Origin of the sequence: Cupriavidus nantongensis, from assembly GCF_001598055.1 — a bacterium.
Lineage (GTDB): Bacteria > Pseudomonadota > Gammaproteobacteria > Burkholderiales > Burkholderiaceae > Cupriavidus > Cupriavidus nantongensis.
Genome location: NZ_CP014845.1, coordinates 2386575 through 2442622, shown reverse-complemented (window position 1 = coordinate 2442622; position 56048 = coordinate 2386575). Strand labels below are relative to the sequence as shown.

Genomic DNA, 56048 nt, shown 5'->3' with positions numbered 1-56048 from the left:
CCGTGCCCTCCTGCAGCAGCTTGCGCACCAGCCAGTCGAGGTCGGTGCGGGCGCGCAGCGGCGGCAGTTCGAAGCGCGCGCCGTTGAGGCGGTAGTAAAGGTCCTCGCGGAAGCGGCCTTCGGCCACCAGTTGCTCCAGGCGATGGTGCGTGGCCGAAATCACGCGCAGCCGCACCGGCACCGGGCGCGCGGCGCCCACCGGCAGCACCTCGCCCTCGGCCAGCACGCGCAGCAGCCGCGACTGCAGTTCGCGCGGCATGTCGCCGATCTCGTCCAGGAACAGCGTGCCGCCGTCGGCCTCCTGGATCAGCCCGCGCTTGCCGCGCGAGCCGGCGCCCGAAAAGCTGTTGGGCAGGTGGCCGAACAGCTCGCTCTCGATCAGCGTCTCCGGAATCGCCGCGCAGTTCACCGCGACGAAAGGTCCGGCGCGGCGCGCGCTGGCCTGGTGCAGCGCCTTGGCGAAGAACTCCTTGCCGCTGCCGGTTTCGCCCTGGATCAGCAGGTGGATCGGCGAATCGACCAGGCGCGCGGCGCGCTCGAGCTGCTGCGCCAGCGCGGCGTCACCACCGCTGAGCGCCGCCAGCGGCGCCGGCATCGCCACCTGCGCCGGCGCCGCGGGTGCCTGCCAGCCCAGCGCGGGCGGCATCACGCTCAGGTACAGCAGGCCGCCGCTGCGGTTGAGCGCGACCAGGCGCTGCTCGCTGGGACGCGAGTAGACGTAACGGCCCAGGTCTTCCAGCCGGGCGTCGAACAAGGTCTCGAACGGCTGCCCGAGCACGGTCGCGCCCGGCATGCCGGCCAGTTCGGTTTCCAGCATCAGGCGGGCGCGATGGTTGTGGCCGACGATGCGGCCGGCATCGTCCAGCGCCAGCAGGTATTCCGGGTTGACATCGACGAACTCGGGCGCGACGTTCAGCTTCAGGATCCAGTCGCGCCGGTGCGCGCGCAGGAAGTTGGCGTTCTCGATATGCGCAGCGTAGATGCGCACCATCTGCAGCGCCAGGCCCTGGCTGTCCTTGGCCTGCGGCGAGACCAGCGCCGAGATGTCGAGGATGGCGTGCAGCTTGCCATGCGTGTCGAACAGCGGCGCCGCGGTGCAGGTCAGCGGGATATGGGTGGCGTCGAAATGGTCGGCCTGGTGCACCGTCAGCGCCTGCCCGGTGACCAGCGCGGTGCCGACCGCGCAGGTGCCGGCGCCGCTCTCGCTCCATTCCGCGCCAAGGTAGAGGCCGGCGTGGCGCAGCGCGGCATCGCTGTGGGTATCGCCGATATAGTCGACCGTGACGCCTTGCGCATCGGTCAGCAGCACCACATAGCCCAGCGCCGCCACCTGCGCGTGCAGGCTCTGCAGGCCGTGACGGGCGATGCGGGCGAAGTCGTCGATGCGTTCCTGGTGTTCGCGCAGGCGCGTCTGCGGCAGGATGCGCGCCTCCTGCATGCGCGAGGGATCGAGCCCGTACTGGTGCACGCAGCGCCGCCATGAATTCTGGATGATCGCGTCATGCGCGATGCGCTCCGCGAGCAGGGCTGGCGGGGATAGGTAGGCGGTGGCCTGGACCACCGTCTCGATGTGCTCGCGTTGCCGCAGGTCCATCGCTGTCTCCTGTCGTCGCTGCCCACGGCCGCGGGGTTTTGCTTGGGGGCGGCGGATCGGGCGGACTATGCGGGCGCATGCCTGGCTGGCCACGCCTCTGTCTGGTGTCGGCCTTCTAATGTATCCGAGCGCCTCGGCGCTGTGCAAACCAGAACCGGCAGGAAATGAAAGACAGCGGCCGGCGCACGCCGCAAGTGCGGCGCGCGTCATACCGCAAACGACTCAGAGCGCGTCGTTGGCCTTGAGGTTGCGCGCGGCAGCGGCGGCGATCTCGAACGATCGCAGCCGCGCCTGGTGGTCGAAGATCTGGCCGGTAATCATCAGCTCGTCGGGACGCAGGTCATCGACAAAGCGCTGCATGCCGGCACGCACGGCCTCCGGGTCGCCCACCACCGAACAGGCCAGCGAGCGCCGGATATGGTCGGCCTCGCTCTCGTTCCACAGCGCTTCGATATCGTCGACCGGCGGGCGCAGCTGCCCCGGCGTGCCGCGCACCAGCGCCAGGAACTGCTGCTGCAGCGAGCTGAACAGCCGGCGCGCCTGGTCGCCGGTATCGGCCGCGAACACATTGAGGCCGAGCATCACGTAGGGCCGGTCGAGCGTTTCCGACGGGCGGAAGGTGCGCCGGTACAGGTCCAGCGCCTGGCGCATGAAACCCGGCGCAAAGTGCGACGCGAAGGCGAACGGCAGCCCCATCGCCGCGGCCAGCTGCGCGCTGAACAGGCTCGAGCCCAGCAGCCAGATCGGCACCTTCAGCCCGGCCCCGGGCACCGCGCGCAGGCGCTGGCCCGGGCGCACGTCGTCGAAGTAGGCCTGCAGCTCTTCCACGTCCTGCGGGAAGGTGTCGGCGCTGTCGCTGGCAAGATGGCGGCGCAGCGCGCGCGCGGTGGCCTGGTCGGTGCCGGGCGCGCGGCCCAGGCCCAGGTCGATGCGGCCCGGATAGAGCGAGGCCAGCGTGCCGAACTGCTCGGCGATCACCAGCGGCGAATGGTTGGGCAGCATCACGCCGCCCGAGCCCACGCGGATACTGTGCGTGCCGTTGGCGACATAGCCGATCAGCACCGCGGTGGCGGCGCTGGCGATGCCGGGCATGTTGTGGTGCTCGGCCAGCCAGTAGCGGTGGTAGCCCAGCTGCTCGGCATGGCGCGCCAGGTCGAGCGAGTTGCGCATGGCCTGGCCGGCATCGCTGCCTTGCGGGATGGGAGCGAGGTCGAGCACCGAATAGGCGATGCCGTTGCCGGCGGGGAGAGAGTCGCGGTTCATGTCGTGGTCGGGCGGGCGGCGCACGCCACACGGGCGTCGCCCGCTGCAATGCGGATGGTTCGCTATGTTAGTGAGGCTGAGCGGATCGTGCTGGCGGCGGCATTGCGGCCCTGCGGGCGGCGTGGGTATCGGCGCTTGCCCTCACCCTTCGGCCCGATGCGCCAGCAGTGCCTTGCCCACTTCACCGCCCAGCACGCGCTTGCCGATCGCGTGTCCCAGCGCCCGATAGCTTTCCCATTGCGCCTCGTCGAAGAACTGGTCGCCGGTGCCTTCCTGCGGGAAGGCCGGGTGCGTGGCGCCATAGTGCCGCACGTCGGCCGGCGCCCATGACACCAGCCGCGGCTTGATCAGCACGATGCGGCAGACGCGCGCGCGCGGCGCCGCGCAGGCCGGGTCGGTGCGGAACACGTCGAGCAGCACCGCGCATTTGTCGGCGGCGGCGGCGCTGGCCGGCTGACCCGGCGCGAAATCGTCCGGCACGCCGAAGACGCGGCTCAGCACCGGATGCGTGGTGGCGGCCTCGGTATCGACGACGATCTCCAGGCCATGGTCGATGCGCGCGAGCCGGATCAGGTTGGCCAGGTCGCCGAAGCGATAGTCGGGATCGGCGCCGCAGTCGCACAGCACGATCAGCGCGACGTCCCGGCCCGGACGCAGCAGCTCGTAGACACCGGTGTTGTCGAAATGGCCGCCGTCGGACAGGTACTGCCAGCCGCGCCGCGTGCCATGGAAGCGCGCGCTCAGTTCGCATCCCAGGTAATACTGCGTGCGGAAGATGCCGGCGGCCAGCCACGGATGCGTGGCGCGTTCGGGATGGCGCCAGCGCTCGCCCTCGCGCCCGCCGCGGCGCGCGTAGCGGGCCGGGAACGACGGCCACCACGTGCCCAGCCGCAGGTTGGCCAGGCCAAGCAGCAGCGATGTGCCGAGCGTGGTGGCACGGCCCAGCCCGGTGGACACCGCCGCGCCCGAGATCGCGATCCAGTCGCCCACCGTCAGCGCTTGCGCCAGCTTGCCCGACGACGGCCATGACGCATCCGGGCAGCACTGCCAGCCATCGACGGTGAAGCGCGCATAGGCGTCCGGCGCGATCGCGCTGGCCGCGCCCGGCTGCGGCAGGCCGGCACCGGGTGCCAGGCACAGCGGCTTGCCCTTGCGGTCGCGCTGGACCAGCTGCTCGGCCGGATCGACGGTCAGGTTCAGCGTCACGTTGATCAGGTGCAGCGGCGCCAGCACGTGCGGATCGTAGTAGGCGTTGAGGCCGAGCTGGTCGCCGGGCACGGGCTCGGCCACGCTGAAGCGCGCGCGCCGGCGCCGGTCCGCCGCCGGATCGGGATCGGGCGCGGCAAAGCGCTCGCCGTTGGATGCGCCCAGATAGGCGCGCGTCAGGCGCGCCGCGTAGAAGGGTTGCAGCGTGGACAGGTTCAGGAAGCCGGTGAAGCGGCCGGCGACCAGCGCCAGCACCAGCGCCACCACCGTCAGCGTGGCCAGCGCCGGCCCCGTGTAGGCCGTGCCATACACCAGCCAGTCGACCGGCTCGCGGCCATTCCAGCGCACCCACAGCACCAGCCACGACCACAACACGTACAGCAGCAGCGCCAGCACCGCCGCGGCCGCCCCGGCCAGCAGCGAGACCGGCAGGCGTGCCCACAGTGCGCGCCAGGCGGTGCCGGCGCTGCCCTTGCGGCCTTCGTCGAGCCAGCGCGCGCCGTAGCGCACCAGCCAGACCAGCACGCCCAGCGCGCTCGCGGGCAGCGCCACGCCCCACGGATGGCCGGCAGCCTGGGCATACAGGTAGGTGGTGCGCGCGACGGTATCGGCGACGCCCAATGCCGCCAGCCACAGCGTCAGCGTGACCGCCGTGCGCAGCGCACGGGTGGCGCGCACGCGATAGCCGGAGACCGTGCGCGGCTCGCCCTGCAGCATCACCAGGCAGGTCAGTACGCCAAGCCAGGTCAGCACGCCCAGCGCGGCAAACAGCTGCGCCGGCAGCGGCTGCGCACCGATCCGCTCCGACCCGTACGCGGCGGCGAGTAACAGCAGTCCCAACAGCGTGGCGACCATTGGCGCCGGGCTGAAGAAGCGGCCCGGCGCCTGCGGCTCGCTGGCGCGCGGATAGACCAGCCAGTACGCCAACCCGGGCGGCACCGCGCCGAGCACCACCGTGACCAGCGGCAGCCACAACAACGGGCTCCACCAGATCGCGCATTCGCCCTGGTTGAAGGCCTGCCGCGCATCGTGCAGCAGGTCCATCTCATAGCGTCCGAAGCCGTACCAGACGCCCGCCGCGCCGTGCAGCAGCAGCGCCAGCAGCGACAGCAACACCAGCAGCGCGCTGCCGATCACGTAGTGCATCGCCAGCCAGTTGCGCGCCACCAGCGCGGCGGCATAGAGGTTGTCGCCCGCGCCCGTGGGCGACAGGTAGCGGCCGTTCTCGCGCAGCCACGCGACCGCCCCGCGGCCGGGATCGGCGGCATAGGAGACCGAGGTGTGGATGCGGCCCGGCGGCTCGCATTGCAGCGTGTGGTAGGCGTCGGCAGCGGCCTGGACCGGGCCGGTGCCGCGGCGCAGGCGCCCCGGCACGAACAGGCTGACGAAGAAGGCGCCAAGGTAGCCGCCGCCGCTGACGGTCGACAGGTAATCGAACTGGGCCAGCAGCGAAGCCAGCCCGGGCACGGTCTGCGCCGCGGCGGCGGTGCTCGCCGCAGGCGTCTGGGGCGCGTCAGCGGGCGGCGTCGCTGCGGTCGTGTCTGCCGGCATGTCGGTGCCGGCCATCGCCTGCATCACGCCCAGGCAGAAGGTGGCGCTGCGGATGCCCCCGCCGGACAACGCCAGCGCCCAGTTGCGCTGGCCCTCATGCGTGCGCAGCGCGATGCCGAGCAGGCGGCGGCGGTGCGCGATGCGGGCCGCTTCGTCGCCGAAACCGTGGTCTTCCGCAGCCATGGGCGCCTCCCCGTAGCAGTCGGCCTGCGCCAAGTATAGGCAACGGCGCGTGGTCGAAAACGCTGCGCCCCGCGCCTCAGCGTGCCGTCGCCTGCCCCGGTCCGGGATGGGCGGCGGCGGGCGGCACGGTGGCGCCGTGCCGTCGCTTCCATTCGTCGAAGCCCCCGGCCAGCGCCCAGGTCCTGGCATAGCCGGCCACGCGCAGGCGTTCGGCCAGCAGCGCCGCCGACATCTCGTTCGGGCAGGCGCAATAGACCACGATGTCGGCCTCGGCGGGCGCCACGCCCAGCGCGTCGAGGCTGTCGAGCGCGCCCTGCATGTCGAGCACCATCGAGCCGGGAATGCGCTCCATCGGCACGTCGCCATGGGCACGCACGTCGATCACGACCGGCAGCGCGCCGGCCAGCCGGCGCGATTCCAGCTCATCCACGCTCATGCGCGGCACGCGTTTGGTGATGCGCAGCAGGCGGAAGCGGCGCCACGAGCGCCACGCCAGGAACACCAGGAACGCCCCCACCACCGCCACCAGCGCCATATGGCCGTAGGTGCTGAAGCCCTCCAGGATCGCATCGATAAAGTCGCTGAACACCACGCCGATCAGCAGGCCGCTGCCGGCCCACACCAGCGCACCGATCGCGTCATAGAACAGGAATACCGGCAGCGGCGTGCCGGTCATGCCGGCCATCGCGGTCGACAGCGCGCCGGCCCCCGGCAGCAGCTTGGCGACCACCAGCGAGCGCGGCCCCACGCGCAGGTACAGCGACTGGGTCTGGCGGATGCAGGAATCGGGTGAGATCGATACCTTGCAGATGGTGCGCAGCATCGGCTGGCCCAGCCGGCGCCCGGCGAAGTACCAGCCGGTATCGGCAATCAGGCACGCGACGATGACCGCCGCCAGCACCGCGCCGATCGACGGCCCGGTCTCCTGCACGCCCAGCGCGCCGGCGACGAACAGCATCGGATAAGCCGGCACCGGCAGGCCGGCCTGCTCGACCAGTACGTTCAGGAACACCAGCATCAGCCCGTGGTTTTCCAGCAAGGCCTGTAACTCTCCCACCGCCCTCTCCCCTTTTGGCTCAGGACGCCAGTGTGCCAGCCGGCAGTTCGCCGTGGCGCGGAAGCTTTGCATGGTCGATTCAAATTGACTGAGTGGTTCACGCGCCATGTGACTTACGTTGTCAGACAACAACTGCTACTTCATGACTGTCGTTCCCGCGCAGGCGGGAACCCAGTGTTTTTAAAGACGCTGGATTCCGCCTGCGCGGGAATGACGGTAGGTTTTGGTGCCTGATCTGAACGGCGTTGTCGCCCATCGAGGTCCTTGTACCGCTCCCGGTTAACCCGCGGTACGTCCCCCGCCTATTGCCTTCGCCTTTCTGTTGTCGTACGATGACTGATAACTCGACTGACCTGCCAAGCCGCAGTCAGCCGCCTCTGCCACCCCGGGCCCTCGGCCCGCCCTGGACTGCCGCAATGCTCGCACCCAACGAACTCAAGCAAATCGTCTCCGAAGGCCTGCTGTCCTTCCCCATCACCGACTTCGACGCCCAGGGCGACTTCGCGCCGAAGTCCTACGCCGCGCGCCTCGAGTGGCTGGCGCCCTACGGCGCCACCGCGCTGTTCGCTGCCGGCGGCACCGGCGAATTCTTCTCGCTGACGCCGCAGGACTACTCGGCCGTGGTCGACACCGCCGTGCGCACCTGCGCCGGCAAGGTGCCGATCCTGGCCGGCGCCGGCGGCCCGACCCGCACCGCCATCGCCTATGCGCAGGAAGCCCAGCGCCTGGGCGCCGCCGGCGTGCTGCTGCTGCCGCACTACCTGACCGAAGCCAGCCAGGACGGCATTGCCGCCCACGTGGAAGAAGTCTGCAAGGCGGTCGACATCGGCGTGATCGTTTACAACCGCGCCAATTCGAAGCTCAACGCCGACCAGTTGGCCCGCCTGGCCGCGCGCTGCACCAACCTGATCGGCTTCAAGGATGGCGTGGGCGATATCGAGGCGATGGTCAGCATCCGCCGCAAGCTGGGCGACCGCTTCTCCTACCTGGGCGGCCTGCCCACCGCCGAGGTCTATGCCGCGGCCTACAAGGCGCTGGGCGTGCCGGTGTATTCGTCGGCGGTGTTCAACTTCATCCCGAAGACGGCGATGGATTTCTACCGCGCCATCGCCGCGGACGACCACGACACCGTGGGCCGGCTGATCGACGACTTCTTCCTGCCCTACCTGGCCATCCGCAACCGCAAGGCCGGCTATGCGGTCAGCATCGTCAAGGCGGGCGCGCGCCTGGTGGGCCGCGACGGCGGTCCCGTGCGCGCGCCGCTGACCGACCTGACCGGCGAGGAAATGGAGATGCTGGGCGCGCTGATCAACCAGCTCGGCCCGCAGTAACGCGGCACGCAGGCGGCCAGCGCGCCGTCCCCGCATTGCATTCCGACAGCCGGCCGCGGGGCGCATGCCCTCCGGCCGGCTTCCCGTTCCAAACGCTGACAAGGATCCTTCCATGCAAATCACCGGCGACATGCTGATCGGCGCGCAAGCCGTGCGCGGCACCGAAGCGACACTGCAGGCGATCAACCCCGCCACCGGCGCGGCGATCGGCCCCGACTTCCACGGCGGCGGCGAGGCCGAAGTCGAGCGCGCCTGCGCGCTGGCCGAGGCCGCCTTCGACACCTACCGCAACACCACGCCCGAACAGCGCGCGGCCTTCCTCGAGGCCATCGCGGCGGGCATCGAGGCGCTCGGCGACACGCTGGTCGAGCGCACGCACCTGGAAAGCGCTCTTCCGATCGCGCGCCTGCAGGGCGAACGCGGCCGCACCGCCGGCCAGCTGCGCCTGTTCGCCACCGTGCTGCGCGAGGGCCGCTGGCAGCAAGCCACCTTTGACCCCGCGCTGCCCGAGCGCACCCCGCCGCGCCCGGACCTGCGCATGCAGCGCATCGCCATCGGCCCGGTTGCCGTGTTCGGCGCCAGTAACTTCCCGCTGGCCTTCTCCGTGGCCGGCGGCGACACCGCCGCGGCGCTGGCGGCGGGCTGCCCGGTGGTGGTCAAGGCGCACCCGGCGCACCTGGGCACCTCCGAGCTGGTCGGGCGCGTAATCCAGCAGGCGGTGCGCGACGCCGGCCTGCCCGAAGGCGTGTTCTCGCTGCTGGTGGGCGCGGGCAATGCCATCGGCACCGCGCTGGTGTCGCATCCGGCGATCCAGGCGGTCGGCTTCACCGGCTCGCGCGCCGGCGGCATGGCGCTGATGCGCGCCGCCAACGCGCGCCCGCAACCGATCCCGGTGTACGCCGAGATGAGCAGCATCAACCCGGTGTTCCTGCTGCCCGCGGCGCTCGACGCGCGCGGCGAGGAGATCGGCCGCCAGCTGGTCGAGTCCCTGGTGCTCGGGGTCGGCCAGTTCTGCACCAACCCCGGGCTGGTGATCGGCATCGAAGGCCCCGCCCTAGACAAGTTCCGCGCGGCGGCGCTGGGCGCGCTGCAAGGCAAGCCGGCGGCCACGATGCTGACCCCCGGCATCCATGCTGCATATCAGCAGGGCGTGGCCCAGCTGGTATCGCTCGACGGACTGCAACGCATCGGCAATGGCGCCGACGCCGGCGGCGCAAACCAGGCCCGGCCCGAGATGTTCGAAACCACCGCCGCGCAGTTCCTGGCGGACCACCGCATGCAGGCCGAGGTGTTCGGCCCGTCGACGCTGCTGGTGGTGTGCCGCGACATGGAAGAGATGCTGACCGTGGCGCGCCAGCTCGAAGGCCAGCTGACCGCGACGATGCAACTCGACGACGCCGACCTCTCGGCCGCGCAGCGTCTGCTGCCAGTGCTGGAACGCAAGGCCGGGCGCGTGCTGTGCAACGGCTATCCCACCGGCGTCGAGGTGGCGTACGCGATGGTGCATGGCGGACCGTTCCCGGCGACGTCGGATGTGCGGACGACTTCGGTGGGCGCTACGGCGATCGACCGGTTCCTGCGGCCGGTTTGCTATCAGAACCTGCCGCAGGCTTTGTTGCCGGCGGCGCTGCGGAAGTAACGAGAGGTGTTCAGATATGCCCCGCTGGTGCGGGGCTTTTTGTTTTTGGAAGGGGCGCAATCCTGCGGTCACGCAAAACACCGCAAGCATTTCCAGTCCCGACTGGGTACTCCCTCTCCCGCGGGAGAGGGGAGCAAACCATCGCCGCCAGCACAAACAAAAAACGGCCCGCATTCCCATGCGAGCCGTCCTTCCAACACCTACGCATCAAGCCTCCAGCTTGATCCCCGCCTGCTTCACCACCCCGGCCCAGCGCGTTTGCTCGGCGACGAAGAACTTGCCGGTTTCCCCCGGCGTCATCGTCACCACTTCGGCGCCCTGCGCCACCAGCTGGGCGCGCAGGTCCGGCGCGCGGATGATGCGGATCAGCTCGCCGCTGATCCGTGCCACCATCGCGTCGGGCATGCTGGCCGGGGCCATCACGCCCTGCCAGGTGCCCGACTCGAAGTTCGGCACGCCCTGCTCGGCGATGGTCGGCACGTTCTGCAGCAGCGGCATGCGCGTGCGCTTGGATTGCGCGATCAGCTTGAGCTTGCCCGACTGCACATGCGGCAGCGTGGCCAGCATGCCGTTCATCAGCACCTGGGCGCTGCCGCCGACGGTATCGGCAATCGCCTGCGAGCCGCCCTTGTACGGCACGTATTGCCACTTGGCACCGGTGGCCTGTTCCACCGCCACGCCGGCGAGGTGCGGCGCGCTACCGATGGCGGTCACGGCGAAATTGAGCTGGCTGCGCTGCGACAGCGCCACCAGTTCCTTCACGCTGGTCACCTGCACCGACGGATGCACCACCAGCAGGTGCGGCGAATACGCCAGCATCGATACCGGCTTCAGGTCCCTGGCGATATTGAACGTCAGCTTGGTGTAGACCGACGGGCTGATCGCCAGCGCGCCGATATCGCACAGCAGCAGCGTGTGGTTGTCGGTGGCCTGCGCGACCAGCGCCGCGCCGACGTTGCCGTTGGCACCGGGGCGGTTGTCGACCACGACCGACTGGCCCAGCGCCTCGCCCAGCTGCTTGCTGATCAGCCGCGCGATGATGTCGGACGAGCCGCCGGCGGTGTACGGCACCACCAGGCGGATCGGGCGGTTGGGCCAGTCCGCGGCGTGCGCGGATGGGGATAGGCCCGCCAGCGGTCCGGCGGCGAGGCCGGCGGCCAGCGCGGAGGATTGCTTGAGGAAGTTGCGGCGTCCGTAGGTCATGCTGAGGTCTCCTGTCGAGGGCGCACGCCGGCGCGGCACGATGCACGTGCGGGGCCGGCGCGGTCGGTGCGTTGGTATTGGGTGTTATGCGGCGGCGATCAGTCCAGCGAGATCTTGCCCTTCTCGATCACGGTCTTCCAGCGCTGCAGCTCCTGCGCCTCGAACTGGTTGAACTGCTCGGGGGTGTTGGCCACCACCTCGAAGCCGCTCTCGGACAGCTTCTGGCGCATCTTGGGGTCGTTCAGCGACGACACCAGCGCGCCGTGCAGGCGGCTCTTGATCTCGGGCGGCAGGCCGCGCGGCGCTGCCACGCCCTGCCAGGAGTAGACTTCGACATCCTTGATGCCGGCCTCGGCCATGGTCGGCACGTTGGGCAGCACCGGCGAGCGCTTGTCGGAAGTCACCGCCATCGCCTTGAGCTTGCCGGCACGGATGTGCTGCAGCACCGCGTTGACGTTCTGGAACGACACGTCTACCTGTCCGGCCAGCAGGTCCGAGATGGCCGGGCCGCCGCCCTTGTACGGCACATGCAGGCCGTCGGTGGCGCTCTTCTGCCAGAACAGCGCCGCGGTCAGGTGGTCGGACGAGCCCGCGCCGGACGAGGCGAAGCTGACCTTGCCCGGGTTCTTCTTCATGTAGGCCACCAGTTCCGCCAGCGTGTTGGCCGGGAACTGCGGGTTGGCCACCAGCACGTTGGGCGCGCGCACCGCAACGGTCAACAGGTCGAAGTCCTTGGCCGGGTCATAGGCCAGGTTCTTCTGCAAGAACGGATTGACCGCATAGACGCCGATCGACGCCACCATCATGGTGTAGCCGTCGGCCGGCGCGCGCTTGACGTAGGTCGCGCCGATGGCGCCGGTCGCGCCGGGGCGGTTGTCGATCACGAACGGCTGGCCCAGCTTCTCGTTGAGCGGCACCGTCAGCATGCGCGCGATGGCGTCGCTGGAGCCGCCCGGCGGGAACGGCACCACCACCGATACCGGACGTTGCGGCCAGTCCTGCGCCGCGGCGCCGGCCGGGCTGATGAAGGTCAGCGCCGCGACCGCGGCGACCGATCCGAGCGCGAAGGCACGCAGCCAGTGAGGCAGGCGCGTCGCGCCCTGGCGTTGGAAGGTGTACATCGTTGTCTCCTGCAGTGTTTTGATGAGAATGGCTGGCCGCCCCGATGGTCCGCTACGGCCGTTGGCGTCGTCGCCGGTGGCGCGTCAGCGCACCATGCACGGCGCCTTGTTGTTGAATTTCCAGCCGGGAATCAGGAACTGCATCGCCGCGGCATCGTCGCGCGCCCCCAGACCCTTGCGCTGGTACAGCTCGTGCGCGCGCGCCAGCGCGTCCAGGTCGAGCTCGACGCCCAGCCCCGGGGTCCTGGGCACCTGCACCAGCCCGCCTTCGATCTTCAGCGGGTTGCGGGTCAGGTGTTCGCCGTCCTGCCAGATCCAGTGGGTGTCGATCGCGGTGACGCGTCCCGGCGCGGCCGCTGCCACGTGCGTGAACATCGCCAGCGAGATATCGAAGTGGTTGTTCGAGTGCGAGCCCCAGGTCAGGCCCCATTCGGCACACATCTGGGCGACCCGCACCGAGCCCTGCATGGTCCAGAAATGCGGGTCGGCCAGCGGGATGTCGACCGACTGCAGCCGCACCGCATGCCCCATCTGGCGCCAGTCGGTGGCGATCATGTTGGTGGCCGTGGGCAGGCCGGTCGCGGTGCGGAACTCGGCCATGATCTCGCGGCCCGAGTAGCCGTCTTCGGCGCCGCACGGGTCTTCGGCATAGGCCAGCACGCCGCGCTTGTCGCGGCACAGGCGCACGGCGTCCGCCAGCGACCAGGCACCGTTGGGATCGAGCGTGATGCGCGCCCTGGGGAAGCGCTCGGCCAGCGCCACGATCGCTTCCATTTCTTCATCGCCGCGCAGCACGCCGCCCTTGAGCTTGAAGTCATTGAAGCCGTAGCGCTCATACGCCGCTTCGGCCAGGCGCACCACGGCCTCGGGCGTCATCGCCGCTTCATTGCGCAAGCGGAACCACGCGTTGTCCGCGTCGGGCTCGGTGCGGTAATCCAGCGTGGTGCGCTGGCGCTCGCCGATATAGAACAGGTAGCCCAGCATCTCCACCGCGTCGCGCTGCTGGCCTTCGCCCAGCAGCGCGGCCACCGGCACCTCCAGGTGCTGGCCGAGCAGGTCGAGCAGCGCCGCCTCCAGCGCCGTAACGGCGTGGATGGTGATGCGCAGGTCGAAGGTCTGCAGGCCGCGGCCGCCGGCGTCGCGGCCGGCAAAGGCCGCGCGCACGCGGTTGAGCACGGCCTGGTACTGGCCGATGGGCTGGCCCACCAGCAGCGGGCGCGCGTCTTCCAGCGTCTGGCGGATGCCTTCGCCGCCCGGCACTTCGCCGACGCCGGTATGGCCGGCGCTGTCGCGCACGATCACGATATTGCGCGTGAAGTACGGGCCATGGGCGCCGGACAGGTTCATCAGCATGCTGTCATGCCCGGCGACGGGCACCACGGTCAGTTCGGTCACGACCGGGGTATGGGTGGACGCCATCGGGGCGGCGGTAGGGGTCATCTCGGGACTGTCTCCGGCATGGCCGCGGGCGTACGATCCTTCACCCCGGCCTTTGTGTTGCGTATGTTATCTGTCATCGTATGACTGATAACCCAGTATAATTAGGCAATCTCGGGCCGGTCAAGTCCGGGAAAGCCCGCCCGTATCCCCGTATCTTCGTACCGTACGTAGCTGCCATGCCGAACGCCGAGCCCCTCGCTCCGACCCCGAGTTCCGCCCCCGCCCCGTTGCGCCGCCGCGGCCGCACGCTTGCCGAAGAAGTCGTACAAGCCCTTGGCGAAGAGATCCGCCAGGGCCAGCTCAAGCCCGGCGACAAGCTGCCCACCGAATCCGAGATCATGGCCACCATGGGCGTGAGCCGCACCGTGGTGCGCGAAGCGCTGTCGCGGTTGCAGGCCAGCGGCCTGGTGGAGACGCGCCACGGCATCGGCACCTTCGTGCTGGAACGCGCGCCCGAGGCGCCGTCGCCGTTCCGGATCGGGCCGGACGCGCTGGGTACTGCGATGGACGTGATGGCGATGCTGGAATTCCGCGTCAGCGTGGAAGCGGAAGCCGCCGGCCTGGCGGCCGCGCGCCGCACCGACGCGCAACTGGTGGCGATGCGCCAGGCGCTGGACGAGCTCAAGCACGGCGCGGGCGCGGGCAATGACGCCGTGGAAAGCGACTTCGCCTTTCACCTGGCCATCGCACGCGCCACCGGCAACCGCTATTTCACCGACATCATGGCCCACCTGGGCACCATGGTGATCCCGCGCAGCCGGCTGCAGGTCAACACCCCCGAGCGCGTGCAGTACCTGGAGCGGGTTAGCATCGAGCACGAGAACATCTACGACGCGATCGAGCGCCGCGACCCCGACGCTGCCAAGGCCGCCATGCGCATGCACCTGACCAACAGCCGCGAGCGGCTGCGCAAGGCGTCCGGCTCGGCCGGCCCGCAAGGCTGAAGCGGGACGCGCATGCGGCAGGCATGCGCCGACAAGTCATACGATGTCTAATGAATAGTGACGCCCGCGCCCGCCGCTAGGGCGTCAGCCGGCAGCGGCGCGCGAAGTCGACCAGTTCTACCAGCGACGACACCTGCAGCTTGTTCATGATGCGGGCCTTGTAGCTGCTGACGGTCTTGTTGCTGATAAAGAGGCTCTCGCTGATAGCCTTGTACGACATGCCGCGCGCCAGCATCTGCAGCACCACCAGTTCCTTGTCGGACAGCCGCCGCAGCATCTCGTCGTCGGCCGACATCGACTGGCGCGGCGCGCCGCCGCGGCCCAGCACCGGGAACACGGTATAGCCGGCCAGCACCGCCTCGACCGCGCGCAGGATCTCCTTGATGTCCTGGGTCTTGCTGACAAAGCCCTGCGCGCCCGCCTGCCATGAACGGCTGACGAACACGGCCGGGTCCAGCGCCGTCACCACCAGGATGCGCACCTGCGGATGGATCGCACGCAGGCGCGGCGCCACGTCGAGCCCGCTCGAGCGCGGGATGTCGAGGTCCAGCAGCACCAGGTCCGGCATCCGTGCGCGCACCATCTCGATGGCGCATTGCCCGTTGTCCGCCTCGATCACCTCGTCGACGCCAAGCAGTTGCGACAGATGGTGCCGCAGCACCAGCCGCATCGCCGGATGGTCGTCAACGATCAGGATGGTTGTCATGCGCGGGGTCCAGGTTCTAGGCAGGCATCGGCGGAGGCAACATCCCGATGCTGGAACGGGCTGGCAGGAACGGCGCATGCCGGTGCGCGATGCCACGCCAGTATAGGGAGCCGAAGGCGCGTACAGGATGGGAGGAATCCGCTTCAGTTGCAGCGAAAATCCTAGGCCGGCCTCAGACGCGCGGGACCGTCCGCGGGCCGCCGCGAAGCGCGTGTCCCTGCGCGCGACAGGGACAACGGGAAGCGGCAACGGGGAGCGGCCAGTGGTGCTACTCTATTCGGGCGTGTTTCATCCATGGAGAACACTGTGCCCCGCAAGACCCCCATCGAGCGCTACCGCAATATCGGCATCAGCGCGCATATCGACGCCGGCAAGACCACGACGACCGAGCGCATCCTGTTCTACACGGGCGTCAATCACAAGCTGGGCGAAGTGCACGATGGCGCGGCCACCATGGACTGGATGGAGCAGGAGCAGGAGCGCGGCATCACCATCACCTCGGCCGCCACCACCGCCTTCTGGAAAGGCATGGCCGGCAACTACCCCGAGCACCGCATCAACATCATCGATACGCCGGGACACGTCGACTTCACCATCGAAGTCGAGCGCTCCATGCGCGTGCTGGACGGCGCCTGCATGGTTTACGACGCCGTCGGCGGCGTGCAGCCGCAATCCGAAACCGTCTGGCGCCAGGCCAACAAGTACGCAGTGCCGCGCATCGCGTTCGTCAACAAGATGGACCGCGTCGGCGCCGACTTCTTCCGCGTGCAGGCGCAGATCGCCGAGCGCCTGCGCGGCCGCGCCGTGCCGATCCAGATTCCGCTGGGCGCCGAGGACCACTTCCAGGGCGTGGTCGACCTGGTCAAGATGAAGGCCATCGTCTGGGACGACGCCAGCCAGGGCGTGCGCTTCGAATACCAGGACATCCCCGCAGACCTGCTCGCCACCGCGCAGGAATGGCGCGACAAGATGGTCGAGGCCGCCGCCGAGGCCGACGAGGCGCTGCTCAACCAGTACCTGTCGGGCGAGCCGCTGAGCGAGGACCAGATCAAGCAGGGCCTGCGCAAGCGCACCATCGCCAACGAGATCGTGCCGATGCTGTGCGGCAGCGCCTTCAAGAACAAGGGCGTGCAGAGCATGCTGGACGCGGTGATCGACTACCTGCCGTCGCCCGCCGACGTGCCGGCCATCCTCGGCCACACCGAGGACGACCGCGAGGCCGAGCGCCACCCCAGCGACGACGAGCCGTTCGCCGCGCTGGCGTTCAAGATCATGACCGATCCCTTTGTCGGCCAGCTGATCTTCTTCCGCGTGTACTCCGGCGTGGTCAACTCCGGCGACAGCGTCTACAACCCGCTCAAGGGCAAGCGCGAGCGCCTGGGCCGCATCCTGCAGATGCACGCCAACGTGCGCCAGGAGATCAAGGAGGTGCGCGCCGGCGACATCGCCGCGGCGGTGGGCCTGAAGGAGGCCACCACCGGCGACACGCTGTGCGACCCCGACAAGGTCATCATCCTGGAGCGCATGAGCTTCCCGGAACCGGTGATCTCGCAGGCGGTGGAGCCGAAAACCAAGGCCGACCAGGAGAAGATGGGGATCGCGCTGAACCGGCTGGCGCAGGAAGACCCGTCGTTCCGCGTGACCACGGACGAGGAATCGGGACAGACCATCATCTCGGGCATGGGCGAGCTGCACCTGGAAATCCTGGTCGACCGCATGCGGCGTGAATTCGGCGTCGAGGCCTCGGTCGGCAAGCCGCAGGTGGCGTACCGCGAGACCATCCGCCTGCCGGCGCGCGACGTCGAGGGCAAGTTCATCAAGCAGTCTGGCGGGCGCGGACAGTACGGCCACGTGGTGCTGAACCTGGAGCCGATGCCGCACGGCGGCGGCTATGAGTTCGTCGACGCGATCAAGGGCGGCGTGGTGCCACGCGAGTTCATCCCCGCGGTCGACAAGGGCATCCGCGAGACCATGCAGTCGGGCGTGCTGGCCGGCTACCCGGTGGTCGACATCAAGGCCACGCTGGTGTTCGGCTCTTACCACGACGTGGACTCGAACGAAAACGCATTCCGCATGGCCGGCTCGATGGCGTTCAAGGAAGGCATGCGCCGCGCCCGGCCGACGCTGCTCGAGCCGATGATGGCGGTCGAGGTGGAAACGCCCGAGGAATTCACCGGCAACGTGATGGGCGACCTGTCGTCGCGCCGCGGCATGGTGCACGGCATGGAAGACATCGCCGGCGGCGGTGGCAAGATCGTGCGCGCCGAGGTGCCGCTGGCGACCATGTTCGGCTACTCCACCACGCTGCGCTCGCTGACGCAGGGGCGCGCGACCTTCACCATGGAGTTCAAGCACTACGCCGAAGCGCCGGCCAATGTGGCGGAAGCGGTGATCTCGGCGAAGCGGGTGGGCTGAGGCGGTCCGCCCCGGGCCCTCTCCCCGACCGTCTCCCCGACCCCCTCCCTGCCGGAGAGGGAGCACACCAGCGGCCTGTTGCAGGCCCGCAAGCAGCGCTGGACAAAGCACTTTTCGAGGGCGCTGACCCAATACAGGTAAACTAGCGCCCTGTTCGCCGCGCCGGGGTCGACCCGGCATGCGCCTTCCGAGCCCGATCGGCCCTTGCCGAAAAACGCTTGCCGAAGCGGGCGCCGGCGAACCCGATCAATGGCCTTCGGGCCGCTCCCGTGGCGCCGGCAACCGGCGCTGCCCAAGGCTTGCCCGGCAATACTGCCGGCATTCGCCGCCCCTCCAGGCATCGTCGCCCGCTTCGACCCTCGCCCGGGCCGCGCGCATCCGTTGCGCAGGGCCCGATGACGACCCGCGTGCCCCCGCGCGGGACTGGAACCCGCAGGCCATCGGCCTGACGGATCCGCTGCGGCGCGCCACCGCGCCGACCGGATCCGGCCCTCCGGAGGACCCTCCATGAAGAAGACAGCCAGCCACTGGCTGCCGGCGGCCGGGCTGTTGCCCGTCGCTGCCCTTACCACCGCCCTCGCCGCGGGGCGCGCCCATGCGGAGCCGGGCGTCACCGTCTACGGCATCGTCAGCACGGCGGTGCGCTATACCTCGAACCTCGATGGCCATCATCGCGACCAGGCGGCGCTGGTCTCCGGCGGCATGGTCGGCAGCCGCTTCGGCCTGAAGGGCGACGAAGACCTGGGCGGCGGCCAGCACGCCATCTTCCAGCTCGAGGCCGGCATCGGCAGCGACGACGGCCGCGCCAGCTACCAGGCGCTGTTCGGGCGCCAGGCCTATGCCGGCCTGTCCGGCGACTGGGGCAGCCTGACCTTTGGCCGCCAGTACAACGCGCTGAACAATATCGGCTGGGCCTTCAATCCGCTGGACCAGGGCTGGGGCAACTTCTGGTCCGATCCGCTCTACCTGGGCGGCGACATCTTTTTCCAGGACTACCGCATCGACCACAGCGTGGTCTACAAGAAGACCACCGGCCCGCTGACGCTGCAACTGGACTACGGCGCCGGCGGGCAAGCCGGCAGCCTGGCGCGCGGCGCCACGCTGGGCGGCGGGCTGATGCTGCAGCAGGGCGCACTGGCGCTGGGCGCGGCCTATGACCAGCGCCGCAGCGTCGACGGCGGCAGCACGGTACGCAACTACGCCGTGGGCGGCTCGTACGCATCCGGCAAGGCCACCTTCTACGCGGGCCACATGGGCCGGCGCGAATCGGCTCGGGACGCGTCTGCGAGCGGCGCGCGCTTCAACATCGCCTTCGCCGGGCTGGGCTACCAGCTCACGCCCGCGCTGCATCTGTCCGGCGCCTATTACCGCTACTGGCAGCGCGGCCACGTGACCACGCAGTTCCTGCAGGTGCCGGTGGCGCTGGGCAGCGGTCATGCCGACAGCATCGCGGTCGTGGCCGACTACGCCTTGTCCCGGCGCACCACCCTGTACCTGGAAGCCGACGTGGTACGCGCGCGCGGCGGCGCGGTCGGCCGCGAGACCGAGTACTGGGCCGGCACGCCCGCCACCGACGTGGCGCGCAGCACGCGCGTGGGCGTGATGCTTGGCATGCGGCACCACTTCTGAAGCAACTGCCGAATGCCCGCGCCGGGCCCGTGCGGATGCGTTGTTTTTGCAAGCCACGCGAAAGAATTACCTTCCGCCAGAGCGCCGGCGGGCGCCGCAGCGCGGCGATCCGCGTGGAAACCGCGCCAGAGCAGCGCAGGCATGGTCATTGCGCGCGCCAAGCATTCCACCGTCTCGCGACAAGGAGCACAGCATGCAAACCCAACCTCCCAGCAGTCAAGGCGCAGCCATCGTCGGTTCCGGCGTGGGCGAAGGCCCGGGCCCGGAAGTGATGGCGGCTTCCAGCCTGGATGGCACCAAGGCGTATTCGTCCGATGGCGAACATGTCGGCAAGATCTCCGAGATCATGCTGGACGTGCCGCACGGCCGCATTGCCTATGCGGTGCTGACCACCGGTGGCTTCCTCGGCATGGGCGACACGCTGCACGCCATCCCGTGGAACGCGCTGGTCATGGATACCGACGAAAAGTGCTTCCGGATCGCCGTGACGGCGGACCGGATCAAGTCCGCGCCGGGCTTCAACAAGGACAGCTGGCCGAGCATGGCCGACCCGCAGTGGGGCAAGTCGCTGCACGAGTACTACGGGCGCGACCCGTACTGGGTCTCTCCGCCGCTGTAAGCCAATTGCGGCACGCTGCGAACCTGGGCCGCGAGTGCGCCAGCGCAGGCGCCTCGCGGCCCGCTTGCATTGCAGGACAAGGCACACGCCGGCATCGCCAGCTGTTGGCTATCGGTTCACGCGCTCACCCCCGCTCAGCCGGCAAGCAGCCACCCCGCGCCGGCCAGCCCGACGAGCGCCACGCCGGGAAGCAGCCGCTGCACCGCGCGCGGCGCGTAGGACAGGCCCAGCGCCACGGCGATGGCACTGGCCGTCAGCGTGCCCACCCACGACACCGTGCCCATCGGCCCGCCCTGCGCTGCGATATGCAGTGCCCACGCCAGTGCCAGCGCCACCGCACCGACCACGCGCAAACGCGCCACCGCACCGCGCGACGGCATGCTGCCGCGACCGTGGATATCGGCATGGTGGCGCTCCAGCGACAGCGCCAGCGCGGCAAACCCGGCCAGCGACAGCGCGAATGCAGCCAGCGCGTTCATGCGGCCTCCTGCGTGCCGGCGGCGATATTGCGCGGTCGCGCCGCCACGCGTGCGGCAGCGGCTTGCCGGCGGCCCGTGATCCAGGCCGCGGCGCCAAGCGCCAGGCCGAGTGCCAGCGACACCAGGTCAAAACCGGCCACCGCTGCAGGACCACGTCCCTGCAGCAGCGTCACGCCCAGGTGCGAGCCGGTGGTCAGCGCATTGAGCAGCGGCAGGGTGCCGAACAACACCGCGCCCGCCCACAGCTGCGCGCACCACATGGCGCGCGTGGGCCGGCACAGCGCCAGCAGCGCGCACGCGGCCCAGGCGATGAAGAACCAGCGGATCTCGGCCTCGGGCCGCTGCGTCATCGCCACCGGCAACAGCCGGTTGGCCCAGAAGTAGCTGGCGAAGGCCACCGGCAGGCCGGCGATGGCGCCGATGTTGAGCGCCTCGACCAGGCGCAGCCCGAACCCCGGCCGCCCCCGCGCCGCGATCGCCTTGGCCTGCTGCTGGCGCGTGCGCACCGCCCACAGGATGGCGCCGGTGGCGACCATGGCGCAGCCGGCCAGCCCGCACAGGAAGAACAGCGCGCGCAGGCCGGGCGGTGCAAAGCTGCCGATATGCAGGCCGGTCATGACGCTGCGCGTCAGTTCGGCGGCGGACTTGTCTTCGGCATACGCGCCCAGCAGCGCGCCGCTGGCCCCCGCGAATTCGAGCGCGAGCGGATCGTGCGACAGCGTAGCGGGCTCGGCGCGGGAGAGGGTCACGGTCGCGTTGGCATCGCCCGGCAGGTTCACCACGATGCGGCGCACCTGCCCGCCCTGCCACGCGCGCCCGGCCTGCGCCATCATGTCGGGCACGCTCGCCAGCGGCGCGGCCGTGCCGGCGGCCTTGGGCGGCAGCGGGCGCAGCCGGGTCTGCGCCTGGAACGCGCGCAGGTCGCCGCCGTATGCCGCCTCGACGCCCCACGGCATGTACATGAACAGCAGCGTCACCAGCCCGGTGTAGGTGATCATCAGGTGGAATGGCAGCGGCAGCACCGCCAGCGCGTTGTGCGCATCGAGCCAGGAACGCTGGCCCTTGCCGCGCCGGAACGTAAAGAAGTCGGCAAAGATGCGGCGATGGGTGATCACGCCGCTGACGATCGCCACCAGCATGAACATGGCGCAGAAGCCGGCGATCCAGCGCGCCCACTTGGCCGGCATGTAGTGCAGGTCGAAGTGCAGCCGGTAGAGGAATTCGCCGCCGCGGGTCTCGCGCGCGGCCTGCAGCGGGGCGCCGGTGGCCGGATCGAGCAGGCGCGTGTCGAAGCGGCGCGGCTTGCCGTCGGCATCGCGCGGCGCCTGCCCCGGCTTGTAGGTCCACAGCACATTGACCGCATCGCGCCGCGCATCCGGCAGCGTGATGATCCAGCGCGAGGCATCGGGCGCCTCGCGCTCCAGATAGCGCAACGCGTTTTGTGCCATCTGCGGGGCCGGAACCTGCACGGCCGGTATCTGCGCGCTATCGGCGGGCGCGGTGCGATGCAGCTCCGGCCGCATCCACAGCGAGATCTCTTCCTTGTAGTAGCTCGCGGTGCCGCCGCAGAACATCAGGAACAACACCCAGCACACCAGCAGGCCGCTCCAGGTGTGGAGCCAAGCCATCGACTGCCTGAATCCCGCGCGCATCACGCCCCCCGCCCGAGCGCCAGCATGGCTGACAGCAGCGCGGCCGGCAGCGCCAGGCCCGCCCACGCGCGCCAGGCGCTGCGCACCGCGAACACCCAGACCGCCGCGCCGGCATAGATGGCGAACGACAGCAGCGTCGCCGTGGTCACGGCATCGTGCCGCGCCATCGGCAGATAGCGCGCCAGCACCGCGGTGGCCAGCGCGGCCAGCGCATAGCCGCCGCCAATAGCCGCCAGCGCCCGCGCGCCTACGCCCGCGCGATAGCGCCACCCGCCCTGCAGCGCCTTGCTCACGCCGGCACCCGCAGCGCCGCGCGCGCGGCGGCATTACCAGCGCGAGCAGCGTGGCTGAGACGACAAGGATGGCAAGCGGGAGCAGGGGCGGCGGGCATGGCGCGATGCGGGCGGGAAACGACCACAAATGATAACAATTCGCATTTCGAACCTCAAGGCAATCCTGGTCGAGCACACATGAGCGCGCCATCCTTTTATCAATTTTTTTGAATAAGATTGACAATGCATGTCGGAAGAAGGGGTCGCGAGGTTCGCTATAGTTCTCCACATGGCAGCGCGACACAATAAACAGCGCCGCTACAGACAATCAACAATTTTGAATCGTTTAGGAGAACACCATGTCGAACGCCAAGCTCGAAGTCCTGACCCCGCGCAACAGCCAGCTGATCATCATCGACCACCAGCCGCAGATGGCCTTCGGGGTGCAGTCGATGGACCGCCAGACCATGAAGAACAATGTGATCGGGCTGGCCAAGGCGGCGCGGGTGTTCGACGTGCCGACCACCATCACCACCGTCGAGAGCGATTCGTTCTCGGGCTACACCTACCCCGAGTTGCTGGATGTGTTTCCGGGCAAGCAGACCCTCGAGCGCACCTCGATGAATTCGTGGGACGACCAGAAGGTGCGCGACGCACTGCAGGCCGCCGGCCGCAGGAAGGTGGTGGTGGCGGGGCTGTGGACCGAAGTCTGCAACACCACCTTTGCGCTGAGCGCGATGCTCGAAGGCGACTACGAGATCTACATGGTCGCCGACGCCTCGGGCGGCACCAGCAAGGAAGCGCACGACTACGCCATGCAGCGCATGATCCAGGCCGGCGTGGTGCCGGTGACGTGGCAGCAGGTCTTGCTGGAGTGGCAGCGCGACTGGAAGAACCGCGACACCTATGACGCCGTCATCGGCATCGCCAAGGAACACTCGGGCGCCTACGGCATGGGCATCGACTACGCCTACACCATGGTGCACAAGGCCGCGCAACGCACCGCCACGACGCACGCATCGATCGCCCCGGTCCACGCACCGGTGACCGAGCGCTGATCCACGCAGCCAGCATCTGACAGGAGACCACACCATGAACCCCAGCCGAAGCCTCGCCCATGGCGCGCTGCTGCTCGGATGCTGGCTGGCCATCGGCACCTCGAGCCTGGCCGCCGCGGCCATCGTCGCGCAGACGCTGGCCTGAGCGGCGCGTGCGCTGCCGGCAAGACGCCGCTGCCCGGCTAGCGCTGGCGCGCGAACATCGACATATGCCGGCCGATATGGTCGAGCAGTTCCAGCGCAGCCGCGGGCAGGGGCCGCCCGGCCTTCACCAGCAGCCGGGCCTGCGTGCCCAGGAACAAGGGATGGTCCAGCGGCACCACCGCCAGCGTGCCCGCCGCGATCTCGCGGTACGCGGCGAATTCGCCGATCAGCGTCATGTACTGGTCGTAGGCGACGAACTGCTTCAGCGCGGTCAATGAGTTGCTGACCAGCGTCGCGCGGATCGAGACGTTCTCGGCGAACTCGACCATGCGCAAGGCATGGCCGACGCCAAACGACGCCGGCATCATGGCGAGCGGATAGGCCTGCAGGTCGGCGACGCTGGCCGCGCCGCCGCGCAGCGCCAGCGGGTGGTCGGGCCTGACCAGCAGCACCACCGGCTGCGACGCGCTCGCGCGGTATTCGATGCGCGGGTGCGGCGGCGGGTTGTAGGCCAGTCCGATATGCGCGCGGCTTTCCGCCACCTCCTCCAGCACGCCATCGACCGCCAGGATGTCCATGCGGATATCGAGGCGCGGATAGCGCGCACAGAACCGTGCCAGCACCTCGTTGACGAGCAGGTCGACGTAGCCCTCGCTCAGGACCAGCCTGACCTCGCCTTGCTGCAAGCCCTGCAGCGCGTGCAGCTGGTCTTCCAGCTGCTCCTGGTGCGAGCGGTAGCCGCGCCAGAATTCCAGCAGGTGCGCCGCCGCCGCGGTGGGCCGCAGCCCGCGTGGCGCGCGCTCGAACAGCAGCGCGCCCAGTTCTTCCTCCAGCAACCGGATCTGCCGCGTGATCACCGAGGGCGAGGTGTTCAGGCTGTCCGCCGCGCCGCGGATGGTGCCGTGCGCCAGCACTTCACGGAAGTATCGCAGCCGCTGCTGATTGATCTCTCGCATGTCGAACGCCTGTTCCGCCGTTTTTCTGCAGCGGTAACGATACCCGAACGCGCCTTGCCCTGCTTGCCACGGGCAGCGTGGGCCACCTGGACCGGTGCGTTGCCCGGAACAGAACGAAGTGTGTCCCGAGTTGCTGTTTGCCAGCCCGCCCGCGGCTGCCACGATTCAGCACACAAGGGACACGACCAAGCCCTACCGAGCCCACCGGGCCGCAACCACACCGGAGACAGCGAGCATGCTAGCCATCCCTACCGCGGGCGCCATGGAAGGCGCTTCCAGCCTCTACAGCCGCATCAACTGGCGCCTGTTGCCCTTCCTGCTGGTCTGCTATCTGTTCGCCTACCTGGACCGGGTCAACGTTGGCTTTGCCAAGCTGCAGATGCAAAGCGACCTGGGCTTTTCCGACGCGGCCTACGGCGTCGGCGCCGGCATCTTCTTCGTGGGCTATGTGCTGTTCGAACTGCCGAGCAACCTGATGCTGCCGCGGGTCGGGGCGCGCAAGACCTTCAGCCGGATCCTGGTGCTGTGGGGGCTGACCTCGGCCTGCATGGTGTTCGTGCGGGACGTGCCGACGTTCTACGCGTTGCGCTTCCTGCTCGGCGTGTTCGAGGCCGGCTTCGCGCCCGGCATGATCTATTACCTGTCGTGCTGGTACGGGCCGCAACGCATGGCCCGGGCCATCGCCATCGTGTTCCTGGCGGGACCGATCGGCGGCATCGTCGGCGGGCCGGTGTCGGCGTGGCTGATGACCGCGCTGGCGGGCCATGGCGGACTGGCGGGTTGGCAATGGATGTTCCTGGTCGAGGGCCTGCCTTGCGTGCTGCTGGGCGTGCTGGCGCTGTCGCTGGTGCCGGACCGCCCGGCGCAGGCGAACTGGCTCAGCGACGCCGAACGGCGCCTGCTGGAAGCCGAACTGGGGCCGGTCGCCGCGCACAAGCATGGCTTCGGCGCCGTGGCCCGCGACCCGCGCGTCTATGTGCTGGCGCTGGCCTACTTCTGCATCATCGCGGCGATCTACGCCATCAGCTTCTGGCTGCCGACCATGATCAAGGCGCAGGGCGTGGACGATACCGTGCGGCTCGGCTGGTACGCGGCCATCCCATACGTGGCGGCCGCGTTCGGCATGTACTACATGGGCCGCAAATCCGACCGCTCGGGCGAGCGGCGCCTGCACTGCGCGCTGCCGGCACTGGCGGCAGCCATGCTGCTGGCAGCCTCGGTGCTGGCGGACGGCAACCTGGTAGCGACGCTGGTGCTGCTGACGCTCGCCACCATGGGTCTGTGGATGGCCTACACCGTGTTCTGGGCCATGCCGGCCGAATACATCCAGGGCCCGGCGGCAGCGGGCGGCATTGCGCTGATCAACACCATCGGCCTGTCGGGCGGCTTCTGGGGACCGGCCACCATCGGCTGGACCAAGACCGCGACCGGCAACCTCCATCTCGGCATGCTGATGATGGCCGCGCTGCCGCTGCTGGCGGCCGTCATCATCCTGTGCAACAAGCTGCCCGCGCGCCGCTGATGCGGCATCGCGCCGCCGTGACCCCGACCATCACCCACCAAGGAGCTCCCGTGCAACTTCATCTTTCAACCTGGGCGGAGATCGAGCAATACCTGGCCCGCAGCCGTACCATCGTGATTCCCATCGGCTCGAACGAACAACATGGGCCGACCGGGCTGCTCGGCACCGACTGGCTGTGCCCGCAAATCATTGCCGGCGAGGCGGAAAAGCAGGCCGATATCCTGGTGGCGCCGACCTTCAATATCGGCATGGCGCAGCATCACCTGGCATTCGCCGGGACGATTTCGCTGCGTCCGTCGACCTTCATCGCCGCGATCGGCGACTGGGTACGCTCGCTGGCAGGGCATGGCTTCGAAAAGCTGCTGTTCCTGAACGGCCATGGCGGCAACGTTGCCTCGATCGACGCGGCCTTCTCGGAGCTCTACGCCGAAGCCAGCTTCGCCAGGCGCCGCGCCGGCTTTGCGCTGAAGCTGTGCAACTGGTGGGACTTGCCTGGCGTGGGCGAGCTGGCGCGCGAACAGTTCCCGACCGGCCACGGCTCCCACGCCACGCCTTCTGAAATCGCGATCACCCAATGGGCCTTTCCGGATGCGCGCAAGCATGCCGACTACGCACCCCGGATCGCACCCAGCGGCCCCATCCGCGAGGCACTGGACTTCCGCGCGCGCTATCCGGACGGCCGCATCGGCTCGGACCCCGGACTGGCAACGGCCGAGAAGGGCGCCGCACTGGTCCGGCTTGCGGCGCAGAGCCTGGTGCAGGAACTGGACGCGTTCAGCCGCGAACCGATGCCAGAGTGATGTCTCCACGACGTGTATGGCCGCCGCGGCCGGGACTGCGGCCGGGACTGCGGCCGGGACTGATTACGCCATGTATCAATTGCTGTTCCGGTCGATGGCTTTATCGCGTGCCGGCGAGCCCATAGAGTCTGCCGTGTGAGCCACGACGCCTTTGGATAAGGAGCCACCATGTCTGTCCAGCAACGACTCGCGGCGCGCGGCCTGGCGCTGCCGCAACCGCCTCAACCCTTGGGCAGTTATACCGCGGCCAGCCAGGCCGGCGACCTGCTGTTCATTTCCGGGCAGTTGCCGCTGCAGGACGGCAAGGTGATCTGGCAGGGCCAGGTCGGCAAGGACCTGAGCGTCGACCAAGGCAGGCGTGCCGCCGAGCTGGCCGCGCTCAACGTGCTGGCGCAGATCGACGCGCATCTGGGCGGCTTTGCGCGGCTCGACCACATCGTGCGGGTCGACGGCCACATCGCCAGCGCACCTGGCTGGTTCGCACAACCGGCGGTGCTCGACGCGGCGTCGGAGCTGTTCCGCGATGTGCTGGGCGACAAGGCCGGACACGCGCGCACGATCTCTTCGCACTTCCAGCAGCCAGGCAACGCGGCAGTGATCCTGGTGGTCATCGCGCAGGTCCGGCCGGCATGAGGGGAACTGCTAAGCCGAGAACTTCTCGAGCAGGAAGTCGACGAACACCCGCACCCGTCGCGTGACATGGCGCGCGGACGGGTATAGCAGCACGAACGGGCGCGCACTCCCGCCGTATTCGCGCAGCACTTCCACCAGCGTGCCGTCGCGCAGGTCCTGTTCCACCACGAAGCGATAGGTCTGGAACAGGCCGGCGCCGGCGCGCACCAGCGTGGCGCCGCCAAGGATATCCTCCGAGGCCGTGTACGAGCCGGTCGTGACGATATCGGTTTCCGTGCCGTCGACGCGGAGGGTCCAGGGAATCCTGCGTCCGCTGCTGGGGCGCTCGAACTGGATGCATTCATGCCGCAGCAGATCCTCCGGCGCTTGCGGCGTGCCGGCCTGCCGCAGGTAGGCGGGCGTCGCCACCACCACCAGCTCGGCGTCTTCGAGCTTGCGCGCGATCAGGTTCGAGTCATCCGGCGCGCGTCCGCGCACGCACAGGTCATAGGTGTCATCGGCGAAATCAACATTGCGGTTGCTGATGTGCACGTCGATCTGGACCTCCGGGTACCGCGCCCGGAATGCCGGCAGCACCGGCAACACGCGATAGTGGGCATACGGCGTTGGCAGGCTGATACGCAGCCGCCCGGCCGGCGTCGCGTGATGGCCGCCGATCTGCCGTTCGGCATCGACCAGCTGTGCCAGCGCGGCGCGGCTCTGCTCGAAGTACAGGCGGCCTTCGTCGGTCAGGCGGATCTGCCGCGTGGTGCGCACGAACAGCCGCACGCCCAGCCGCTCTTCCAGCCTCTGCACGGTACGGCTGACCGCGGGCGGCGTCACGCCGGCGGCGACCGCGGCCGCGGTAAAGCTGCCCAGTTCAGCGGCCAGGCAAAACAGTTCGATGCTGCCGAGCTGGAGATCATCGAATTGGCGTTTCATGGCTTTCTCCAGCTGGTGACGGAGCTCGCCCGGTCCCGGTAGACGGGGCAGTCGCCATCATAGGTTCGCGCCCCGCCGAAGTCGACTGACGCGCCCGTGCATTAGTACGCGCCGCGCATAACTGTTTGTCCGGCCGGTGCCTTCGAAAGCCCGGCCCGAGCCCATAGATTGGAACCCATCGGCGCCGCGGGCCCGATCGGCACGCTAGCCGGACCAACCTACATCGAGGTGAAAACATGAGTGCAGCACAGAAAGTCGTCGTCATCACTGGCGCATCGCAGGGCATCGGCGCGGAACTGGTCAAGGCCTTCCGCGAACGCGGCGATCGCGTCGTCGCCACGGCGCGCAGCATCCGGCCGTCCGACGACCAGGACTTGCTGGCCGTCGCCGGAGACCTGGCCGACCCGGCCACCGCGCGCCGCGTCATCGCCGAGGGCGTGGCCAGGTTCGGCCGGATCGATACGCTCGTCAACAACGCCGGCATCTTCGTCGCCAAGCCGTTCACCAGCTATACCGACGCGGACTACGCAGCGGTCACCGGCATCAACCTGGCAGGCTTTTTCCATATCACGCAGCTGGCCGTCGCCGAGATGGAAAAACAGCGCAGCGGCCACGTGGTCAGCATCACCACCAGCCTGGTCGACCATGCCCTCAGCGGGGTGCCATCGGTGCTGGCGTCGCTGACCAAGGGCGGCCTCAATGCGGCCACCCGCTCGCTGGCGATCGAATACGCCCGCACCGGCATCCGCGCCAACGCCGTCTCGCCCGGCATCATCAAGTCGCCGATGCATGCCCCCGAGACCCACGCGGCCCTGGGCGCGCTGCACCCCATGGGCCATATGGGCGAGATGCGCGATATCGTCGACGCCGTGCTGTACCTGGATGCGGCGCCCTTCGTGACCGGCGAGATCCTGCACGTCGATGGCGGGCAGAGCGCCGGCCATTGACCACGCGGCAAGCGACCGCGGCAGCCCAGGGCTGCCGCGGTCATGAGATGCAGGATTGGGGCTGCCTCGCGATCAGGCAGCCCCTTGCTTCAGACCAGCCGGGTCTCGACGTGGATATTGCCGCGCAGCGCCTTGGAGTACGGGCAGGTCTGGTGGGCGGTATCGACCAGTGCCTGTGCCAGCTCGCGCTCGATGCCGGGAATGCTGACATTGAGCCGGGCCTGCAGCAGGTAGGCGTCGCCCGCCGTGCCCAGGTCGATTTCGGCATCGACCGACAGGTCCGACGGCAGCTTGATTTGCCGCTTGCCGGCGGCCAGCCCGATCGCGCCGATAAAGCATGCCGACCAGCCCGCCGCCAGCAATTGCTCAGGGTTGGTGCCGGCGCCGGGCGATCCTGGTCGTGACAGCTGCAGGTTGAGGCGGCCGTCGTCGCTGCGCGCCTCGCCATCGCGGCCGCCCGCGGTGATGTGGACCTTGCCGGTGTACAGCACTTTTTCGATACGGGTCATGTCTGGTTCCTGTTGGTTGGTGTTGGTGGTGATGAAGCGGGCCGGCGCGCCGGCCGGCACTGCTTAGGCGTAGGCGCCGTCGAGGTACGGATCGACGCTGCGCGCCGGGTCCGCCGACACGCCGCTGCGGTCGAGCCCGGCGACGGTGCGGGCGCCGTCGGTGTAAGGATCGACGTTGCGCGCACCATCGCTGAACGGATCGACGCTGCGGGCGCCATCGCTATACGGGCTGCGCGGCTCCTGGACCGAACGCGCGCCCTCGCTGTACGGGTCGCGGGCATCCACCGCGCTGCGGGCTCCGTCGGTGAACGGGTCGCGGGCGCCGGCGGAGAAGCTGGCGGCGTTGGCGCCGGCAGCGGCGGCAGCGAGGGCGACGGCGAGGACGAAGCGGCGGGCGATTTGGGTAGTCATGATCGGTTTCCTTAAGTTCACGTTGAGGATTGAGCGGGCCGGCTTTCGCTTTCGGGGTATCCGACGCCGCGGCCACGGAACGTATTTAAGGTGACCGGTGTATCGGCCATGTAGCGGATGCGGGCCGCATTTGTCAGCCGCCGTGTCGCAGCCGAAGCCGGATACAAAGCGGTACAAAGTGGCGGCTAACGCGCGTGGGCGCCTTGCCTTCCCTCGGTCAGAGGCGCTCGCAAACCGAAAGTCACGCCACCCCGAAAATTTTCCTTGTAATGAGATCGATTCCCATTTACTATTCGATCACTGCCTGACGCACGGCGCACCGAAGCAAGCACCGGACGGCGCGGGCAGACCGGCCAGGCTGGCACCGCGCGGCACGCGACGGCGACCAGCGCTGGCAGGCATGACAGATTTCCGGATGCCGCCCCCGCGGCCTTCGATACCGACTTTTGTGGGGACCGCTCCGTCACGCGGAGCGTTTGGTAGTAGCCAGTCTCCGGAAGATCGGGAAAGCAACCAGACCCCGCTTTCCCGATCGCGTCTTCCGGCGGCAAGCCAGGCCACCTTTTTATTCCGCGCGCCGTGCAGGCACGTCGCGCCGCCAGGGACGAGGGCGCCAGCGCCCGGCCGGCCCTGGCGCTTCCCGCCTGAAATCCCGCCAAGCCACTGACGCCGTGCCCGTGCGGCGCCAGGCCGGGCGCCGCCCTGCTGCGGGGCGCCAGCCGCAGCATGCCTATGCCATCCGCCATGTCATCCGAGAGCACCAACCCGATCCATCTGAAGCGCGCCGGCCTGAAGGCGACGTCGCCGCGGATGCGCATCCTCGAAGTGTTCCGCACCAGCGCCAGGCGCCACCTGAGCGCGGAAGATGTCTACCGCATCCTGCTGACGCAGGACGAGGATGCCGGGCTATCGACGGTGTACCGCGTGCTCAACCAGCTGGTGCAGGCCGATATCCTGCTGCGGCACAGCTTCGAGTCAGACCACGCCGTATTTGAACTGAACGAAGGCGGTCACCACGACCACCTGATCTGCGTGGCGTGCGGCCGCGTGGAGGAATTCCGCGACGAGGGGATCGAGCAGCGCCAGCGTCAGGTCGCCGCCGACAACGCCTTTGTGCTGCGCGAGCATATGCTGGTGCTGTACGGCGTGTGCCCGCAATGCCGGGCCGCCGCTGCCGACCCAGAGCCCGTGCCGGAACTGCCGGCCAGCGCCTGACCTCGCCGCCCCCGCCGCATGCTGCGCGCCTGACGGAGCCATCCATGGAGCGCCTGACCAAACCCCTGTCCGAACTGAAGCACCTGATCAACCTGTGCCTGCGCCAGGAGCCCGGCTGTCAGGACTGCCAGCTGCGCGCGGTGTGCGTGCACCGCCCCGACCACACCGGCTGCAACTGGAGCGCCGAAGTCGATTTCCCCGAACGCAGCGAAGCCGACGCCGTGCGTCACTGGCGCCAGGCCCGCCGCGTGGTGATGATGGTGCGCGAGCAGTACAACGTCGGCACCGCGGCGCAGGCCTGAACCGGCCGCTCGGATCAGATATCGAGTTGTGCCGCCGTGATGCCTAGCGCTGCGGCAATCCGCGCGCGCGATGTCTTGCGCAGGCGGGCACTGTTTTCCTGCTGCGCGTAGGCAGACTGCGAGATGCCGAGCCGCGCGGCAACTTCCGCCTGCGTCAGGCCAAGATGTTCGCGCCAGGCGCGCAGCGGCGGAACGTCATCGGTCAGCACGCGCCGGACCACGGCATGCGGGATCAGGTCGGCGGCTTGCGCGAATTGCGTGAGGTAATCTCCGTACGGGATCACGACAAAGGCCGGCTTGCCGTCCGGCCCGACGATCGTCTGGAGGTTACTAGGTGCGTTCATCCCGTTTCTTCACTTCCTGAATTTCCACGATTCGTATCGTACCGTCAGCACCTTCCGGCCAAATTATGAGTTTCTTCTCACGTGGCCCAACTCACCGTTCGGCGGCAGCGCCGGCGGCCTGTCTGGTTCCGGCCTGAGCTGACGCCCCCGGCCGCAACACCAGCCACACCGCCATGCCGATCAGCGCGCCGCCGGCGGCATGCGCCCACGATAGTGCCTCGCCCAGGAACAGCGCGCCCCAGACGATGCCGAACGGCGGGATCAGGAAGGTAACGGTGAGCGAGCGCACCGGGCCCAGGTCGGCGATCAACCGGAAATACAGGATGTAGGCCAGCGCCGTGCACAGCGTGCCCAGGCCCAGCATGGCCGCCCAGACCCCGGCGCCGGCGTCGGGCAGCGTGTTGTGGCGCCACAGCGCAGCGACGCAGAAGGGCAGCAGGAAGGCGCCCGCGCCGACCAGGCTGCCGGCGGCGACCAGCCGGCTGTCGAGCCCGCCGCGCTGCGTGATCCAGCGCCGCGCGAGAAAGCCCGCCAGGCCGTAGCAGGCGGTGGCGACCAGGCAGGCCAGCGCGCCCAGCAGGACCTCCAAGGTGAAAGTGACCGGTCCCGTGCGCGTCAGCACCGCGACGCCTGCCACGCCGAGCAACACCCCCATCGCCTTCGCCCGCGTCAGCGGCTCGGCGAAGGCGATGGCGCCGATCACCACGCCCATCAGCGGCGTCATGGCGTTGAACACCGCCGAGTACCCGGCCGGCAGCCACAGCGCCGCCACGGCGTACATCGCGAACGGAATCCCGGAGTTGACCACGCCCAGCGCCAGCACCGCGGGCCATTTCCCTTGCATGTCCCAGCGCAGGCCCAGCAGCGGCAGGCACGCCGCCAGCGTCAGTGCGCCGATCAGCACGCGCACGAAGGCGGTCGGCACCGGCCCCAGCACTGGCGCGCCGATGCGGATAAACAGGAAGCTGCCACCCCAGAGGGCGGCGAGAGCCAGCAGGCGAAGCAGGTCGATTGGTTTCATCGGGTCGGTCGAGGGGACTCGCCGGCAGCATCAGCGATGCCGCATTGGACGCCGGCGCAGCGCCGGCAGCAAGCCGGATTCGGACATGTGGCCCGGATACCCGCTCCTGCGGGGCCGGCGAAACCCGCGGAATGGCTGGACGTTGACAGATCTACCTGAAATTTGAGCGCCGTTTCCGCCACAATGTCACGTAAAGGCGTCACTTTCTTACTGTGAGCTTTCATTCCCACCCCCCACAGGAGGGGACGCGTCGCCGACGCGTGACAATCCGCATTCGATTAAATTAAAATCTGGTCTGCGCCAGAGTTAATTGACCCCTCCGACGCATTCCCGACAAGCCGCCAGGCCTCCTGGCGGCTTCTTTTTTTGATCCGGTAGAATGCGTACTGTCCGGCACCCCGGCAGGCGACATCCCCGTTGGACGCCCGTCCCGCGGCGCTGCCGGCATCACAGTGCCCGCATGCTGCGTCAACCGGCGCGGCGCCGGCCGCGTTGCCAATCCACATGAAACGACAGTTCCTGGGCCTGCTGGCCCGCGTCTACGTCCTGCAATTCGCGCTGGAAGTCCCCGCCACCGTGGCCATGCTGGCCGACATGCTGCTGGAATACGGCTTCCAGGTCGATATCGGCTCGGTGCGTCCGCTGCTGCGCGCGCTGCAAATGGAAGGCTACCTGGAAAGCGTGCTGCGCGACGGCATCGGCCGGGTCTACCTGCTGACCGAACGCGGCCGCGAAGAACTGCAGGCCAGCCGCGAGCGCATCGACGAACTCTACCGCCGCCTGCACGCCGGCCTGCCCGCCACCGACGACGCGCAACGCCAGGCCTGAATCAGGCCCGGCCCCGCCGGCCGCGGCGCCGCCGGCGTACCCGTTTCTGCGAGCCGGTTTTGTCGCCGTGGCGGCGCCCGGCCGACCAGTCTTACTTCTTCTCCGCCTTCCCTTCGTAGCGCTTGCTCCATTCGGCCAGGATGCGGTCGCGGTTATCGCTGGCCCAGCGGAAGTCGTTCTTGATCAGGCGCTTCTCGTAGTCCGCCGGCAGCAGCGCGTCAGGCTTGGCGATGCCCGGCACGGCCAGCACCGCGAAGTTCTTTTCATACAGCGCCATGGCCTCGCGCGACGCCGAGAAGTCGGCCAGCTTGCGCGCCGCTTCCAGGTTCTTCGTGCCCTTGACGATGGCGGTGGCCTCGATGTCCCAGCCCAGGCCTTCGCTCGGCAGCACGATATCAATCGGCGCGCCTTCCTTCTTCGACTTCATGGCACGGTACTCGAACGCGATACCGATCGGGAACTCGCCCTGCGCGGCCATCTTGCACGGCTTGGAGCCCGAGTGCGTGTACAGGCCGATGTTCTTGTGCAGGGCGTCCATGTACTGCCAGCCCTTCTGCTCGCCCATCATCTGCAGCCAGGCGCTGACATCGAGGAAGCCCGTGCCCGACGAGGCCGGATGCGGCATCACCACCTTGCCGGCATAGATGGGCTTGGTCAGGTCGGCCCACGAGCTGGGCTTGGGCAAGCCCTGCTTCTGCGCCTCCACGGTGTTGAAGCAGATCGCCGCGCCCCACACGTCCATGCCGACCCATGCCGGCGGGTTGGCCGCGCTGCGGTACCGGGCATCGATCGCGGCCAGGTTCTTGGGCGCATACGGGTCGAGCATGCCTTCCTTGTCCAGGATCGCCAGGCTGGAGCCGGCCAGGCCCCATACCGCGTCGGCGCGCGGCGCGGCCTTTTCCGCCAGCAGCTTGGCGGTGACGATGCCGGTGGAATCGCGCACCCACTTGATCTCGATCTCGGGATGCACCTTCTCGAACGCGGCCTTGTAGGCGGCGATCTGGTCGGCCTCGAGCGCGGTGTAGACGGTCAGCACGGTGGCGGCGGCGGCGTTGCCGGCCAGCAGCGGCAGCGTGGCGGCGGCCACGGTGGCCACGGTGGCAATGGCCGCGGAAAGACGGGTGGTGCGGGACATGGTTTCCTCCTTTGGAATCGATCAGTGTGTTGCGCAGTGCAGCGGCATGACTAAACGGAAGGCTCAGCCGGCGCGCCAGCGCTGCGCGCGGCGCAGCCAGCCGGCCGAGAGCGCGTGCAGCAACAGCGCGGCCAGCACGGCGGTGAGCAGGATCAGCGTCGACATCGCCGCGGCGGGCGCGGTATCGCCGGCATCGTCCATGTTCAGCACCGAGATCGCGGCCAGCACGGTGTCGGGGCTGTACAGGAAGATCACCGCCGAGACCGTCGTCATCGACGACACGAACAGGTAGCGGAAGATGTCGAGCAGCGCCGGCAGGCACACCGGCACGGTCACGCGCCAGCACGTCAGCAGCGGCGCCACGCCCAGCGACAGCGCCGCGGCCTCGAACTCGTGGTCGAGCTGGCGCAGGGCGGCGGCCGCGGTCAGGTGGCCGGTGGTGTAGCAGTGCGCGACATTGCACAGCACCAGCAGCGCCATGGTGCCGTACAGCGCGTGCAGCGGATTGCCGGGTGCGTTGAAGAAAAACACGTAGCCCAGCCCCAGCACCAGGCCGGGCACCGCCATCGGCAGCAGGAAGCCCGCGCGCAGCACGCCATGCAGCCAGGCCGGCCCACGCGTGCGCAGCATCAGCCAGGCGCCGAGGAAGATCGCCACGGTGCCCGCCAGCGCGGTCAGTACCGATAGCTTCAGGCTGTTGCGGTAGGCCAGCCAGCCGCCGCCGTCCATGTTGTCGAAGTCGTAGTGCGCCAGCGTCAGGCTCAGGTTGTATGGCCACAGCTTGACCAGCGACGCGCCCACCGCGGTGATGACCACCGCCAGCAGCGCGGCGCTGACGGCCAGCACCAGCAGCAGGCAGGCGCTGTCGCGGCCGCGCTCGGGCGCCGGCACATACACCTGCGCGCGGCTGCCTAGCTGCGTGCGCTGGCGCCGCTGCAGCGCCAGGTCGACGGCAAAGGTCAGCAGCGCCGGCGCCAGCAGCAGCATGCCGATCAGCGCGCCGCGGTCGAACTGCTGCTGCCCCACCACGGCCTTGTACGCCTCGAGCGCGAGCACGGGGTAGCCGCCGCCCACCACCTTGGGCACGCCGAAGTCCGTGATCACCAGTGTCAGCACCAGGCAGGCCGCGGCGAACAGGCCCTGGCGCGCGCCCGGCAGCGTCACGGTGCGGAAGGTGCGCCACGGGCCGGCGCCCATCGCGCGCGCCGCTTCATAGAGGCGCGCATCGGCCAGCGACAGCGTCGCCACCAGCACCATCAGCGCATGCGGGAAGGTGTAGAAGGCCTCGCCCAGCACGATGCCCCAGAAGCCATAGATGCCACCCGGGCCGAAGGCGTCGCTGAAGATGCCCTGGTTGCCGAACAGGTAGACCAGCGCGATCGCCGGCAGCAGCGACGGCGCGAACAGCGGCAGCAGCGCAATGCCGCGCCACAGCGGCCGCAGCGCGATGCAGGAGCGCTGCAGCGCATAGGCAAAGCCGAACGCCAGCGGCACCACCAGCGCCACCACCGTCAGCGACACCGCCACGCTGCGCCCGAGCATCGGCAGGAAGTTGGGGCCGGATACCAGCGCCGCCATGCGCGCGCCCAGCACCCACTGGCTCGCGCCATCGAACCAGGCCTGGCGGAACAGCGCCAGCAACGGCAGCAGCAGGCCCACGGCAAGCCCGGCCAGCCACAGCCACTTCATCGCGGCGGGGGCGCCGTGCGCCAGGCGCGCGGCCAGGCCGGTGCCGCGCTGCCGGGACGCCGGTGCTTGAGCCGGAGGTGCGACAGTGGTGGCGGCGGTGGCGGCGGTGGCGGCGCGCGTCATGCGAACACCCGCAGCGCCGGCGCCGGCAAGGCAATCCAGAATTTGTGGCCGCCCGGCTCCGGCAGCCGGTGCCGGGCCTCGCGCGCCACGTCGGCAAACAGCGTCAGACCGGGCAGGCGATCGGCTTCCAGCGCCAGCCGGTAACGGTTGCCCAGGTAGGTCTGGTCGACTACGCGCGCCAGCAGGCGGTTGGGCTCGGCGGGATCCGGGTCCAGCCGCACGGCCTCGGGCCGGCAGCACAGCCGGCCGGCGCCCGCCAGCGGCGGCGGCGCGTCGACCTGCAACTCGACCGCCTGGCTGCCTTCGCCGATGGTGAAGCGCCCGGCCGGCACGCTGTGCCCGGGCAGCCAGTTGGCCTGGCCGACAAAGCCGGCGACAAAGGCCGACGCCGGCTGTTCGTAGATTTCGGCGGGCGTGCCCGCCTGCACGATGCGCCCGCCATCCATCACGGCGATGCGGTCGGCCATGGTCATGGCCTCTTCCTGGTCGTGCGTGACCATCACGGTGGTGATGTTCAGGCGGCGCTGCAGCTGGCGCAGTTCCGCGCGCAGGTGCTCGCGCACGCGCGCGTCGAGCGCCGACATCGGCTCATCCAGCAACAGCAGCGACGGCGCCGGCGCCAGCGCGCGGGCCATCGCCACGCGCTGCTGCTGGCCGCCGGAAAGCTGCCCCGGGAACTTGCGTTCGCTGCCGGCCAGGCCGACCAGGTCGAGCATCTCGGCCACGCGCGCGTCGCGGTGCGCGCGTCCCATGCCGCGCCCGTGCAGGCCGTAGGCGACGTTCTGCGCCACGGTCAGGTTGGGGAACAGCGCGTAGGACTGGAACAGGATGCCGTAGTCGCGCGCCTGCGGCGGCAGGCCGGTCAGCTCGCGCGCGCCGGCGTGGATGCGGCCGGCGTCCTCGCGCTCCAGGCCGGCGATGATGCGCAGCAGCGTGGTCTTGCCGCAGCCCGACGGGCCCAGCAGGCACAGCAGCTCGCCCTGCCCCACCGACAGCGACACGCCATCCAGAGCGACGAAACTGCCAAAGCGCTTGCTGACCTGCTCCACGGCCAGGAACGCTCTGTCCTGCGTTGGCTTGCCTGCCTGCATCACCGAATCTCCCTGCATCTCGATCGAACCGGCCGCCAGCATAGGCAGCGCAGATGCCAGCCATATGGCAGTTCGGCAAAGGTTTTCGATGGAGGTATCGGGGGATTTGGGATGCGGCGCGCGGTGCGCGCGTCAGGCCTGCTGCGGCGTGGAGGCGATGGAAACGTCCGTGTCCGGCACCGTCAGCGGCTTGCGCAGCACCTCGCGCAGCGCCTGCTGCGGCACGCCCTGGCTGAACAGGAAGCCCTGCAGCCCGTCGCATCCCTGCGCGCGCAGGAAGGCAAACTGCGCCGCGGTTTCCACCCCCTCGGCGATCACCTTGAGATGCAGCTGGTGGCCCAGCGCGATGATCGCCGCGGCCACGGCCTGGTCGTGGCCCGGCGTGGCCACGCCGTCGACGAAGGACTTGTCGATCTTGAGCCGGCTGATCGGCAAGCGGGTCAGGTAATTGAGCCCGGAATAGCCGGTGCCGAAGTCGTCGATCGACAACCCCACGCCCAGTTCGCGCAGGCGGCGGAAGGTCTCGATGGTGGTCTCGCCGCCATCGACCAGGAGGCCCTCGGTGACCTCGATCACCAGCCCTTGCGGCGGCAGGCCGGCCTGCTGCAGGCAGCGCGCCACGGTGTCGGGGAAGTCCGCCTGGCGCAGCTGCAGCGGCGAGATATTGACCGCGACCTCGAGCTCGCGGCCCAGTTCTTCGCGCAAGGCCTGGATCTCGCGGCAGGCGGTGGCCAGCGCCCATTCGCCCAGCGGCACCACCAGCCCGCTCTGCTCGGCAATGGGGATGAACTCGGCCGGCTGCATCACGCCGCGCTCGGCGGTCTCCCAGGTGATCAGCGCCTCGACCGCGGGGATGGTTAGCGTGGCGGTATCCACGATCGGCTGGTAGCGCAGCCGGAATTCGTTGGCGGCCAGCGCGCGCCGCAGCAGCCCTTCGATGGTGAAGCGCGCCAGCGAGGCCTCGGCCATGGCGCTGGCAAAGCGGCACAGGCGCGCGCGCCCGCCCTGCTTGGCGGCGTAGACGGCGGAGTCGGCGGACTTGAGCAGTTCGGTCAGCGTGTCGCCATCGTCGGGGAACACCGCCATGCCGATCGACGGCGTCACGCGCAGCCGCTGGCCGCCGGCCACCAGCTCTTCATTGATGCGCGCCTGGATCTTGGCGGCAATCAGCTCGGCCTCGCTGTCGTGGCGCAGGCCGCCCAGCACCACGCCAAACTCGTCGCCGCCCATGCGCGCCACCAGGTCGCCCTGGCGCACCGTGCCCTTGATGCGGTCGGCCATGGTGCGCAGCACGTCGTCGCCCACCGGGTGGCCGAGAGAATCGTTGATGCGCTTGAAGTGGTCCAGGTCAATCAGCAGCAGCGCCACGCGCTCGCCGCGGGTGCGCGCGTGCAACAGCAAAGCCTGGGCGCGCTCGCTCAGTTCGGCGCGGTTGGGCAGGCCGGTCAGCGGGTCGTGCAGCGCCAGTTGGCGGATGTACTCGTCCACGCGCAGGCGCTCGGTCAGGTCATAGCCGATCGCTTGGTAGCCCGGCGGCTGTGCGGCAGTTGAATTCACCGGTAACGCGGCCATCGGCAACGCCGACACCGCCAGCCGCACCGGCATGCGCGAGCCGCCCTTGCGCACCCAGGTCCATTCGCGTTCATCGGTCAGCCCCAGCCGCGGCTTGGCCAGCAGCGCGGGCAGGCCCGGCGGCACCGGCGCGCCCAGCTCGGCGCTGAGCGCGCGCGCGTGGTCGGCCAGTTCCGTGGCGACATGCAGGCCGGTCATGGGCATGTGGCCGACCAGCTCGGCGCTGCTGTACCAGAGCATGCGCTCGCCGGCCGGGTTGATGCCGGTGATCTGGCCGTGCTCGTCGAAGGTGATGACGCAGAAGGCGGCGTGGTCGAGCAGTCCGGCATAGCGTGCCGCCTGCACCGCCGCGGCATCCTGCGCGCGCCGCTCGGGCGCCAGGTCGGTGACCGCCCACAGCCGGTGCGGCGCGGTGCCGTCGCCGGCGGGCAGGGGCGCGACGCTGACGCGCAGCGCAAAGCGGCCGCCGTCGGCACGCACGCCCGCCAGTTCGCGGTGGATCGCGGAACCCGCCGCGGCGTCGGCGGGCACCACGCCGGCGGCGCCGGGAAGCAGCGCGTCCAGGCTGCGTCCGGCCAGGCGCGTGGCCTCGGCGCCCAGCAATTGCCCGGCGCGCTCGCTGGCGCGCACCACCACGCCGTGCGCATCGGTCACGACGAAGCCGTCGGCGGACTGCGCCAGGCAGGCCTGCAGCATGGCGCTGTCGTCTTCCCAGGCATGCACGGCGCGCGCCTCGCGCTGCCGCGCGGCGCGGCCCTGGCGCGCCAGCGCATAAGTCAGCCAGGCCAGCAGCAGCGTCGCCAGCGCCCCCGCGGCCGGGACCAGAAAGTTTGGCCGCGGCCCATGCGCGGCCTCGAAGGCGGGACGGGTGGCGGCGCGCAGCGTCCAGCTGCCGCCACCGTAGTGGAACTGGCGCTCGCCGTGCAGCAGCGGCGCGCTGCCGTCTTCGCGCACCTCGCCTTCGGTGGGGCCGCCCGACAGCAGCGCGCCGGGGGCGGCGGGCCCGCCCTCGTGCAGCGACAGCTCGAGTTCGTTCGACGCCGAGGCCCCGATCGCGCGCATCAGGTCGCCCAGCCGCAACGACAGATAGACGTAGCCCAGCACGGCCTCGCGCCGCTGCGCCACCGTGCCGAGCGGGGCACCGCCGCCATAGACCGGCAGGAACACCAGCGCGCCGCGCTGGCGCGCCACGGCCTCGGCTTCGGCCTCGCCGATCGGATCCAGGCCGGCGCTCAGGCGCGGCTCGCCGCTGTCGCGGGCGGCTTCGAGCGCGGCGCGGCGGGTGGGCTCGGACAGCATGTCGAAACCCGCGACACGCATGCTGCGCCCGTCCAGCGGATCGATGTAGAGGATGGGCGCGTACAGCGCGCGCGCGCCGGCGGGATGGATAGTGAAATCGGCAAGGCCATCGGCGCGGGCGGCCTGCACCAGTTGCGGCACCTGCTGCGGCGTGGCGAGCGGCGCGTAGCCGATGGCCTGGGTGCCGGCCGGCAGGTCGTCGCGCTGCGCGGTATAGAGGTAGTTGCGCCATTGCGCGCGCGAGCTGCGGGGATTGGCCGTCATCACCGCGGCCACGCCGCGCAGCAGCCGTTCGTTCTCCAGCATGCGTTCGCGCAACGCGGTGCCGGCCTGGGCCAGCAGCGCGTCGAAGTGCTGCTGCGCGGCGCGGCGCTCGAGCCGGTCGGCCTGCAGCCATGCCCCCGCCGTCAGCAGCGCGCCGCCGGCCGCGACCAGCATTGACAACAGGGCGGGGGAAAGCGAAGTCAGTCTCATGGTCGGTGGGTTCCGGCATGCGGCAGGGGCGCCGCCCCTGCGCAGGCATGCCGCCACGCGGCCGGCCTTCGCCTTAGCGGGGGACTATACCGTGGCGCCGGCAGCGCGCACAGCCCCGCCGCGGCATGACAACGGCTGCGGGGAAATGCCGGATGCCCCGCCGGGCGGGGCTATGGTAGGGTTCTACCCGAGACGCGACCTGCAGTTTGCGACAAGCCTGCGCTCCTCCCCGCTGCCCTTGCGCCCCCACTGCCGATATGCCCGTTTACACGCCCACGCTGAAAGCGCGCATCGCGATCATCACCACCGTGCTGGCCGCGGTGTTCGGCACCGGCATCGTGCTGATCGCCCTGTATGACGCGCACAGTGATCTGCACGATGCGCTCGAGGGCCAGCAGGATTCCGTGGTCAAGCTGACCGCCAACCAGCTCGACACGGCCATGAACGACCGTATCCAGCTGCTGTCGCACCAGGCCGACCAGCTCGGCGGCCTGATGGCGCAGGCGCACGGCGCGCACGCCGCCGCGGCGCGGCAGCGCGCGCTGCAGGCGCTGTCCGCCGCGGTCCCGGTGCCGGCGGCGTTCAATGCGCTGCTGGTTGCCGACCAGCACGGCAATGTCCTCAGCGACCAGGGCGCCGGCGCCGAAGTGCGCGACCGCGATTATTTCCGCGAGGCCGCGCGCACGCTGGCTCCGGTGGTATCGCCGCCGATCCGCTCGCGCACCAGCGGCCAGATGGGCGTGCTGGTGGCGGTGCCGGTGCTGTCGCCGCAGCGCAGCTTCCTGGGCCTGGTGGGCGGATGGCTGGACCTGTCCAGCGCCAACTTCCTGGTCGACATCCTGCACAACCGGCTCGGCACCACCGGCTACTACTGCCTGGTATCCGCCGGGCGCGAGCCGGTCTACGTACGTCATCCCGATCCGGCCCAGGCCCGCCAGCCGGCCCGGCCCGTGGGCGACACCTGCGGCGAGGACGACAGCCCCGCACCGCTGGAATTCCTGACGCCGGCGCGGCCGGTAATTGCGCGCCACCTGATGTCGACCACCGGCTGGGAACTGGTGGCGCTGCTGCCGGCGCGCGAGGCCTACGCCCCGCTGCGGCAGATGCAGCAGCGCTTCCTCGGCATGGCGGGGGTGGCGATGGCCGGGGTGGCGCTGCTGATCTGGCTGGCGGTGCGGCGCCAGCTGACGCCGCTGTCGCGCCTGCACCGGGTGGTGCTGGCCAGCGCCAACGACCTGTCCGCGTTCGAGCGGCTGCCCACGCGCCAGCAGCGCGACGAGATCGGCGACCTGACGCGCGCCTTCATCAAGCTGATGCGCGACGTGCGCGAGCGCCGCCAGGCGCTGGACCGCAGCGAGCGGCGGCTGCGCGCGGTGACCGACACGCTGCCGTCGCTGCTGGCCTTTGTCGATACCGACGCGCGCTATGTGTTCAACAACCTGGCCTATGAGCGGGTGTTCGGCCTGAAGCCGGAAGAGCTGCGCGGCAAGCCCATGCGCGAGGTGCTGGGCGAGGCCCGCTTCGCGCACGTGCGGCCGTTCCTGGAACGCGCGCTGGCCGGCAGCGCGGTGACCTTCGAAACCGAGGACGAGGTCCCCGTCTACCACTGCATGGAAACCAGCCTGCGCCCGGAATGGAGCGCCGACGGCAGCGAAGTGGTGGGCGTGCATGTCCACGTGCAGGACATCACCCAGCGCAAGCTCGAGACCCAGCGCCTGGCGCGCATGTCGCGCACCGACCACCTGACGCAGCTGCTCAACCGCAGCGCCTTCGAGGGCCGGCTGCACGCGGCGATGGCGCGCAGCCGCGAGCATGGCACGCTGATGGCGCTGCTGTATCTCGACATGGACCGCTTCAAGGCAGTCAACGATATCCACGGCCACGCCGCCGGCGACCTGCTGCTGCAGGACTTTGCCCAGCGCGTGCGCCGCTGCGTGCGCGACAGCGATACCGTGGCCCGGCTGGGCGGCGACGAATTCGCCGTGGTGCTCGAAGACCTGCCGCAGCCCGCCGCCGCGCGCCGGGTCGCGCAAGCGATCCTGCAGGCGATGGACGTGCCGTTCAGCTTCGAGGGCGTGCGCGCCGACGTCGATGTCAGCATCGGCGTGGCGCTGTACCGCGGCGGCCCGGCGCAGGACCACGAGCTGATGCGGCTTGCCGACGTGCTGCTATACCGCGCCAAGGGCGCGGGCCGCGGCCGCTACGAGATCGGCCCGCCTGAACTGGCCGGCGAACCCAGCCCGCAGCGCGCGGGCCCGCCCGCGGCTCAGTGAAGCGTGCCCGCGGGCTTGTCCGGCACCGCGCCGGCAGCGCCCTCGGGCTCGAACGGCACGTGGCGGCCGTCGCTCGACTGGTAGCCCAGCTGGGCGTCGGCGCCCAGCATCTTTTCCCAGGCGATCATGGCCTGGGCCACGGCTTCGGGCGCGCCCTTGAACACCACCACGTCGTTGCCGCAGTTGGGGCATTCGCCGCCGAACACCGCGTCGATGCCGGGCAGGCCCGGCACGTCGAGCGCGTCGAACTGCGCAAATGCGGTCTTGCAGTGCCCGCACACCAGCTGGGCGGGGCGCAAGGCCTCGATCTTTGCGCGTGCCTGTGCCGCACGCTCCTCGGGAGTACCCCGCCGTTTTGCCTCGCCCATGATGTCCTTCCTTCCCCGTGCTGCCGGTGTGTGTGTGTGTTTGCAGCGGCCGGCCGCTCGGGCCGGTGCCGTGCCTGTTAGATGCGCAATGCGGGCCGGTGGTGCCCGGACCGTGGCGCAGGTGACGGCCGCGCTGCCTGCGGGCCGGCGCCTGCCTGCCGCGCCTACACGGCATTGTAACCAGCGCGGCGCAGCAAGTACCGGGCCGACAGGAAGCGGCAGCGCCTGCTATTGTGGATAACGATGCCCCGTGCGCGCGCGGATGCGCCGCTTGCCGCACCGCGGGCATGCCGGTTCCATCCACCTACCCCCGAAGGAGGACGTTCCATGATCCGACCCACCGTGCAGGAAAACGCCGCCCGCTACGCCGACTGCATTGCCGCCTGCAATGCCGCGGCGGCGGCCGCCCTCAAGTGCGCGGCCGCCTGCCTGGAAGAACAGGACGTGCGCAAGATGGCGCGCTGCATTGCGCTGGACATGGATTGCGCCGGCATCGCCCAGCTCGCCGCGTCCTATATGCTGCGCAACAGCGAATTCGCGCCGCTGGTGTGCGAGGACTGCGCCGAGGTCTGCAAGTGGTGCAAGGAGGAATGCGAGCGCCATGATGCCGAGCACTGCCAGGAATGCGCGCGCGCCTGCGCCGTCTGCATGGAGCAGTGCCTGAAAATGACGGCGTAGCGCGAGCGCGCGCGGGCGCCGCCTCGCTCAGTCGCCGCCGGGCGCCTGCCCCGGGGGCGAATCCGCCAGCGCGACGAAGGCATCGATCAGCCGCGCGCCGCGCCGCTCGCGCAGGCAATACAGGTATTCGTGCAGGCACGGCGCGGCATCGGTGAAGCCCAGCACGCGCAGGTCAGGATGGCTCGGCACCTCGTGCCGGGCGATCACCGATACGCCGAGGTTGCGGATCACCGCTTCGCGGATCGATTCGCGGCTGCCGATCTCCATTTGTGCCGCCGGGCTGACGCGCGCCTGCGCCAGCATGTCCTCGGTGGCGATGCGCGTGGTCGATCCCAGCTCGCGCATCAGCAGCCGGCAGCCCGCCAGCGCGCTCACCGGCACTTCGGTATGGCCGGCCAGCGCATGGGTGCGGTGCACCACCAGCATCAGCGGATCCACCCCCAGCAGCATGCGCGACAGGCGTGCGTCGTCGACGCGCTGCGAAGACGTGGCGAGGTCGACGCGGTATTCCTGCAGCGCCTCCAGCACCTCCTGCGAGTTGCCGGTGACCACGCTGACGTCGATCGCCGGAAAACGGTCGCTGAAGCGGCGGATCAGTTCCAGCACGTAGTACGGGGCGGTGGCGCCGACGCGCAGGCTGCCGGTGCGCAGGTCGCCGGAATGGCGCAGGAAGAAATCGATCTCGGTTTCCTGCTGCACCAGCGCCTCGACCCGCGGCAGCAGCGCCAGCCCGGCGTCGGACAGCGCCAGCCGGCGCCCGCCGCGATGGAACAGCTCGACCCCATAGGCCTCTTCCAGCGCGCGGATCTGCGCGGTGATGGTGGGCTGCGACAGGCCCAGGCGCTTGGCCGCCTGCGTGACGCTGCCGATGCGGGCCACCATGAAGAACGATTTGAGCTGGGCGATGAGCATGCGGCGGAAATTGTCGCGATAGCCGGCAACGCGGCAAGACAGCGGGGCGCAGGCACCCGCCATGGCGAAGCGGTATTCTAATGGACCGCATCACGTCCTCCGGCCCAGCCGTCCGCCGCCTTGCCAAGGAGCCAGTCCATGCCAGACCCGTCCACCGCCACCCGCATCGAAAAAGACAGCCTGGGCGACGTGCCCGTGCCCGCCGACCACCTGTGGGGAGCGCAGACCGAACGCTCGCGCCAGAACTTCCGCATCGGCACCGAAAAGATGCCGCCCGCGCTGATCAAGGCCTTTGCCATCCTGAAGCTGTGCGCGGCACGTGCCAACGGCGAACTGGGCGTGCTGCGGCCTGAACTGGCGCAAGCCATCGAGCAGGCCGCCGCCGAGGTCATCGAAGGCCGCTGGCCCGACGAGTTCCCGCTGTCGGTGTGGCAGACCGGCTCCGGCACGCAGACCAACATGAACCTGAACGAGGTCATCGCCAACCGCGCCATCCAGCTGCTGGGCGGCGAGGTCGGCAGCAAGACCCCGGTGCACCCCAACGACCACGTCAACGCCAGCCAGTCGTCCAACGACAGCTTCCCCACCGCGATGCACATCGCCGCCACGCGCGCGATCCAGCAGCAACTGCTGCCGGCGCTGGAGCAGCTGCAGCAGACCTTCGCGCGCAAGGTCGAGGCCTTTGCCGATATCGTCAAGGTCGGCCGCACCCACCTGCAGGACGCGGTGCCGCTGACGCTGGGGCAGGAGTTCTCCGGCTACATGGCGCAGGTAGCCGATGCTCAGTCACGCCTGCAGCAGGCCATGCTGCGCGCGATGCCGGTGGCGCAGGGCGGCACCGCAGTGGGCACCGGCCTGAACGCGCCGCACGGCTTTGCCGCCGCCTTTGCGCGCGCGCTGGCCGACTACACCGGCCTGCCGTTCGAGCCCGCGCCCAACCGCTATGCGCTGCAGGCCGCGCACGACGCGCTGGCCGACCTGTCGGGCGCGCTCAACACTACCGCGTCGTCATTCCTGAAGATCGCGCGCGACTTCATGCTGCTGGGCTCGGGCCCGCGCGCCGGCTTTGCCGAGCTGGTGCTGCCGGCCAACGAGCCGGGCTCGTCGATCATGCCGGGCAAGGTCAACCCGACCCAGGCCGAGGCGCTGGCGATGGTGTGCTGCCGCGTAATCGGCAACCACACCACGGTAACGCTGGCGAACGGGCTCGGCACGCTGGAGCTGAACGCGTACAAGCCGGTGATCATCTACAGCCTGCTGCAATCGGTGAGCCTGCTGGCGGGCGCGGCCGCGAGCTTTGCCGAGCATATGGTCGAGGGGGTCGAGGCCGACCGCGAACGCATCGCCGAACTGCTGGAGCGCTCGCTGATGCCGGTGACCGCGCTCAACCCGCATATCGGCTACGACCGCGCCGCGGAAATCGCCAAGCTGGCGGTCAAGCGCAACCTGTCGCTGCGCGAGGCGGCGATCGCCTCGGGGCATGTCACCGAGGCGCAGTTTGCGGAGTGGATCGACCTGAAGGGAATGACGCGCGAGGTGTAGCGCGCGCGGGCTTGAAACAGAGGCGCCCGGCGCGGAACCGCGCCGGGGCGGGCCGGCCGAACGGGGCCTCAGCCGACGAAGGCCTTTTCCAGCACGAAATGGCCGGGGTGGCTCATATTGCCTTCGGCAAAGCCGCGCGCTTCGAGGATGGCGCGCACGTCCTTCAGCATGTCCGGGCTGCCGCACAGCATGATGCGGTCGTTCTCGGTCGAGAACGGCGCCATGTCCAGGCGCTCGAACAGCTCGCCCGAGGCGATCAGGTCGGTGATGCGGCCGCGGTTGTCGAACTCTTCGCGGGTCACGGTCGGGAAGTACACCAGCTTCTCGCGCACCAGCTCGCCCAGGTGCTCGTGCTGCGGCAGGTGTTCCTGGATCAGTTCGCGGTAGGCCAGCTCCTCGACGAAGCGGCAGGTGTGGGTCAGCACGACCCGGTCGTAGCGCTCATAGACGTCGGGGTCGCGGATGATCGACAGGAACGGCGCCAGGCCGGTGCCGGTGGCCAGCAGCCACAGGGTCTTGCCGGGCAGCAGGTTGTCGACCAGCAGCGTGCCGGTCGGCTTCTTGCCGACGTAGATCTGGTCGCCTTCGCGCAGGTGCTGCAGGCGCGAGGTCAGCGGGCCGTCGGGCACCTTGATGCTGAAGAATTCCAGCGTCTCTTCGTAGTTGGCGCTGGCAATGCTGTAGGCGCGCAGCAGCGGGCGGCCATTCACTTCCAGGCCGACCATGGCGAACTGGCCGTTTTCAAAGCGGAAACCGGGGTCGCGCGTGCAGGTGAAGCTGAAAAGGGTGTCGGTCCAGTGATGGACGGAAAGGATGGATTGCTGGTTCAGATTGCTCATGGCAAGACGCGGAATGCAGCGCAACGGCGCGCCAAAAAACGGCTGGAAGGAAGCGATCTTAACGCAAGCCCCCGCTCGGCGCAGGCGGAGCCTGCAACGCCAGCAAGGGATTAGCGCCCATCTGGCGCTGGTGAGTCTAAGCCATCACGTCAGCATGTGACGGCTTTGGCGTGGCCCGCGCGCTTGGGGCTTCACCCGCCGGGCGTGAGCGCGCCGGACAGTTCGCAGCGCTGGCGCGCCAGCGCCTCGCGTGAGTAGCCGTGGCGCACGCGCAGCTGGTGCTCGACGGCATCGGCCTGGTCCAGGCACGCGAACACCAGGTCGTCCTTGACGCGTTGCGACACGCCCTTCAGGCGCGGCGCCTCGTACGCGACCTGGCGCGCGCGGCAGCGCAGGAACAGCAGGGTTTCCTGGGAGGCGATGATCAGCTGGTCGTGCTCGATCCGCTTGCATTCGACCAGATCCTGGGCGGAGGCGCTGGCGCCGGCAAAGAACAAAGGCAGGCACAGCCATCGGCGCAACGAGCGGTGCATGGCAGACAGGGGGCGCAGTAGGCCAGTTGAGGGTCCGGCTCGAATCATTGCCCAGTCCCGCGCACAGCGCAAGCCGCAGTGCATGCAACATCGCATTGCGGCATGCGTGGAGCGGTGACAATTCGGTTTTCAGTGTCCATTTAACAGAACAATCGCCCGCAAACCCTGATAACTTCGTCGCTGCAGCCCTCGATGCTGCACCGCAGCATTCCACCGGGGGTGGGCAGGCCGGTCCTGAGCGGCTACGCTGATGTCCAATAGCGCCGCAGTGCGCGCCCGATCACGCCCCAGACCGACGGGCCGGTTGCCCGGCCTGCCCCCGTGTGTTCCCCCATGCCGCGTCACCGCCTCCCGCAGGCGGCCCTGGTTGCGGCATCCCCGTCCCGTACTGCGCAGCGCGACCTCTTCGCGGGCGGCTTGCACCGCCCTGACTGCCAAGGCTCAACATGACCGATCTCACCGCTACCCCCGCCCACACGGCGTCGCCCGACGGTGGCGACGTGCGCAAGCGCGTCTATGCCATCGTCGCCGCTTCGTCGGGCAACCTGGTCGAATGGTTCGACTTCTACGTCTATGCGTTCTGCGCGATCTATTTCGCACCGTCGTTCTTCCCCAAGTCCGACCCCACCGCGCAATTGCTGAACACTGCCGGCGTGTTCGCCGCCGGCTTCCTGATGCGGCCCATCGGCGGCTGGCTGTTCGGCACCATCGCCGACCGCCATGGCCGCAAGAACTCGATGCTGATCTCGGTGGTGATGATGTGCGCCGGCTCGCTGCTGATCGCCTGCCTGCCCACCCATGCCAGCATCGGCAACTGGGCGCCGGCGCTGCTGCTGCTGGCGCGGCTGATCCAGGGCCTGTCGGTCGGCGGCGAATACGGCACCACCGCCACTTATATGAGCGAGGTGGCGCTGCGCGGCCGGCGCGGCTTTTTCTCGTCGTTCCAGTACGTGACGCTGATCGGCGGCCAGTTGCTGGCGGTGCTGGTGGTGGTGGTCCTGCAGCAGCTGCTGGACGAGGCACAACTGAAGGCATGGGGCTGGCGCATCCCGTTCGTGGTCGGCGCCGCCACCGCGGTGGTGGCGCTGTTCCTGCGCCGCTCGCTGCACGAAACCTCGTCCGCGGCCAGCCGCGGCAGCAAGGAGGCCGGCAGCGTGGCGGGGCTGTTCCGCCACCATAAGGCGGCGTTCTTCACGGTGCTGGGCTATACCGCGGGCGGCTCGCTGATCTTCTACACCTTCACCACCTACATGCAGAAGTACCTCGTCAACACCGCCGGCATGTCGATCAAGACCGCCAGCTATGTGATGACCGGCTGCCTGTTCCTGTACATGTGCATGCAGCCGCTGTTCGGCGCGCTGTCCGACCGCATCGGCCGGCGCAGCAACATGCTGCTGTTCGGCGCGCTGGGCGCGCTGTGCACGGTGCCGATCCTGAGCGCGCTGCGCACCGTCACCAGCCCGGGACTGGCCTTCGTGCTGATCGCCGCGGCGCTGGCCATCGTCAGCTTCTACACCTCGATCAGCGGCATCGTGAAGGCCGAGATGTTCCCGCCCGAGGTGCGCGCGCTGGGCGTCGGCCTGGCCTATGCCATCGCCAACGCGATCTTCGGCGGCTCGGCCGAGTATGTCGCGCTCGGCATGAAGACGCTGGGCCACGAGACCGCGTTCTACTGGTATGTGAGCGCGATGATGGTGATTGCCTTCTGCGTCAGCGTGCGCCTGCCGCGCCAGGCCAGGTACCTGCACCACGAGCACTGACGCACGCCATGCCGGCGCCACGCCGCCGGCATGGCAATATACGGGGGCTGTCACCGCCTCCCGTCTTTCCCTGATCACCCCATGGACCTGAACGCCCTGCGCCTGTTCGTCGATATCGTCGACGCTGGCAACCTGAGCGCGGCCGCGCGCAAGCTCAAGATGACGCGCGCCAATGTCAGCTACCGGCTCAAGGCGCTGGAAGAAGAGCTGGGCGTGCAGCTGCTGCGCCGAACCACGCGCCACGTCGAGCCGACCCCGGTCGGCGCCGGGCTATACGAGCACGGCCGCAATATCCTGGGCGAAGTCGCGGCGGCCAATGCGCTGATCAGCAACATGGGCAAGAGCCTGCAGGGCCATGTGCGGCTGTCGGTGCCCACCGGGCTGGGCCATTCGCTGCTGTCGCCGCTGCTGGTACGGTTCAAGCAGCGCTATCCGGACATCACGCTCGATGTCGTGTTCGACAACCGCGTGCACAACCTGGTGTCCGAGGACGTCGAGGTGGCGCTGCGCATCATTTCGACGCCGCCGGATTCGGTGGTCGCCACCGAGATCGGCGCGGTCGACTGGATCGTCTGCGCCGCGCCCGCGTACCTTGCCGGCCACCCGGCGCCGCAGGCGCTGGCCGGGCTGCAGTCGCATGCGATCGTGTGTGCGTCGCCGGCGGGGCAGAAGCTGAAGGCATCGGGCACGCGCGCAGGCGGCAGCGATGGCGAGGTGCGCGAACAAGTGGTGCTCGAACCGACGCTCAGCTCGGAGAATTTCGCCTTCCTGAAAGAAGCGGTGCTGGCCGGCCTGGGCGTCGGCATCTTCCCGATCTATGCGATCGGCGCCGAACTGGACAGCGGCGCGCTGGTGCCGCTGCTGCCCGACTACCGCATCAGCGTGTTCGGCAGCAAGCTCTACATGCTGACCATGCCCAACCGCTACCAGACCCTGGCCACGCGCTACCTGCTGAATTTCCTGAAGACCGAACTGCAGGCGGTGTGGCCGCGGCTGCACCGCTAGCCGCAGGCCATCGCGATGGCGCCGGCGCACTATATTAGGAGCACAAGGATAACCGTCGGCGCATCCGGAACCTAGGAGCAACCATGGCCCTGGCTAGTACGCTCGCTAACTGCCTGAGCAGCAAGAACACCCGCTACGACATCATCCGCCACCCCTACACCCTGAGCAGCATGGCCACGGCAGAGGCCGCGCACGTGCCTGGGGACCGGCTGGCCAAGACGCTGTTGCTGGAGGATGACCGCGGCTACGTTGCCGCTGTGATTCCTTCGAGCCATCACCTGCAGATGGCCGCCATCTGCGAACAGACCGGGCGCAACCTGGTGCTGGCGCACGAGGACGAGATCCGCGAGATATTCAAGGATTGCGACCTCGGCGCGATTCCGCCGGTGGCGATGGCATACGGCATGGAAACCTATGTGGACGACAGCCTGATGCAGCAACCCGAAGTGTATTTCGAGGGCGGCGATCATCAGGACCTGGTGCACATGAGCGGTGACCAGTTCAAGCAACTGATGTCGGATGCCGGGCATGGGCAGTTCTCGCGCCGCATGATGTAAGCGGTGCGATGGCAACGGCCACCACGCGGGTTGCGGCCCGCGCGGTGGCCGTTTTGCATTATCAGCGCAGCTGAGACGGTGCCTCGGCGCTGGCTGAGGGCAACGCCGGCGCGCTGTCGTCCTTCAGGTCCACGCCGGAGCGCCCCAGCGCCGCCGCGCCGCGCAGCAGAAACACCAGCCGCTCGGCGGCCTGCGCATAGGACAGCCCCTCGGGTCGCACATTGGAGATGCAATTGCGCTCGGCATCGGTGCGGCCGACGCGCGGCGCATGGGTCAGGTAGATGCCAAGGCTGTCGGGCGAACTCAGCCCGGGCCGCTCGCCGATCAGCATCACCACCTGGCGCGCGCCCAGGCGCTCGCCGATCTCGTCGCCCAGTGCCACGCGCGACTGCTCGGCAACTACCACGGAACCGATCTGCCAGCCCTGCGGCAGCCGCTCGCGCGCCGCCTGCAGCAGCGGCAGCGCATGGCGCTGCGTGGCCAGCGCGGACAGGCCGTCGGCAATCACGAACACCACATCCGGTGCCTGCGGCGGCCGCGCCGCGTCCAGCCGCGCGCGGCTGGCTTCGTCGAGACGGCGACCCAGGTCGGGGCGACGCAGGTAGTGCTCGCGGTCCGGCGCCGCGCTGTGGACCGCCGTGTGCGCCAGCCCGGCCGCATCCAGCGCCGCGGTGACCGCGCCCACGTCCAGCGCCAGGTGCACCGCATCGCGCGCCTGCGCATGAGCCAGGCCGAAGGCCAGCACGGCGTCGGTGGGCTGGCTGTGGCCGGTGCGGCCCAGCGCGATGCGCGCGCGCGTGAAGCGGCGCAGCCGTTGCCACGGGTCGGCTTCGGCCGCGGGGTCGGGACTGACGGGAGCCTGGCGTTTGGCGGTCATCGCGGCGCCTTACAAGCTGTGGGCCATCTGCAGCAGCGGCTGGCGCGCCGCGGGTTCCAGCAGCCGGCCGGCGCCGTCGGCAATGCCCATGCGCTGCAGCCAGGCCTCGAATTCCGGCGCCGGGCGCAGCCCCAGCACTTCGCGCAGGAACAGCGCGTCGTGGAACGAGGTGCTCTGGTAGTTCAGCATGATGTCGTCGGCGCCCGGCACGCCCATGATGAAGTTGATGCCGGCCACGCCGAACAGCGTCAGCAGCGTGTCCATGTCGTCCTGGTCGGCCTCGGCATGGTTGGTGTAGCAGACGTCGCAGCCCATCGGCACGCCCATCAGCTTGCCGCAGAAGTGGTCTTCCAGCCCGGCGCGGATGATCTGCTTGCCGTCGTACAGGTACTCCGGCCCGATAAAGCCGACCACGGTATTGACCAGCAGCGGCGAGAACGCGCGCGCCACCGCATAGGCGCGCGCCTCCATGGTCTGCTGGTCGACGCCGTGGTGCGCGTCGGCCGACAGCGCGCTGCCCTGCCCGGTCTCGAAGTACATCAGGTTGTCGCCCACGGTGCCGCGCGCCAGCCCCTGCGCGGCGTCGTGCGCCTCGGCCAGCAGCGACAGGCTGATGCCGAACGCCGCATTGGCGCGCTCGCTGCCGGCCACCGACTGGAACACCAGGTCCACCGGCGCGCCCTGGCCGATCGCGCGCAGCGTGTTGGTGACATGGGTCAGCACGCACGACTGCGTGGGGATGTCGAAGCGGCTGCGCAGCTCGTCGATCATGCGCAGCAGCGAAACGATCGCGCCGAGGTTGTCCGAGGCCGGATTGACGCCGATGGTGGCGTCGCCGCAGCCATAGAGCAGCCCGTCGATGATCGAGGCGGCGATGCCCTTGGGGTCGTCGGTCGGGTGGTTGGGCTGCAGCCGCACCGCCAGCCGGCCCGGCAGCCCCACCGTGCTGCGAAAGCGCGTGACCACCTGGCACTTGCGCGCCACCGCGACCAGGTCCTGGTTGCGCATCAGCTTGCTGACCGCCGCCGCCATTTCCGGCGTGATGCCGGGCGCGACCCGCGCCAGCACGGCGCTGTCGGTCTCATGCCGCAGCAGCCAGTTGCGCAGGTCGCCCACGGTGGTGGCATCGATCGCGGCAAAGGCGGCGGCGTCGTGGCGGTCGTGGATCAGGCGCGTGACCTCGTCGTCTTCATAAGGCACCAGCGCCTCGTTGAGGAAGCGCGTCAGCGGCACCTCGGCCAGCGCCAGCCGTGCCGCCATGCGCTCCTGTTCGCTTTGCGCGGCGAGGCCCGCGAGCGCGTCACCGGAGCGCGCCGGGCTGGCCCTGGCCAGCAGCGTGCGCAGGTCGGCAAAGACGTGGCGGTGGTTGCCGATGGTATGGGTGTAGGCCATGCGTTGCGTTCCCGGGCTTGGCGACAACAAGGACTACGCGGCAAACCACGGGCCGCGCGCGATTCCCCCTAATATAGACACCCTTTGCGTGTGCCGATATGCCAACATCGGCGCCAGGTCGCGGCGGCACGCGCAACCGGAGCCGCGGCTGACGCAGCCATTACATCTGGATCGGCGAGAATCCAGGAATTCCTTTCAGCAAATTGCATGCCGGAGACACCGATGAAAGAACCCGAACCGACCGTCACCCCGCGCCTGCCGCCGGCCGCGTGGTACAGCGTCGGCACCGTTGCCTACCTGCTGACCGCGCTGGCGCTGTGGACCGTGCTGCATGCCAACCTGGTGGCGGCGCTGCTGTCCGGGCTGCTGCTGTATTCGCTGGTGGACGTGCTGGCGCCGCGCCTGAAGCGCCTGCACCAGCGCCACGACGCGCTCGCGGTGGCGATCCTGTCGGCGCTGATCCTGCTGGGGCTGACGCTGGCGGGCTGGCTGCTGGTGCGCTTTGTCAGCGGCGAGGGCAATACCCTGGACGGCCTGCTTAACCACGTCGCCGACATCATCGACCGCTCGCGCGGGCAGCTGCCGCCGTGGGTCAGCGACGCGCTGCCCAATGGCGTCGACGAGCTGGCCAACACGCTGATCGACACCCTGCGCGAGCATGCCGCGACGGCGCAGAAGCTGGGCGCCGAGGTGCTGCGCACGCTGGTGCATATCCTGATCGGGCTGGTGATCGGCGCGATGGTGGCGCTGTACCGCGCGGTGGCGCGCCCCAACCGGCGCCCGCTGGCGGCTGCGCTGGTGGCGCGCGCGCGCACGCTGCAGCAGGCGTTCTCGCAATTCATCTTTGCGCAGATCCAGATCTCGGCGATCAATACCGTGCTGACCTCGATCTACCTGTTGCTGGTGCTGCCGCTGTTCGACGTGCATCTGCCTTTGAGCAAGACCCTGGTGGTGATCACCTTCGTCGCGGGGCTGCTGCCGGTGCTGGGCAACCTGATCTCGAACACCGCCATCGTGGTGGCCTCGCTGTCGGTATCGCTGCCGATCGCGGTGGGCTCGCTGGTGTTCCTGGTGGTGATCCACAAGCTCGAGTACTTCCTCAACGCGCGCATCATCGGCGCGCGCATCCAGGCGGCGGCGTGGGAACTGCTGATGGTGATGCTGCTGATGGAAACGCTGTACGGCATCCCGGGCGTGATCGCCGGGCCGATCTTCTACGCGTACCTGAAGCGCGAGCTGGCGGGGGCCGGGCTGATCTGAAGGCAGTGGCCGGCACGCCGGGCCGGTGGTCGGACCAATAGCGTGCCCCTTCCCACTGTATTCAGGCCCCGTCGTGCTCCACCCGGCTGCGCACGAAGTCGATGTGGGTCTGCATCGCCGTGCGCGCCTCTTCCGGACGGCGCGCGCAGATGGCATCGCACAGCGTGCGGTGCTGCAGCAACAGCAGGTCCGAAGCGCCGTCGTCCTGTTCGCGCAGGCCGGTGCCGTTCATGGTGATGTGCTCGCGCAGCATGCCGATCACGCTGGTATGCAGATGCAGGAACATGGTGTTGTGCGAGGCTTGCGCGATGGCGTCATGCAGCTGCGCGTCGGCATCGGCCTCAGCCTGCTTGTCGTCAGTGGCGCGCGCGCGTTCCAGCTCGGCCATCAGCGCGCGGATGCGCCTGACGTCGGCGGCATCCGCGCGCAACGCCGCGAAGTAGGCGGTGGCGCCTTCCAGCACCCGGCGAAATTCCAGGATGTCTTCGCGCAGCGCGGGATGGTCCGCCACCAGCTGGCCCCACGGCGAGGCAATGCCGGCGCGCAGCTGGTCGGTGGCATAGACGCCCGCGCCGCGCCGGCTCTGCAGCAGGCCGCGCGCGGCCAGGCGCTGGATTGCCTCGCGCACGGTGTTGCGCGCCACCGCGTACTGTTCGGCCAGCACGCGCTCGGCCGGCAGCCGCGTGCCGGGCGGCCAGGTGCCGTCGAGCAGCGCGGTTTCCATGCGCCGCATCACCGACTCCACGCGTCCGCG

Annotated in this window: 49 protein-coding genes (2 of these 49 cut by a window edge); 21 read left to right on the top strand and 28 right to left on the bottom strand. The window is 69.4% G+C overall.

Annotation, left to right across the window (positions count from 1 at the left end):
* The 4 genes from A2G96_RS31780 to A2G96_RS31765 all read right to left on the bottom strand — a co-directional run.
* Positions 1-1594: the 5' portion of a sigma-54-dependent Fis family transcriptional regulator gene (locus A2G96_RS31780; RefSeq protein WP_062804069.1), read on the bottom strand. It extends 413 nt beyond the left edge of the window; 1594 of the gene's 2007 nt are visible here — the first part of the coding sequence; it begins with the start codon at positions 1592-1594; the stop codon falls past the left edge of the window.
* A 222-nt stretch (positions 1595-1816) separates the two neighbouring features.
* Positions 1817-2857: an LLM class flavin-dependent oxidoreductase gene (locus A2G96_RS31775; RefSeq protein WP_062804068.1), complete on the bottom strand. Its 1041-nt coding sequence runs from the start codon at positions 2855-2857 to the stop codon at positions 1817-1819.
* A 141-nt stretch (positions 2858-2998) separates the two neighbouring features.
* Entirely contained in the window at positions 2999-5797 is a 2799-nt protein-coding gene (locus A2G96_RS31770; protein WP_062804067.1) for a hypothetical protein, read from the bottom strand.
* 76 nt (positions 5798-5873) lie between these two features.
* Positions 5874-6854, bottom strand: coding sequence for a DedA family protein/thiosulfate sulfurtransferase GlpE (locus A2G96_RS31765; protein WP_062804066.1), 981 nt, complete (start codon positions 6852-6854; stop codon positions 5874-5876).
* Between the two features lie 416 nt (positions 6855-7270).
* Between A2G96_RS31765 and kdgD the strand changes: the two genes are divergently transcribed.
* Both kdgD and A2G96_RS31755 read left to right on the top strand, forming a co-directional pair.
* The gene (kdgD, locus tag A2G96_RS31760; protein ID WP_062804065.1) at positions 7271-8185 is read left to right on the top strand and encodes a 5-dehydro-4-deoxyglucarate dehydratase; all 915 of its coding nucleotides are present in this window, start codon (positions 7271-7273) and stop codon (positions 8183-8185) included.
* A gap of 112 nt (positions 8186-8297) precedes the next feature.
* A complete protein-coding gene (locus A2G96_RS31755; protein ID WP_062804064.1) occupies positions 8298-9824 on the top strand; it encodes an aldehyde dehydrogenase (NADP(+)) in 1527 nt (508 codons plus the stop codon).
* 207 nt (positions 9825-10031) lie between these two features.
* On the opposite strand, the gene A2G96_RS31750 is transcribed toward A2G96_RS31755, so the two are convergent.
* The 3 genes from A2G96_RS31750 to gudD all read right to left on the bottom strand — a co-directional run bounded on the left by A2G96_RS31750 (position 10032) and on the right by gudD (position 13588).
* Entirely contained in the window at positions 10032-11027 is a 996-nt protein-coding gene (locus tag A2G96_RS31750) for a Bug family tripartite tricarboxylate transporter substrate binding protein (RefSeq protein WP_062804063.1), read from the bottom strand.
* A gap of 98 nt (positions 11028-11125) precedes the next feature.
* The gene (locus A2G96_RS31745) at positions 11126-12148 is read right to left on the bottom strand and encodes a Bug family tripartite tricarboxylate transporter substrate binding protein (RefSeq protein WP_062804062.1); all 1023 of its coding nucleotides are present in this window, start codon (positions 12146-12148) and stop codon (positions 11126-11128) included.
* 84 nt (positions 12149-12232) lie between these two features.
* Positions 12233-13588, bottom strand: a complete 1356-nt coding sequence (gudD, locus tag A2G96_RS31740; protein WP_062804061.1) for a glucarate dehydratase — start codon at positions 13586-13588, stop codon at positions 12233-12235.
* A 176-nt stretch (positions 13589-13764) separates the two neighbouring features.
* Here gudD and A2G96_RS31735 point away from each other — a divergent pair, with 176 nt between their 5' ends.
* Positions 13765-14532 carry a FadR/GntR family transcriptional regulator gene (locus tag A2G96_RS31735; RefSeq protein WP_062804060.1) on the top strand — a complete coding sequence of 256 codons (768 nt, stop codon included), beginning with the start codon at positions 13765-13767 and terminating at the stop codon, positions 14530-14532.
* 76 nt (positions 14533-14608) lie between these two features.
* Here the strand turns inward: A2G96_RS31735 and A2G96_RS31730 are convergent, their stop codons facing one another.
* Positions 14609-15238, bottom strand: coding sequence for a response regulator transcription factor (locus A2G96_RS31730; RefSeq protein ID WP_026164172.1), 630 nt, complete (start codon positions 15236-15238; stop codon positions 14609-14611).
* A 306-nt stretch (positions 15239-15544) separates the two neighbouring features.
* Here A2G96_RS31730 and fusA point away from each other — a divergent pair, with 306 nt between their 5' ends.
* The 3 genes from fusA (at position 15545) to A2G96_RS31715 (ending at position 19901) form a co-directional block, all read left to right on the top strand.
* Positions 15545-17653 carry an elongation factor G gene (gene fusA, locus A2G96_RS31725; RefSeq protein WP_062804059.1) on the top strand — a complete coding sequence of 703 codons (2109 nt, stop codon included), beginning with the start codon at positions 15545-15547 and terminating at the stop codon, positions 17651-17653.
* A gap of 507 nt (positions 17654-18160) precedes the next feature.
* Positions 18161-19282: a porin gene (locus A2G96_RS31720; RefSeq protein ID WP_062804058.1), complete on the top strand. Its 1122-nt coding sequence runs from the start codon at positions 18161-18163 to the stop codon at positions 19280-19282.
* A 193-nt stretch (positions 19283-19475) separates the two neighbouring features.
* Positions 19476-19901 (top strand): PRC-barrel domain-containing protein, encoded by a 426-nt coding sequence (locus A2G96_RS31715; protein WP_062804057.1) that lies wholly within the window; start codon positions 19476-19478, stop codon positions 19899-19901.
* A gap of 134 nt (positions 19902-20035) precedes the next feature.
* Here A2G96_RS31715 and A2G96_RS31710 read toward each other — a convergent pair whose 3' ends face one another.
* Genes A2G96_RS31710 through A2G96_RS31700 form a run of 3 tightly spaced genes read right to left on the bottom strand, consistent with a single transcriptional unit; the run spans position 20036 to position 22325 of the window.
* Positions 20036-20380 carry a DUF3325 domain-containing protein gene (locus A2G96_RS31710; protein ID WP_062804056.1) on the bottom strand — a complete coding sequence of 115 codons (345 nt, stop codon included), beginning with the start codon at positions 20378-20380 and terminating at the stop codon, positions 20036-20038.
* Positions 20377-22032: a PepSY-associated TM helix domain-containing protein gene (locus tag A2G96_RS31705; RefSeq protein WP_062804055.1), complete on the bottom strand. Its 1656-nt coding sequence runs from the start codon at positions 22030-22032 to the stop codon at positions 20377-20379. The genes A2G96_RS31710 and A2G96_RS31705 overlap by 4 nt, the downstream gene beginning before the upstream one ends.
* The gene (locus tag A2G96_RS31700) at positions 22032-22325 is read right to left on the bottom strand and encodes a DUF3649 domain-containing protein (protein WP_062804054.1); all 294 of its coding nucleotides are present in this window, start codon (positions 22323-22325) and stop codon (positions 22032-22034) included. Before A2G96_RS31700 ends, A2G96_RS31705 begins: the two co-directional genes overlap by 1 nt.
* Positions 22326-22663: 338 nt before the next feature.
* On the opposite strand from A2G96_RS31700, the gene A2G96_RS31695 reads away from it, so the two are divergent.
* On the top strand, positions 22664-23362 hold the full coding sequence (locus A2G96_RS31695) for a hydrolase (RefSeq protein ID WP_062804053.1): 699 nt from the start codon (positions 22664-22666) through the stop codon (positions 23360-23362).
* 182 nt (positions 23363-23544) lie between these two features.
* Here A2G96_RS31695 and A2G96_RS31690 read toward each other — a convergent pair whose 3' ends face one another.
* Complete coding sequence (locus A2G96_RS31690) at positions 23545-24462, bottom strand: LysR family transcriptional regulator (protein ID WP_062804052.1); 918 nt, start codon at positions 24460-24462, stop codon at positions 23545-23547.
* A gap of 235 nt (positions 24463-24697) precedes the next feature.
* On the opposite strand from A2G96_RS31690, the gene A2G96_RS31685 reads away from it, so the two are divergent.
* The 3 genes from A2G96_RS31685 (at position 24698) to A2G96_RS31675 (ending at position 27417) form a co-directional block, all read left to right on the top strand.
* Positions 24698-25984, top strand: a complete 1287-nt coding sequence (locus A2G96_RS31685; RefSeq protein ID WP_062804051.1) for an MFS transporter — start codon at positions 24698-24700, stop codon at positions 25982-25984.
* A gap of 50 nt (positions 25985-26034) precedes the next feature.
* A complete protein-coding gene (locus A2G96_RS31680; RefSeq protein ID WP_062804050.1) occupies positions 26035-26784 on the top strand; it encodes a creatininase family protein in 750 nt (249 codons plus the stop codon).
* Between the two features lie 168 nt (positions 26785-26952).
* Positions 26953-27417 carry a RidA family protein gene (locus tag A2G96_RS31675; protein WP_062804049.1) on the top strand — a complete coding sequence of 155 codons (465 nt, stop codon included), beginning with the start codon at positions 26953-26955 and terminating at the stop codon, positions 27415-27417.
* Positions 27418-27426: 9 nt separating this feature from the next.
* Here the strand turns inward: A2G96_RS31675 and A2G96_RS31670 are convergent, their stop codons facing one another.
* Positions 27427-28338 (bottom strand): LysR family transcriptional regulator, encoded by a 912-nt coding sequence (locus A2G96_RS31670; RefSeq protein WP_062804048.1) that lies wholly within the window; start codon positions 28336-28338, stop codon positions 27427-27429.
* A 236-nt stretch (positions 28339-28574) separates the two neighbouring features.
* Here A2G96_RS31670 and A2G96_RS31665 point away from each other — a divergent pair, with 236 nt between their 5' ends.
* The gene (locus A2G96_RS31665; RefSeq protein WP_062804047.1) at positions 28575-29285 is read left to right on the top strand and encodes an SDR family NAD(P)-dependent oxidoreductase; all 711 of its coding nucleotides are present in this window, start codon (positions 28575-28577) and stop codon (positions 29283-29285) included.
* Between the two features lie 89 nt (positions 29286-29374).
* On the opposite strand, the gene A2G96_RS31660 is transcribed toward A2G96_RS31665, so the two are convergent.
* Positions 29375-29794, bottom strand: coding sequence for an organic hydroperoxide resistance protein (locus A2G96_RS31660; protein ID WP_062804240.1), 420 nt, complete (start codon positions 29792-29794; stop codon positions 29375-29377).
* Between the two features lie 63 nt (positions 29795-29857).
* On the bottom strand, positions 29858-30205 hold the full coding sequence (locus A2G96_RS31655; RefSeq protein WP_062804046.1) for a hypothetical protein: 348 nt from the start codon (positions 30203-30205) through the stop codon (positions 29858-29860).
* Between the two features lie 726 nt (positions 30206-30931).
* Between A2G96_RS31655 and fur the strand changes: the two genes are divergently transcribed.
* Together fur and A2G96_RS31645 are read left to right on the top strand one after the other, a co-directional pair.
* A complete protein-coding gene (gene fur / locus A2G96_RS31650; RefSeq protein WP_062804045.1) occupies positions 30932-31420 on the top strand; it encodes a ferric iron uptake transcriptional regulator in 489 nt (162 codons plus the stop codon).
* Positions 31421-31464: 44 nt separating this feature from the next.
* Complete coding sequence (locus tag A2G96_RS31645) at positions 31465-31722, top strand: hypothetical protein (RefSeq protein WP_062804044.1); 258 nt, start codon at positions 31465-31467, stop codon at positions 31720-31722.
* 14 nt (positions 31723-31736) lie between these two features.
* Here A2G96_RS31645 and A2G96_RS31640 read toward each other — a convergent pair whose 3' ends face one another.
* Positions 31737-32066 (bottom strand): helix-turn-helix domain-containing protein, encoded by a 330-nt coding sequence (locus tag A2G96_RS31640; RefSeq protein WP_062804043.1) that lies wholly within the window; start codon positions 32064-32066, stop codon positions 31737-31739.
* Positions 32067-32157: 91 nt separating this feature from the next.
* A complete protein-coding gene (locus A2G96_RS31635; RefSeq protein WP_062804042.1) occupies positions 32158-33087 on the bottom strand; it encodes a DMT family transporter in 930 nt (309 codons plus the stop codon).
* A 504-nt stretch (positions 33088-33591) separates the two neighbouring features.
* On the opposite strand from A2G96_RS31635, the gene A2G96_RS31630 reads away from it, so the two are divergent.
* Positions 33592-33915 carry a PadR family transcriptional regulator gene (locus A2G96_RS31630; protein ID WP_062804041.1) on the top strand — a complete coding sequence of 108 codons (324 nt, stop codon included), beginning with the start codon at positions 33592-33594 and terminating at the stop codon, positions 33913-33915.
* A 91-nt stretch (positions 33916-34006) separates the two neighbouring features.
* On the opposite strand, the gene A2G96_RS31625 is transcribed toward A2G96_RS31630, so the two are convergent.
* From A2G96_RS31625 to A2G96_RS31610, 4 genes are all read right to left on the bottom strand, one after another.
* Complete coding sequence (locus A2G96_RS31625; RefSeq protein WP_062804040.1) at positions 34007-35050, bottom strand: putative 2-aminoethylphosphonate ABC transporter substrate-binding protein; 1044 nt, start codon at positions 35048-35050, stop codon at positions 34007-34009.
* 63 nt (positions 35051-35113) lie between these two features.
* Positions 35114-36862: a putative 2-aminoethylphosphonate ABC transporter permease subunit gene (locus tag A2G96_RS31620; protein WP_062804039.1), complete on the bottom strand. Its 1749-nt coding sequence runs from the start codon at positions 36860-36862 to the stop codon at positions 35114-35116.
* Positions 36859-37953 (bottom strand): putative 2-aminoethylphosphonate ABC transporter ATP-binding protein, encoded by a 1095-nt coding sequence (locus A2G96_RS31615; RefSeq protein WP_062804239.1) that lies wholly within the window; start codon positions 37951-37953, stop codon positions 36859-36861. The genes A2G96_RS31620 and A2G96_RS31615 overlap by 4 nt, the downstream gene beginning before the upstream one ends.
* Positions 37954-38085: 132 nt before the next feature.
* Positions 38086-41298 carry a bifunctional diguanylate cyclase/phosphodiesterase gene (locus tag A2G96_RS31610; protein ID WP_062804038.1) on the bottom strand — a complete coding sequence of 1071 codons (3213 nt, stop codon included), beginning with the start codon at positions 41296-41298 and terminating at the stop codon, positions 38086-38088.
* 257 nt (positions 41299-41555) lie between these two features.
* Between A2G96_RS31610 and A2G96_RS31605 the strand changes: the two genes are divergently transcribed.
* Positions 41556-43571, top strand: coding sequence for a sensor domain-containing diguanylate cyclase (locus tag A2G96_RS31605; RefSeq protein WP_062804037.1), 2016 nt, complete (start codon positions 41556-41558; stop codon positions 43569-43571).
* Here the strand turns inward: A2G96_RS31605 and A2G96_RS31600 are convergent.
* Positions 43565-43939: a hypothetical protein gene (locus tag A2G96_RS31600; protein WP_062804036.1), complete on the bottom strand. Its 375-nt coding sequence runs from the start codon at positions 43937-43939 to the stop codon at positions 43565-43567. The genes A2G96_RS31605 and A2G96_RS31600 overlap by 7 nt on opposite strands.
* Before the next feature lie 327 nt (positions 43940-44266).
* Here A2G96_RS31600 and A2G96_RS31595 point away from each other — a divergent pair, with 327 nt between their 5' ends.
* Positions 44267-44617: a four-helix bundle copper-binding protein gene (locus tag A2G96_RS31595; RefSeq protein WP_012354956.1), complete on the top strand. Its 351-nt coding sequence runs from the start codon at positions 44267-44269 to the stop codon at positions 44615-44617.
* Between the two features lie 27 nt (positions 44618-44644).
* Here the strand turns inward: A2G96_RS31595 and A2G96_RS31590 are convergent, their stop codons facing one another.
* The gene (locus A2G96_RS31590) at positions 44645-45529 is read right to left on the bottom strand and encodes a LysR family transcriptional regulator (protein WP_062804238.1); all 885 of its coding nucleotides are present in this window, start codon (positions 45527-45529) and stop codon (positions 44645-44647) included.
* A gap of 138 nt (positions 45530-45667) precedes the next feature.
* Here A2G96_RS31590 and fumC point away from each other — a divergent pair, with 138 nt between their 5' ends.
* Positions 45668-47071, top strand: coding sequence for a class II fumarate hydratase (fumC, locus tag A2G96_RS31585; RefSeq protein ID WP_062804035.1), 1404 nt, complete (start codon positions 45668-45670; stop codon positions 47069-47071).
* A gap of 68 nt (positions 47072-47139) precedes the next feature.
* Here the strand turns inward: fumC and A2G96_RS31580 are convergent, their stop codons facing one another.
* Together A2G96_RS31580 and A2G96_RS31575 are read right to left on the bottom strand one after the other, a co-directional pair.
* Positions 47140-47910, bottom strand: a complete 771-nt coding sequence (locus A2G96_RS31580; protein WP_018006019.1) for a ferredoxin--NADP reductase — start codon at positions 47908-47910, stop codon at positions 47140-47142.
* Positions 47911-48101: 191 nt separating this feature from the next.
* Entirely contained in the window at positions 48102-48443 is a 342-nt protein-coding gene (locus A2G96_RS31575; RefSeq protein ID WP_092314779.1) for a hypothetical protein, read from the bottom strand.
* Between the two features lie 446 nt (positions 48444-48889).
* Between A2G96_RS31575 and A2G96_RS31570 the strand changes: the two genes are divergently transcribed.
* The 3 genes from A2G96_RS31570 (at position 48890) to A2G96_RS31560 (ending at position 51765) form a co-directional block, all read left to right on the top strand.
* Entirely contained in the window at positions 48890-50203 is a 1314-nt protein-coding gene (locus A2G96_RS31570) for an MFS family transporter (protein WP_062804033.1), read from the top strand.
* A gap of 81 nt (positions 50204-50284) precedes the next feature.
* Positions 50285-51208, top strand: coding sequence for a LysR family transcriptional regulator (locus A2G96_RS31565; protein WP_062804032.1), 924 nt, complete (start codon positions 50285-50287; stop codon positions 51206-51208).
* An 83-nt stretch (positions 51209-51291) separates the two neighbouring features.
* Positions 51292-51765 (top strand): aminoacyl-tRNA deacylase, encoded by a 474-nt coding sequence (locus tag A2G96_RS31560; RefSeq protein WP_062804031.1) that lies wholly within the window; start codon positions 51292-51294, stop codon positions 51763-51765.
* 61 nt (positions 51766-51826) lie between these two features.
* On the opposite strand, the gene eutC is transcribed toward A2G96_RS31560, so the two are convergent.
* Positions 51827-52642 (bottom strand): ethanolamine ammonia-lyase subunit EutC, encoded by an 816-nt coding sequence (gene eutC, locus A2G96_RS31555; protein WP_062804030.1) that lies wholly within the window; start codon positions 52640-52642, stop codon positions 51827-51829.
* Positions 52643-52651: 9 nt separating this feature from the next.
* A complete protein-coding gene (locus A2G96_RS31550) occupies positions 52652-54034 on the bottom strand; it encodes an ethanolamine ammonia-lyase subunit EutB (protein WP_062804029.1) in 1383 nt (460 codons plus the stop codon).
* Between the two features lie 222 nt (positions 54035-54256).
* On the opposite strand from A2G96_RS31550, the gene A2G96_RS31545 reads away from it, so the two are divergent.
* The gene (locus A2G96_RS31545) at positions 54257-55294 is read left to right on the top strand and encodes an AI-2E family transporter (protein ID WP_062804028.1); all 1038 of its coding nucleotides are present in this window, start codon (positions 54257-54259) and stop codon (positions 55292-55294) included.
* A 61-nt stretch (positions 55295-55355) separates the two neighbouring features.
* On the opposite strand, the gene A2G96_RS31540 is transcribed toward A2G96_RS31545, so the two are convergent.
* A protein-coding gene (locus tag A2G96_RS31540; protein ID WP_174549339.1) for a FadR/GntR family transcriptional regulator crosses the window boundary here: on the bottom strand, positions 55356-56048 show its 3' portion. Its footprint extends 30 nt past the window's final position; the window shows 693 of its 723 coding nt (coding positions 31-723); its start codon lies beyond the right edge, outside the window; it ends in the stop codon at positions 55356-55358.

Excerpts from the sequence above, each read along its gene's own strand:
- A2G96_RS31545 (WP_062804028.1), top strand. The coding sequence starts at position 54,257 with ATGAAAGAACCCGAACCGACCGTCACCCCGCGCCTGCCGCCGGCCGCG.
- A2G96_RS31775 (WP_062804068.1), bottom strand. The coding sequence starts at position 2,857 with ATGAACCGCGACTCTCTCCCCGCCGGCAACGGCATCGCCTATTCGGTG.
- A2G96_RS31665 (WP_062804047.1), top strand. The coding sequence starts at position 28,575 with ATGAGTGCAGCACAGAAAGTCGTCGTCATCACTGGCGCATCGCAGGGC.
- A2G96_RS31695 (WP_062804053.1), top strand. The coding sequence starts at position 22,664 with ATGTCGAACGCCAAGCTCGAAGTCCTGACCCCGCGCAACAGCCAGCTG.
- A2G96_RS31600 (WP_062804036.1), bottom strand. The coding sequence starts at position 43,939 with ATGGGCGAGGCAAAACGGCGGGGTACTCCCGAGGAGCGTGCGGCACAG.
- A2G96_RS31560 (WP_062804031.1), top strand. The coding sequence starts at position 51,292 with ATGGCCCTGGCTAGTACGCTCGCTAACTGCCTGAGCAGCAAGAACACC.
- A2G96_RS31550 (WP_062804029.1), bottom strand. The coding sequence starts at position 54,034 with ATGGCCTACACCCATACCATCGGCAACCACCGCCACGTCTTTGCCGAC.
- A2G96_RS31605 (WP_062804037.1), top strand. The coding sequence starts at position 41,556 with ATGCCCGTTTACACGCCCACGCTGAAAGCGCGCATCGCGATCATCACC.
- A2G96_RS31630 (WP_062804041.1), top strand. The coding sequence starts at position 33,592 with ATGAAACGACAGTTCCTGGGCCTGCTGGCCCGCGTCTACGTCCTGCAA.
- A2G96_RS31660 (WP_062804240.1), bottom strand. The coding sequence starts at position 29,794 with ATGACCCGTATCGAAAAAGTGCTGTACACCGGCAAGGTCCACATCACC.
- A2G96_RS31580 (WP_018006019.1), bottom strand. The coding sequence starts at position 47,910 with ATGAGCAATCTGAACCAGCAATCCATCCTTTCCGTCCATCACTGGACC.
- A2G96_RS31745 (WP_062804062.1), bottom strand. The coding sequence starts at position 12,148 with ATGTACACCTTCCAACGCCAGGGCGCGACGCGCCTGCCTCACTGGCTG.
- kdgD (WP_062804065.1), top strand. The coding sequence starts at position 7,271 with ATGCTCGCACCCAACGAACTCAAGCAAATCGTCTCCGAAGGCCTGCTG.
- A2G96_RS31690 (WP_062804052.1), bottom strand. The coding sequence starts at position 24,462 with ATGCGAGAGATCAATCAGCAGCGGCTGCGATACTTCCGTGAAGTGCTG.
- A2G96_RS31755 (WP_062804064.1), top strand. The coding sequence starts at position 8,298 with ATGCAAATCACCGGCGACATGCTGATCGGCGCGCAAGCCGTGCGCGGC.
- A2G96_RS31640 (WP_062804043.1), bottom strand. The coding sequence starts at position 32,066 with ATGAACGCACCTAGTAACCTCCAGACGATCGTCGGGCCGGACGGCAAG.
- A2G96_RS31675 (WP_062804049.1), top strand. The coding sequence starts at position 26,953 with ATGTCTGTCCAGCAACGACTCGCGGCGCGCGGCCTGGCGCTGCCGCAA.
- A2G96_RS31685 (WP_062804051.1), top strand. The coding sequence starts at position 24,698 with ATGCTAGCCATCCCTACCGCGGGCGCCATGGAAGGCGCTTCCAGCCTC.
- A2G96_RS31615 (WP_062804239.1), bottom strand. The coding sequence starts at position 37,953 with ATGCAGGCAGGCAAGCCAACGCAGGACAGAGCGTTCCTGGCCGTGGAG.
- A2G96_RS31610 (WP_062804038.1), bottom strand. The coding sequence starts at position 41,298 with ATGAGACTGACTTCGCTTTCCCCCGCCCTGTTGTCAATGCTGGTCGCG.
- A2G96_RS31590 (WP_062804238.1), bottom strand. The coding sequence starts at position 45,529 with ATGCTCATCGCCCAGCTCAAATCGTTCTTCATGGTGGCCCGCATCGGC.
- A2G96_RS31710 (WP_062804056.1), bottom strand. The coding sequence starts at position 20,380 with ATGAACGCGCTGGCTGCATTCGCGCTGTCGCTGGCCGGGTTTGCCGCG.
- A2G96_RS31645 (WP_062804044.1), top strand. The coding sequence starts at position 31,465 with ATGGAGCGCCTGACCAAACCCCTGTCCGAACTGAAGCACCTGATCAAC.
- A2G96_RS31635 (WP_062804042.1), bottom strand. The coding sequence starts at position 33,087 with ATGAAACCAATCGACCTGCTTCGCCTGCTGGCTCTCGCCGCCCTCTGG.
- A2G96_RS31570 (WP_062804033.1), top strand. The coding sequence starts at position 48,890 with ATGACCGATCTCACCGCTACCCCCGCCCACACGGCGTCGCCCGACGGT.
- A2G96_RS31720 (WP_062804058.1), top strand. The coding sequence starts at position 18,161 with ATGAAGAAGACAGCCAGCCACTGGCTGCCGGCGGCCGGGCTGTTGCCC.
- A2G96_RS31750 (WP_062804063.1), bottom strand. The coding sequence starts at position 11,027 with ATGACCTACGGACGCCGCAACTTCCTCAAGCAATCCTCCGCGCTGGCC.
- A2G96_RS31670 (WP_062804048.1), bottom strand. The coding sequence starts at position 28,338 with ATGAAACGCCAATTCGATGATCTCCAGCTCGGCAGCATCGAACTGTTT.
- A2G96_RS31705 (WP_062804055.1), bottom strand. The coding sequence starts at position 22,032 with ATGCGCGCGGGATTCAGGCAGTCGATGGCTTGGCTCCACACCTGGAGC.
- A2G96_RS31565 (WP_062804032.1), top strand. The coding sequence starts at position 50,285 with ATGGACCTGAACGCCCTGCGCCTGTTCGTCGATATCGTCGACGCTGGC.
- A2G96_RS31735 (WP_062804060.1), top strand. The coding sequence starts at position 13,765 with ATGCCGAACGCCGAGCCCCTCGCTCCGACCCCGAGTTCCGCCCCCGCC.
- A2G96_RS31770 (WP_062804067.1), bottom strand. The coding sequence starts at position 5,797 with ATGGCTGCGGAAGACCACGGTTTCGGCGACGAAGCGGCCCGCATCGCG.
- gudD (WP_062804061.1), bottom strand. The coding sequence starts at position 13,588 with ATGACCCCTACCGCCGCCCCGATGGCGTCCACCCATACCCCGGTCGTG.
- eutC (WP_062804030.1), bottom strand. The coding sequence starts at position 52,642 with ATGACCGCCAAACGCCAGGCTCCCGTCAGTCCCGACCCCGCGGCCGAA.
- A2G96_RS31655 (WP_062804046.1), bottom strand. The coding sequence starts at position 30,205 with ATGACTACCCAAATCGCCCGCCGCTTCGTCCTCGCCGTCGCCCTCGCT.
- A2G96_RS31595 (WP_012354956.1), top strand. The coding sequence starts at position 44,267 with ATGATCCGACCCACCGTGCAGGAAAACGCCGCCCGCTACGCCGACTGC.
- A2G96_RS31575 (WP_092314779.1), bottom strand. The coding sequence starts at position 48,443 with ATGCACCGCTCGTTGCGCCGATGGCTGTGCCTGCCTTTGTTCTTTGCC.
- A2G96_RS31620 (WP_062804039.1), bottom strand. The coding sequence starts at position 36,862 with ATGACGCGCGCCGCCACCGCCGCCACCGCCGCCACCACTGTCGCACCT.
- fur (WP_062804045.1), top strand. The coding sequence starts at position 30,932 with ATGCCTATGCCATCCGCCATGTCATCCGAGAGCACCAACCCGATCCAT.
- A2G96_RS31730 (WP_026164172.1), bottom strand. The coding sequence starts at position 15,238 with ATGACAACCATCCTGATCGTTGACGACCATCCGGCGATGCGGCTGGTG.
- A2G96_RS31625 (WP_062804040.1), bottom strand. The coding sequence starts at position 35,050 with ATGTCCCGCACCACCCGTCTTTCCGCGGCCATTGCCACCGTGGCCACC.
- fumC (WP_062804035.1), top strand. The coding sequence starts at position 45,668 with ATGCCAGACCCGTCCACCGCCACCCGCATCGAAAAAGACAGCCTGGGC.
- A2G96_RS31715 (WP_062804057.1), top strand. The coding sequence starts at position 19,476 with ATGCAAACCCAACCTCCCAGCAGTCAAGGCGCAGCCATCGTCGGTTCC.